Source organism: Arcicella rigui (assembly GCF_034929435.1).
Lineage (GTDB): Bacteria > Bacteroidota > Bacteroidia > Cytophagales > Spirosomataceae > Arcicella > Arcicella rigui.
Window position 1 is genome coordinate 57,672 of record NZ_JAYFUM010000020.1, and the last position, 57,671, is coordinate 115,342.

Sequence of the window (57,671 nt, forward strand, 5' to 3'; positions counted from 1 at the left end):
CTATTCAGATTGGAAGGAATAAAGTTCGACCCAGTTTTAAAAGAGAATGGTATAAAATTTCATTTATTAAACAAAATAACATAATAACTAAATCAAATATACCTCTATTACAAATACTTGACTCGATAAGATACATAAAAAAAATTCCAGATTCAAGAAGTGATTTTTTATGTAAACGCTTCTTAGCAATTTTACAAAGTCTGTCTAAAGAAGATAAAAGTATTTTAGTTAAGCTTGCCTTAAAGTATCCGCCAGCTACTAAAGCTCTATTAGGTGCGTTCTTGGACCAATTAGAACAGACTGAGTTTACCGAACAACTTTATAAGTCATTGAATCCTGTCTCTAAATATAAAATTACAGGTGTGGCAAAAGTTTTGCCTACCTCGGTAAAATGGCATATTGTATGAAACTTCACGAAAACAAAAATCTATACAGACAGTCAATTGAATATACTTCAGAAATGATACATATTCCAGCTATTTACATCGAAAAAGACTATTGGGTTACCTATGCGTTGTATCTTGTTTTCAATCATAATATTGGTGAAGATACTATATTTAAAGGTGGCACAGCTTTGGCTAAATGTTATAAAATGATAGAACGGTTTTCGGAAGATATTGATTTGGTGGTTATCAGAAAAGATGGAGAAACAGATAACAAGCTCAAAACTAAAATCAAAACGATTAGTAGCATTGTAAGTAAAGTGTTACCCGAAATTGAATTAAAGGAAGTTACTCGAAAAATGGGAATGATTAGAAAAACGGCTCATACTTATCCTAAAGTATTTGCAGGAAATTATGGACAAGTAAGAGATAGTTTGATTTTAGAATCAACTTGGCTTGGCTACTATGAACCATTTACCACAAAAACAGTAATATCGTTCGTAGGAGAAATGATGTTAAAAACTAATCAAGAACAAATCGCAAATAATTATGGCTTAATGCCTTTTGGGGTGCAAGTCTTAAAACCCGAAAGAACAATCTGTGAAAAAATTATGAGTTTGGTTCGCTTTTCATACTCAGATGAAGCGATTGATGATTTAAAGAAAAAAATAAGACATACTTACGACCTACATCAGCTTTTGAAACAAGATGAGTTCTTAGCTTTCTTAAATAGTCCTAAATTTGATGTCATGTTACTAAAAGTAGCTAACGATGACCTCGTGAGCTTTAGAAGTAATAACCAATGGTTATCAAATCACCCAAATGAGGCTTGTATTTTTAAAGATTTAGACAATATCTGGAAAGAATTATCTTCTGCATTTAATGGAGATTTCAGTAACTTGGTTTATGGAGATTTTCCGAAAGATGAAGACATTTTGAGTACTTTGAAAATAATAAAAAAACGTCTATTTTCAGTTAAATGGACAATTGAATAAACAAAAACGGCTTTTCCGATTAAATCGGAAAAGCCGTTTTTGTTTGACAAATATTTTACTTCTTACTTAATATACTTCTGATAAGTCTCCAAATCTTTATCGCCACGTCCAGAAAGGTTAATCACTATTACTTCTTCTGGTTTTGCTCCTAATTTTGGTAAAACGGCTAAAGCATGAGCGGATTCTAAGGCAGGTATAATTCCTTCTAATAGAGAAAGTTCCATGGCTGACTCTATTGCTTCGTCATCGGTTACGTCAAAGAATGTGGCTCTTTTACTTTCAAATAAATGAGCGTGCATTGGACCGATACCGGGGTAATCTAAACCTGCTGAAATAGAATGTGGTTCTACTACTTGTCCGTCTGCTGTTTGCATCAAAATACTTCTACTTCCATGCAAAACGCCTGGTTTTCCCAAGAAAGTTGTCGCTGCCGACATTCCAGAGTTAATGCCATGTCCTGCGGCTTCTGCGGCGATGAGTTTTGTTTCTTCATCATGTAAGAAGTGATAAAACGCTCCTGCGGCATTTGAACCACCACCTACACAAGCAATTACATAATCTGGATTGGTTTTACCTGTTTTTTCTTTTAACTGCCATTTAATTTCTTCTGAAATTACCGACTGAAAACGAGCTACCATGTCAGGGTAAGGGTGTGGGCCAACTACCGAACCAATAATATAATGGGTATCAACAGGATTGTTAATCCAGTGACGCATGGCTTCGTTGGTAGCATCTTTCAACGTTCTTGAGCCACTGGTGGCTGGAACTACTTTTGCTCCTAACATTTTCATACGAGCTACATTGGGTGCTTGACGTTGAATGTCAATTTCGCCCATGTAAACGATACATTCTAAGCCCATTAAAGCACAAACGGTTGCCGTGGCTACTCCGTGCTGACCTGCACCTGTTTCGGCTACAATTTTGTGTTTCCCCAAACGCTTGGCTACTAAAATTTGTCCAATCGTATTGTTTACTTTATGAGCACCCGTGTGGCAAAGGTCTTCTCGTTTCAAATAAATATTGGTATTGTATTTTTCTGAAAGACGTTTTGCAAAAAACAATGGCGTTGGGCGACCAACAAAATCTTTTAAAAGTGCGTCAAATTCTTCCTTAAAAGATGGTTCAGCCATGATACTGAGGTAAGAAACCCGCAGTTCTTCTACGTTAGGATATAACATTTCGGGAATAAAAGCTCCGCCGAATTGTCCGTAATATCCTTTTTCGTTTACGTTATATGTTTCTGGTGCTATCATTTTATGTTAAGATTGCTTCTGTTGGTTTTAAGATTTTTATCAGTTCACCGATTTTTGAGATGTCTTTCAAAGCTGGCTCTATCTCAAATTTACTATTTACATCAATCGCATGAACTTTCAGTCCTTTTAGTTCTAAAGCCAGATGTGCGTTGCTTAAATCTATTCCGCCCGCCAGGAAAAATGGTTTATCATTATCGTATCTTTTTAAAATTGACCAGTCGAAAGTAATTCCGTTGCCGCCTTTCAGCTCTCCTTTTGTATCAAACAAAAAGAAATCACAATAAGGTTTATAATTTTGAAGTTTTCCGAAATTAAAACTTGCATCCACCGAAAAAGCCTTAATAATATTTACGCCTTTGAATTTTAGATTTCTACAAAAATCTGGTAATTCTTCGCCATGTAATTGTACGTAATCGAGGGCATATTTTTTTACTTTATCTAATATATAAGCTTGTGAGGCATTCACAAAAACTCCCACTTTTTTTACTTGATGTGGAAATGATTTCAAGAGTTCTTCATCAAGTTCTTCTGCTACAAATCGGCTTGATTTCTCGACAAAAATAAAACCCATGTAGTCGGGGGCAATTCCGAGTAACTCTCTGATATTATCAGGGTTACGCATTCCACAAACTTTTAGTCTCATTGTATTAAGTGGCTTATTAAAGGGGCAATTCAAATTTGGTTAATATCTTAACAAAGTTAATAAAAATCAGTGATTTATTACTTTCGACCATCCCATTGAATTCATCCAAATTTTGAAAAAAATATAATTATTAATAGAACAACGTACACATCAATAAGGTTTTTGCGAATTCTTAATAAAAATCAGTTAAAAATTAAACGCCTATTTTAAATTATTCATAAAGTATCGAAATTAGCTCGGCAATACAAACGGGCTTTTCTACTCCTTCGATTTCAAAAATACAATTCACCGTAATCTTCAAACCATTTGGTTGGCTTTCTTCGGCTTCAAGCAAACTTGCTTTCATGCGTACTTTACTACCCGAAGGTACAGCAGAAGTAAAACGTACTTTGTTTGCCCCATAATTGAGTCCCATTTTTACAGATGTTACGCTGAATAATTGGGTAAAAAATTGAGGTGCTAAAGAAAGCGTAAGGAAACCATGAGCAACAGTTCTTTTAAAAGGCGAATACTTCTTTGCCATTTCTTCGTTTACATGAATCCACTGAGCATCGTTTGTAGCTTTGGCAAAATCATTAATCATTTCTTGCGTAATTATTAAGTATTCGCTTGTACCGATTTCTTTGCCGACGAAATTTTTAAGTTCGAGAAGATTTTTGAATTGTATCATCTATCAATCTATTTAATTAAAATTGTAAAATACTGCATTTTTATAAACTCCTGAAAAAAAGCACAATAGCTTTTTTCAATACTTTTCCAGACAGATATTTTACAATTTACTGTTTTTGAATGAACAATAAAAAAACCTTCGCTCCCGTTGGAAGAAGGTTTGCTATTGATAGAGGTTAAACTCAGTAGTTTAAATTGGGTTTGTTACTTAGTTGATAAGCAATCAGTTTTTTTGTGAAAAGTCTGACAATGAAAAACTTGTTGACAGATGGCGTATAAATTGTGCTTCAAAATAACGATAAAACGCCCAGTTCATCTCTTTAAAATATGTTAATACTTGTTAAATGCTTTAAAGAAAAAATACCCAAACAAAAAAGCCTCATAAAACGAGTCTATGAGGCTTTTGCTTTGCGTAAAATTGGCTTATTCTTTTACTTCGTTCTTTTTGTCGATACTCATTTGATAAAAATAAGAAGCTAATAGACCCAAACCGCCGAAGATAAAAATCATTGAGAAATGAGCTACATCGCTGTCGATATTCAAAGCACTTTCCAAAACGCTTCCCATCAACAAACCTACGCCGAAACCTATCAATACAAAGCCCCAACGCAAAGAATGACTCGGATTAACATTATAACTTCTTGAGTTTTTATCGGGCGGAGTAATGCCTTTGGCAATCATTGCCATTTTTTCATCGTTTTCGTATTTTCTTAAAAATACAATCATTGTAAAAGTACTGATGATTGCTACAATCGGTACCATAATACCCATCAAGGGAACTAAATTATCAGAGATTTCCATGTCGTTAAAAAATTTATGTTTTATAATTGAATTTCTGCCGATATGATGTTGGAAAGCTTTAAGAGGTTACAGTAAAATTGAAAAAATATTTTTATTATCTTTCTGTAACCTTTTGTAAAGTAACAGCATCCAATCAGCGTGAAAACTAAAGAAACAGATACTTTTATTATTCAGCGTATTCTTTCAGGCGATAAATCTGGCTATCGTGAGCTTGCCAATCGCCACAAGGATTATGCCTTTACGGTGGCGTACAAAATTGTTGGCACTCGTGAAGATGCAGAAGAAGTAGCTCAAGATGCTTTTATGCAGGCTTTCAACGCTTTGGCTACTTTCAACCAAGACGCTAAATTTACTACTTGGTTTTATCGCATTGTTTTTAATGCCGCCCTGATGTTTAAAAGAAAGAAAAACATAGAAATGGACGACATTAGCCTTTCTGAATCAGCCCAAAAAGCCAGTACCGAAAGTAGCCATAGCTTACAAACCAACGAACAAAAAAAATATATTCAACTTGCCTTAAATAAGCTTCCGCCCGACGACGTTACGATAATAACGCTATTTTATCTGAAAGAACAATCTTTGGAAGAAATCGCACAAATTATTGGCATTTCGGCTGATACTGTAAAAGTAAAATTGTGCAGAGCCAGAAAACGCCTTGCTGAAGAAATGAAAAGGATTTTAGGAAATGAAGTAAATACCTTATTATAAATCTTGAAGAAAATTCGAGCAAACAAGATGATGAAAGACGAAGAAATTTTTGATATTTTAGACGGCACAGCCACAGCAGAAACCATTGCCCGCCACAATGAATGCTTGGCTAATAGCTCAGAATACCGAGTACTCTTTCAAGAGTATGTCGAAATGCACGCTCTTTTGGCTGAAATGCCATTAGAAAAAACGGCAGTCAATTTTACAGATAAGTTGATTGACAAATGGGAACTTTCGCAAGAAGTAGTTTTGGAAAGAAAAACCAGCAAACTTCCTTTTTACTTTTTGATACTCTCGGTGATTTTGATCATTACTACGCTTGTGATGGCTCTTGCAAGTAACAGTAGCATAAAAACATCATTTGACGTAAACGCAAGTGTAAGGATTTTCCAAAACCGAATTTTCATTAATACTTTATTGATTGTGAATACTTTGTTAATCTTTAATTATCTTGATAAAAAGGTTTTCAAACCCTACTTTGAAAAACGTTATCATATTCATTTATAAAAAAAGAGACAGCCCATCGGCTGTCTCTTTTATGATTCTAACCTAAAATTTCAGTTACACTAACAAACTATCGGCTTTTACAGCTACAAAAGTACTTTTTTCACTTTCGCACATCGGACAACAATAAGAGGCAGGTAAATCAGCAAAACGAATACCTGCCACAATACCGTTGACAGAATCGCCAAAGCGACTGTCGTAAATTGTGAAGCAGGTTTTACATTGAAACAGTTCTGTGCTATTAGTTTCACTTTTCGGATTTTCCTCTTTTTTAATGGCTTCTTTGTTTACATTGCCTTGTGCATAATAACGTTTGGACAATCTCTGTAACATTTCTGGCACATGGGCTTTATGTACAGATTGCTCAAATAAAACCAATTCACGAGTATTCGGGTTGAAATCTACGGTATGATAAATATCAAACACATGAAAAAGCCCCGCAAAAACTTTCCTTTTTTTGATGACCACAGAACCAAATACTTCTGATTTTGAACGAGTTTGAACCGCAAAACACAAACCAAAAGTTCGGACATCTTCATCGTCAAATTCTCGAATGATACTTTTCTTCAACGACAAGCCTTCTTGTGAAAAATCTTCTACTTGCCAATTCAATTCGTTGGCAGCATGACGCACATTAATGCCGTACTTGCCCAAAAGTTTATCCCAAATAAGGCGATGTTTATTTTCAATGCCTTTTACAATCAGAGATTTCCACGGCGTTGTACAGATTTGACCAATTTTAGTTTCTAAACATACTCGACAAATTTCTAATAAAAACTCAATCGAAAAAGTCTCGTTTCTACGATAAATGCCCAGCCAAGTTTTTTCGCCATAACGGTTGAAGCCTTCGTAATAGGGGAGGGAGAATTTTGGCAAAAGCAAATCTTCCTGTATTACTTGTGAAATTACTTCGCCTTTGGCGATTACTTTTTCATATACTTCGTGTTCATCCATTTCTCCAGACGATAGCATTACTTCTTCTATTCTTTGGCAAACTTTCGGAATTTCTAAAGTATAAATCAATATCGGAAAACGAAAAATTTTGTTGGACTGCTTGAAACGAACGTACAAGTACCAAAAATTTTGAATACTTGAAGCAATAAAATTAAGATTACCCGTAAAGAATGGCGTAAATGATTGCTGCGAATCTGAAATATTAATTTTTAGTTGGGGTTCATAGTCGAAGCCATCAAAAATGTCTTTATAAATCCCTTCCGAAATCCACTGACCCGTCGGAAATACCTCTTCTGCACAATACGAAGAAATAATATTAGGTTTTTTATCTGAATCTACTTCAAATAAAATATTAGATTCGTACAATTTTTTCTTAAATTCTAAAATTCCACTTCCACGAACAGTTTCAGCCTTCACATACATTAACAATTGTTGCCTTGCACCGAAGCTTACTTCACGTACTCCTGCCAATTTTGCTGCTTCCAAAATGTTTTGTAAAGTGCCGGGTGAAACGATTCCTCCGATTAGATTTATTTTAAATAATGAGTAGTCTTTCATGTCATATTTTGTTTAAAATATCTGTTAAGATATATTTATTTAGCATACTAAAATAGTAGTTTATACTTAATATACTGAAAATCAAAACTATAAAACGGCAAAAAATTACATTGAACATTTTTAATATTTTTTATAAATGTAGTTTTGAAAATAGTACTATTCAAATAAATATGATTTTTTTTAGAGGAACTTTCTTGAAAAAGTGAAAAAAGTTGTGTTTGGATGATTGTTATTTAAAAATCCTTTTCTAAGTTTACATCGTCAAACGAACGACAAGCGTAAGTTTTTAAGAATCGAGCTAAACTAAAAAATCAAAAATTTAGTTCACTTTTTTGAAATAAAAACATCGGTTATCCAGTGACGTCCAGATATAAAATGAGTTTAAAGTAAAAAATAAATTCTTAGAAAAATACAATTAATTCAACAACTAATAAATAACAAACAATTTAAAAATTTAGAATCATGAAAAAGAACACAGTTAAAGCATTTATCGTAGCGGTTACTATGGTTTGCTTATCAAATGTAAATACTTTCGCTTCAACTAAAGACGAAAACGCAACGCTTGTAAAAAGCAAAATTGCTCAAGTAAACAACACTTTAAGCTTCAATGTTTGGGTTGATAACATCGCAAGCAAAAAAGTTGTAGTATTAGTAGTTGATGCTGACAAAAACGAAATCCACCGTGAGTACGTTGATACAAAAGCTGGTAAATTCGCTAAAACTTTTGACTTCTCAAGCTTGGCAGATGGTAAATATACAATCGAAGTAATTAGCCAAAATGTGAATGTTGTTGAGTCAAAAACATTTGAAATCAAAACAAACCTTATCACAAACCGTGACGTAGTAGTAGCTTCAAATCGTTAATCTTTAAACATTAACGATTATGGCGAAACAGTTTTTTAACCTCTGTCTAAAGAATTTAGGGAAGTCTGTCTGATGATAACTTCCCTAATTCATTTTATAGGGAAAACCAATAAAATGATGAATTAGGAGTGATGAGTTAAGAACTTAAAATAACGTCATTTTCACCAAGTATTAAACCTCAACCATTTCTAATTTAAAGTATTTTCTAAAATTGCCCTTACTTCTGGTCGGCAACTTCCACAGCCCATACCAGCACCAGTTTGCGAACACAAAGCCGTAAAATCCTTACAGCCACTCACAATGGCATTTTTCAAATTTCCTTCGCCCACATTATTGCACGAACACACCAATTTTCCCATTACTGGGTCAGCTTTTTTGCCACTTCTCAATAATTCCAAACGCTTATCGGATAATTCAATGCCCTTGCCGATTAAGTCTTTGAACTCCAAGAACTCTGATTTATCGCCAATCAAAATTGCACCAACCAATTTATCGTTGTGAATGATACATTTTTTATAGTAGCGTTTGGCTTTGTCGATAAAAATAATCTCCTCATAATCAGGTGATTTAGGCGTATCAATCATGCCAAGCGAGCATAATTGTACTCCTTGAATCTTCATGATATTCATTGAAAGCGAGCCTTTGTAATAATTAGCAAAATCTCCAGCAATGTATTTGGCTATAATATCGGCTTGCTGTTCGGCGGCGGCAGTAATTCCCCACATTTGTCCACGCCACTGAGCGATTTCGCCAGCGGCAAAAATACTTTCATCAGAAGTTTGTAAGTAATCGTTCACGACCACTCCTCGGTTTACTTCAATGCCTGCGGCACGAGCAATTTCCACATTGGGCGAAGTACCGATAGCAAAAACAGCTACTTGTGCCTCAATTTTTCTTCCAGATTTCAGGCGAACGCCTTCAAATTTTTCTGTTCCGTAAAAAGCTGATACTTCGTCATTGAAAAATATTTCTATGCCCAAGTTTAAAATTTCTTCTGCCAACAATTCAGAACCCAATTGGTCTAATTGTCTGTCCATAAAACGGCTTGTACGCTGTACAATCGTTACTTTGATATTCATTTCACGCAAAGAAGCCGCCAATTCAAGCCCCAACAAACCTCCGCCAACAATCAAAGCGTGTGGGTTTTCTTGTTTTAAAAAGGGCATTAAACTATCGGCATCTATCCGAGAACGCATATTAAAAATGCCTGCAATTTTAGGAATTGAAGGTGGCATAAATGCCCTTGAACCCATTCCCAGAATTAGCCTGTCGTAAGTATGTTCGTTGCCTTCTGAATCAACAATGGTTTTATTTTTTCGGTCGATATTTACTACTTCTACGCCTTTGTGTACTTGTATGTTGGCTTCTTTGAATTGGTCTTCACGCAATTTTACTAATTGCGACCAGTCCTGAGCTCCAGAAATATAATCTGGCAACATTACTCTATTATAAAAAGGATAGATTTCTTTTGAAAAAACATGAATCTCGTCGGTCTGATTTAGTTCTCGATAAGATTTTATAAAACCCAAACCCGCAGAACCAGCCCCGATGATGATGATTTTTTCCTGTGGTTTGATGTATGCTCGTACTTCTACGGCTGTAAATTTGAAATCTGGTTCTTTTGAACGTGGGTCGTACAGGCTATTGGTTAAATTATTAGCTCTTCCGAAATCGCTTCCTAAAATTTTCCCGAAGTGCATCGGCATAAAACAAAGCCCTTGCTTTACGTCGGTCGTTACTTTAGCTTTTACTTGTGTTTTTCCTCTGCGACCGATTACTTCTACAATTTGATTATCGACAATATTTCTTTGTAAAGCATCTTCTGGATGAATCTCAAGATAAGGTTGGTCAATATGTTGGTTCAATTTATTGACTTTCCCCGTTTTGGTCATGGTATGCCATTGGTCACGGATGCGACCTGTGGTCATTACCAAAGGGAAATTTTCATCCGTACTTTCCGAACGGTTTTCGTCTGGCACAGCATGAATTTTTGCTTTTTGATTGTAGGTGTAGAACCTGCCGTCTGTAAACAAGCGTTTTGTTCCTTGCTCATTTTTTAATTTTTCAAAAACTTCAGGTTCAATTTTGCTCGACTGATTATCAGCAGGATAAGGCCATTGAACACTTCTTTTTTCTTTTAAAATTTCATAATTAAGCCCAGAAATATCAATATTTGTTCCTTTGGTAGAACGACAATGTTCGTCGTAAACCTCCGAAAGTGAAGTGTAATTGAAGGCTTCTGTAAAGCCCATTTTTTGAGCGAAAAGGTTTATAATTTCGGTATCAGCTTTTGCTTCGCCCGGAGCATCCAGCATTTTTGGTAAATAAGTAATTCTTCTTTCAGAATTGGTCATCGTTCCTTCTTTCTCCAACCAAGCTGCCGCAGGCAATACTACGTCAGCGAATTTTAAAGTATCAGAACGATTTGAAATATCTTGAACCACTACGAATTTGGCTTTTTCTAAGGCTTTTTCAACCAAAGTAACATCGGGCATACTTACTAAAGGATTGGTACAAACTACCCAAATCGCTTTCATTCTGCCGTCTGCCAAGGCTTCAAACATTTCAGTTGCGGAAAAACCTGCTTTATCCGAAATTTTTATGCCTCCCCAGAATGCTTGTACTTCTTCACGGTGAGCTGGATTCAATAAATCTCTGTGGGCTGGCAACATATTTGCCAAACCGCCTACTTCTCGTCCGCCCATAGCATTTGGCTGACCTGTTAAAGAAAATGGCCCATTACCTTCACGACCAATTTTTCCTGTAATCAAGTGCAAATCAATCAAGGAAAGATTTTTATTTACGCCAATAACAGACTGGTTCAAGCCCATTGTCCACATCGAAATAAAACCTTTTGCTTCGTGAATGTACTTGGCTGCTAATTCAATTTTTTCGATAGAAATTCCGCAAATTTCAGCCGATTCTGCTAAGGTTTTTTGAAATACTTGTGTTTGGTAGGCTTCAAAACCTTCGGTGTTGTTAGTGATAAAACTTTGGTCAATCCACTGATTTTCAATCATTACTCTACCAATGGCGTTGGTCAGTGTAATATCTGTACCAGGATTTATCTGTAAATGTAAATCTGCCTGCGAAGCCGTTTGGGTGCGTCGTGGGTCAACTACAATGATTTTTACATTCGGATTGGCTTGTTTATGAGCTTCTACTCGTCGCCAAATAATCGGATGACACCAAGCTGGGTTTGCTCCAGTCACAAAAAAACAATCGGCTAATTCAATGTCATCGTAACAAACTGGTACAGAATCTTCGCCCAGCGTAAGTTTATAACCAACCACTGCCGAAGACATACAAAGGCGTGAGTTAGTATCAATATTATTAGAACCAATAAAACCTTTGATGAGCTTATTGATTACGTAGTATTCTTCGGTAAGGCATTGCCCAGAAACATAAAAACCGACAGAGTCGGGGCCGTACTTCTGGATAAATGTTTTAAAAATGGCAGCCGTGCGGTCGAGGGCTGTGTCCCACGAAACACGCTGTAAAGGCATATTTCGGTTGAATCGCATTTCTGGAAATAATAATCTATCCGATTTATCCATTGCCGTATAATGCAAATTCATTCCTTTCGAGCATAGCATTCCTTTACTTGAAGGATGTTCTTTATCGCCTTCAAGCTGTAATTTGCCATTTCCCAAATCTGTTATTTCCACTCCACAACCAACTCCACAATACGAGCAGGTGGACTTATATTTTTTGCGATTTGATTTACTGCTCATTTTATTATGGATTAAAAGAAATTATCATTTATTTCAGAAATCGACTTATGCTTTTGTTTAAGCTTTATCGGAAAAAGCAAACAGTCTTGAAATCAATTTTCGATTATATATTCTGAAAAATAAGTAGTTAAGTGAGCTTTGGTTTGTTTTATTAAATTATTTCAAAAAAAAATTATATTTTTCATAAATAAACAGTTGTAAAACTGTATGATATTTCTTAGATTTGTTTAAGGGTTAGAATTGAACAATTCATCAAAATTGTTTATTTTTATTCAATCGCATTACCCATTGTGAGATACCGCTATATCTCAACTCCTTAAACTGTTGTCAACAATTTTACTCAAATTCCAACCGCCAATGGAAAGAGGCTCAAATCCCGAAGGTTTAACACTTCGGGATTTTTGTTATTAATCTTCAATTGAGAATTTATCGAATAATAAACTCAATAATTCATCGTGTACTCTAATATATTCAGGGTCGTGGGTAATATCTTTTTTGTTTCTTGGGCGTGGCAATTTAATATCCACAATTTTCTTGATGGTTGCGGCTGGGCCGTTGTTCATCACGACTACTTTATCTGCTAAGAAAATGGCTTCTTCAATGTCGTGCGTTACCATTACGATGGTTTTGTTACGATTATCCAAATTCCAAAGTTTCAACAATTCAATGTGCATCGAACCTTTTGTAAGTGCATCCAAAGCTCCGAAAGGTTCGTCTAACAAAAGAATACTTGGATTGATAGCAAAAGCACGAGCGATAGCCACACGTTGTTTCATTCCGCCAGATAATTGCCCTGGCAATTTATCTTTGTGGGGTGTTAGGTTCACCATTTGAATATAATGGTCAACAACGGCGTGTTTTTCTGCTGAAGTTTTGTCTTTCAAAACAGAATCTACGGCTTCGTAAATATTCTTATAGACTGACATCCAAGGTAATAAAGAATAATTTTGGAAAACGATACCTCTGTCTGGCCCCGGATCTTTTACTACGTTTCCGTTGGCAATTACTTCACCCGACGAAGGCGTCACCATGCCCGAAATCGTATTCATTAGCGTAGATTTTCCACAACCTGAGTGACCAATCAAAGCTACAATTTCTCCTTTTTTAACTTCTAAACTAATGTCTTTTACAGCCGTAAAAGTACCTTTTGAGCCTTTGAAAGAAACCGTTACATTTTTAATGTCGATAGAATTTTCTCGGCTATTTATCTTGTGGAAATCACTTGCTGAGTCAACAAGTTGATTTGGATTTACGATATTATTCATAGGAAATAATGATTAAAATGCTGGAATGAATACAGATTATGCTGTTTATTTTTTCTCCCAAGAGAAAGCATTTTGTAAAGCATTGAAGGCTTTGTCGAACAACAAACCAACTGTTCCGATAATCAGAATAGCGACTAAAATTCTTTCCAAAGAAAGTCCGTTCCAGCTATCCCACACAAAAAAACCGATACCTACACCACCCGAAAGCATTTCGCCTGCAACAATGACCACCCAAGCAATACCGATTGACAAACGTAAACCTGTAATAATATGCGGAAGTGCGAAAGGCAACATGATTTTGGTTAAATACTTCCATTTAGAAAAACCGAAAGCTTTGCCTACATTTTTATGGTCGTCGGGAATACTTGATACGCCAAAGGCTGTGTTAATCACGGTTGGCCATAAAGAAGTAATGGCGATGATAAAAATGGTTGCTCCGTCAGAAGCTTTGAAAGCCAACAAACCTAATGGAAACCAAGCCAAAGGCGAAACTGGACGAAGGATTTGCACGATTGGGTTTAATAATTTCATCCCAATTTGGGTTGAACCCATTAATAATCCCATCGGAATAGCGATTAAACTTCCTAATGCAAAACCCGTTGATACTCTTCCTAATGAGCTTAATAATTGAATGCCAATTCCTTTGTCGTTGGGGCCATAGTCATAAAATGGGTCGGCAACGAGTTCTTTAAAAACAATCCAAGTAGAAGCAGGATTAGGAATTTCGGCTTTTGTAATGACAGAAATTAAGTGCCACAAACCAAGTAAGATTGCCATGCTGGCTAAAAAATAAGCAACATTGGTAGCGATTTCTTTGATTGAAATTGATTTCATAATCTTGGTGTCGGTTATCACTTATTGGCTGGCATAGTTGCCAACCAATAAGTGCTGACAGACTTTATTTTTTAGTTGCTTTTAAGTAATCGTCGATATTAGCTGGGTCGAAAACAACATCATAAGTAGTTTTGAAAGGCTTCATATCCGCCTGAACTGGAACGTTCATTTCTTTAGCTACTTCTGCAAACAAATCATCAAGAATCAATTTTTCGGTAATGGCTTTATAGTTTGGTTCGGCTTTTAAATATCCAAAACGAACATACTGAGCTAAAAACCACATGGCATGAACTTTACGAGGAGTATTCACCACACCGTTATTATAGAAAGTCATGTAATCTCCTTTGTACTTCTGCACGCCTAAATCGCAACCTAAATCACTTGAACCCAACAAACGAGCTTCAATTACTTGTAATGGTGCGTTTACATAATAGGGTTTTGTAAGCCAGCTTGCCGCTTTTTTACGATTCCCCATGTTATCCAACCATTTACAAGCTTCGATAATGGCTTTCATTACATTTTTCAAATCTTCTTTTTCTTCTGCCGCAAATTTTGAATTTACTACCAAAGCTTTTTCTGGGTGATGCTGCCAAATATCTTGTGAAGCAATGTGTGTAAAACCAACATTTTGTGCTGCTGCTACGCCATTCCAAGGTTCGCCAACGCTGAAACCTTCCATGTTATCCACACGCATATTGGCTACCATTTGTGGCGGTGGAATAGTAATAATTCCGACTGATTTTTGGTTTACACCTGCGGCTGCTAACCAGTTTCTCAACCAAATGTCATGCGTTCCGCCGGGGAAAGTCATGGCAAAAGTTACTTCTTTTCTGGTTTTTACATCTTTGATAGCTGCTGCTACTTTGCCCATTTCTTTGTAACCAACCAAGCCACAGAAATCTTTTGAAAGGGTAATGGCTTGTCCGTTATTGTTCAAAACCATCGCAATTTTCATTTCTGAACCTGCTTTTCCTCCAACGCCTGTATAAACAGAAAGTGGCATCGAAAACAAACAATGAGCTCCGTCTAATTCACCATTCAATACTTTATCACGAATATTTGCCCAAGAGGCTTCTTTTGAAAGTTCTACATCAACACCATATTTGGCGAAAAGACCTAATTCTTTTGCAGCCACCAATGGAGCACAGTCGGTAAGTGGAATAAATCCTAATTTAATTTTTCTTGGTGGATTAATTCTGAAAGCTGATACAGCCGTAAAGAGTACTAATAAACACAGTACAGTAAATGATTTTTTTAACAGAGTTTGCATAATATTTTTGTTTAAGTATTTAGAAACACTCCCGTTTCGACCCCCATCGAAACGAAGCTTTATTTATTTAGTGAGTTGTGATTGAGTGAATTAGTGATTGTTAATAACTCAGCACTCATTTCTACGAAAGTTTAATTCTATTTCGGATTTGTGATTTCTGATTTCGGAAATTGGATAAAATGAACTTAGCTTCAATAAAGTCGTAATACCTAAACCAGTACTCACAAATCACTAATTCACTCATTCACAATTCACTCAATCACAATTCACTAAATCACTAAATTATTTTATCGCTACTGGTTTTGTATAAAAGAAATCTGGACGAATATTAATCATTGCATAAAACCAAGTACCTGTTTTGTTAAAATTGGCGGCTGCAACATCGGTAGTAGCTTGTCCTTTCGCAAACGGCATATTGGCGGTTGCCATCATTACAGAATAACCCAGTTCCAGATTGGTGAATTTGTTCATATTATAATTTAATGTGAAATCAATTTCATTGCCCAAATCTTTACCTACCAATGTTCCATCGCCTTTCGTTGTTGCTTTATTTAAAGCAAATGTGTGGAAATCAGCTCCAACTGTTAAAACGTTTGTGGTATATTTTGCCTTGAAGTAACCATTATTTAATCCGCCTGCTGGTGAATTTGTTCCTACATAAAAGTAGTCCATATATCCCCAGTGCTTGTGTGGTGTTCCATAAAGTGGGTCAAAACGATTATTTTTTCCCGAAGAACCTTTGTAATTATTAGTAGCACTCGAACCGTCATTGCCAGAAAGTACATCATAACCCAAAGTAAATGCCCATCTACTTTTTTGATAAGTAGCCGCCAAAGTATAGTGATAAGCGTCCATGTCGTTGCCTTCACGGTCTTTGCCAGTTTGTCCGTAATACGCTCCTTGTAAAGCGATTTTTCCAAAACCTGAAGCATTTCCAATCGTATGGTTTATCATTAATCCATACGTTGTGCGACTGCGAGATTGACCATAATCAAAAACGTCGGTAGCTCCTGCACTTACGAACCTTCTACCATACACGTAACCCGTTGAAGCGTTACCGACAGAGTCTAAACGATAAGCACTGAAATCATCTTGAAAGAACAATCCAGAGAATTTTGTCTGGTTGAATTTTCTACTGATGTAAACACTTTTGAATGATTTATAATCTTGAGAAGCACCATTGGTCGATGGAGGATTTATCCATGCTAAAGCTCCACCTGTTTTTACAGAGTTTGCTCCGATAGCTCCGCCAACGGTTAAAGGAATGATTCCTGCTGGTGTTGGTACTAAAACACCTGTTGAAGTTCTTGTCGTTGGACTCAAATTGGCAGGTACATAACTTGTATTAGTGATGCCGAAAGCGTCTGAGTTTTGGTTGTAAGCCAAACCAATATCAAACTGCCAACCATGATGAACGCCTTTTAAAAGAACCATATCATGTCGGCGAGCTTGTTGTAACCAATCAAGATTACCGATTAAACGAACATCATCATAAATCAATTCTTGACGACCAATTTTGATACTTAATAAATCAACAGCTTTGAATTTAATCGTTGTATCAGCTTTATTCGCCAAGGTTACTTCTGCCCAGCCTTCGTGAAGCATCAATTTCGCTCCGTCGGCATTTGAAATAGAAGAAGCATCTTGTCCCCAAACACGCACATCTTGGATAGCCGCACCAAAAGTTACTCTATCCCATTTATAACCAAAATTTAATCTTGTTCTTTGAGAAGTAAAAGCCGCTGATTTAGAATCATTTGGCACTAAATTCCCCAAACCGTTTCGTACTTCAGTACGAGTTCTCATTTGTCCTTGTAATGTGAATTGAGCTTTTCCTGAAAATTGGGTAGAAATACCCAACAATAAGCCCAAAGCAAGTTTAGAAATGTAATTTTTTTTCATACTTTTGTGATTGATTGTGAAAAATTTTAACAGAGTTTACGCAATTTCGCCCGAACCGAGACCCCCATCTCGTTCGGGTTTTTCTTTTGTGATGAGGTAGAAACCTCAAAACAGAATAATAGCCACATCGTAATTAGTTAATAGCTCATTATTTCAAAAAACGTTTTCTCGAATATTTCGAGGAAGTGTTTGCAAGTTCATTTACTTGCAAACTGGTCAATTTAAAGAGATTTATGCTACTTCTAAAACAGGTTCTACTACAATACTTTCTTGTTTATCGAACTTAATGAGAGCCGTAATGCCCCCAATCACAGCCACAACAATTCCGATATACATAAATGCCTGAGCATAACTGATACTTTCTGATTTGAATAAAAAGCCTGCTAATACGCCACCTAAATTTCCACCTGCTCCAACAATTCCTGCTACCGAGCCTACATTTTTAGCATCTACAAAAGGCACAATGGCATAAGTAGCACCATTTGCCATTTTCAAAAACATGGCAAAACCCAGCATAGCAATCACAGCGAAGACTATCGAACCTGTTTGTGCAAAAAGCATGATTCCAATGCCTTCAAAAGCTAATAAACCAGCCAGTAACCAACCTTTTCCTCTCATACCATAAACATTTCCTACTTTATCGGCAACAATTCCGCCGATGGCTCTGGCAAAAAGATTCATAAAACCAAACGCTCCTGCCAACAGTCCTGCGGTTTTTAAATCACAAGAGAAATTTTCTGTGAAATAAAGTGCGGCAACATTATCAAAAGTAATTTCTATGCCGAAACAAGCTCCGTAAGCCAAAAACAAAATCCAAGTACGATAATCAGAGGCAGCCGACATAAATGAACCTTTTTGAACAGCTTCTCTTTTGATATTGACATAATTACCAGCAGGAGTATCTTTCGTGAATTTATAATATACAAATGCCATGATTAATAAAATCACTCCGGGAATCACCATCGCTAATCTCCAAGCATCGTGATTGGCATAACCAGCCCCGACAAAACCTGCAAAAATCACTGGCATCAACATATTTGTTACGCCTCCGCCTAAATTTCCCCAACCACCTGCTACTGCATTGGCAGTTCCTTTGATTTTGGGTGCAAACATGGCAGAAGTATGATACTGCGTAATAACAAAAGATGCTCCGATAACGCTAATCGCTAATCTGAATAATAAAAATGTTTCGTAACTATTGGCTAAACCTATCGTCATCACGGGAATTGAACCAATTGCCAACAACCAAGTATAAGTAAGTCTTGGCCCTAAAGTATCACACAAACGACCGATAATCAAGCGAGCAAAGATTGTAGCCGACACTGAGGCGATAATGATATTACCAATTTGTGCTTTGCTTAAACCTAAATCATCCTTTACAATTTTCATCAAAGGTGCAATGCCAAACCAACCAAAAAAACAGAAAAAGAAGGTTATCCAAGTAATATGGAATGTTTGCATTTGGATTCCTTTGAAGGAAAATACTTTCAATACATCAAGCGGTTTATTGGTACTGATGTTTTTCATAACGTTTTTGAAAAAGGAGAAACCACAAAAATTCATTTCTCCGATAATAAAATCTGTCGCCCCCACGATAGACTTTTTTCAACGGCGTTGAAGGGAAAAAATTTACTAATATCTATGAGCGGATGAAGAAACCCGCCATACTTATTGTGCTTGCCCAAAGTTTATAGCCTACTGCTTACAGCTATTTCTTCACTAAATTTTTCGATGAATGAAGGATGTAAACTCACTACTTCACCGATAACGATAACAGCAGGATTTGAAATTTGCTGTTCTTTTACTGTTTGAATCATCGTAGAAACTGTTCCAATCGCAAAGTTTACATTTTTACGAGTGCCGTTTTGAATCACTGCCATTGGCGTTTCGCTTTTTCCGTGCGAAGCAAATACTTCACAAATTTGAGCCAACTTACTCATGCCCATCAAAATCACGACTGTTGCTGAAGACTGAGCCGCCAAAGCTATATCGTTTGATAGCGTTCCTGCTTTGGTTGTTCCCGTAATCACCCAGAAACTTTCTGCAAAACCTCTGGTCGTTACTGGAATGCCTATCGAAGCTGGTGCTGCAATCGCAGAAGTTACACCTGATACTACTTCGCATTCGATATTAAAATTCCGAGCGTATTCAATTTCTTCAAAACCTCTTCCAAACACAAATGGGTCGCCTCCTTTTAATCTTACCACATGACCATACTCTAAAGCTAAGGCTACTATTTTCTGATTAATTTCTTCTTGTGTATAAACGTATTTGCCCAAACGTTTCCCTACATAAATGCGTAAAGCATTGGGTTTGGCAAATGCTAATAATTCTTCATTGGCAAGTGCATCATATAAAACCACATCCGCCGACTTTATGGCACGTATTCCTTTCATCGTCACCAAGTCTATATCACCTGGGCCAGCACCAATTAAAGTTAATCTTGGAATATTCATATTTTAGTGTTTTATACTTTGTTATACTTGGTAATAAATACTTAGTTTTAATTCCGATACAAACATGGTGCATAATTGTTAAAAATCAAAATATTTGTTTAAAAATTTATTTATTTTGGTAAAAAAATTGTAAAATCATAAAAAATAGGTTTAAATTTGAATGTAAAATGAGCATTTTTACGCATTTATTATAAAAACAGGTTTATAATTATAGTACAATATCCGATAGTTATATTTTTTATAAAAATAGTTATAAATACTCATTTTTACATTTTATACAGAATTACCTTATCCAATTTTATAATAAATACTTAATACCAATTAAGTCGATAAAAACTAAGACATTCTGTATAAGTATTAATCATCAAAAATGTTAATCGTAATCTTGTATCATTTATGAAAAAGAAAATTGTCGTAGTGGGGAACGGCATGGTCGGTTATAAGTTTTGTGAAAAACTTATCTCAAAAGATGTGTCTAAAAGTTTTGATTTGGTCGTTTTTGGCGAAGAATCTCGCCCTGCTTACGACCGAGTACATTTGTCGGAGTACTTCGCAGGAAAAACCGCAGAAGACCTGACGATGGCACCAAGTAGTTGGTACAAAGAAAATGGCATTACTCTTTACCTTTCCGACCCAGTGGTTGACATCAACAGAGAGGAAAAAACGGTGCGTTCGCACCACGGAATCGTAGAAAATTACGATTATTTGGTATTAGCCACAGGTTCAGCCGCATTTGTTCCGCCGATTCCGGGCGTTGAAAAAGACGGTGTATTTGTATATAGAACCATCGAAGATTTAGATTTGATGCAGTCGCACGCCAAAAAAGCTAAAAAAGGAGCTGTAATTGGTGGTGGTTTATTAGGTTTAGAAGCGGCTAAAGCTCTATTAGATTTAGGATTAGAAGAAACGCACGTTATCGAATTTGCTCCGAGATTAATGCCCAGACAAATTGATGAAGCAGGTTCAAAAACACTTCAATCGAAATTAGAAGCCTTGGGACTACAAATCCACTTAAGTAAAAACACTCAAGAAATCATTGGAAATGGTGTAATCGAAAGTATGAAGTTTGCTGATGGCTCTGTCCTTGAGGTTGATATGTTGGTGATTTCGGCAGGAATTAAACCACGTGACGAAGTTGCTAAAATTGCAGGCTTGGAAGTGGGTACTCGTGGCGGAATTATTGTAAACGATAAACTTCAAACTTCAGACCCCAACATTTTTGCGATTGGCGAATGTGCTTTGGCTCATCAGATGATTTATGGTTTGGTAGCACCGGGCTATGAAATGGCAGAAGTAGTGGCTACTTCAATCGTTGGGGGAGAAAAGGAGTTTAAGCCTTTTGATATGTCAACCAAATTAAAATTAATTGGTATCGACGTAGCCAGTTTCGGGGATGCTTTTATTCAAGAACCCAATGCACAAACGATTGTATTTGAAAATACCGCAAAAGGAATTTATAAACGCATTAATATTTCAAACGATGGCAAGTGTTTATTAGGAGGTGTTTTGGTCGGCGATGCAGAACAATATAATATGCTTTTGCAAAATACTAAAAACAAAGTACTTCTACCTGCCGACCCCGAAGATTTGATGCTGGGTGCAAGAGGCGGAGCAGAACAGGCAAGTTCGGGTGTGATGGCTTTGCCAGATGAAGCTCTAATTTGTTCATGCGAAGCCGTAACTAAAGGAAGTATTTGCCATGAAATCATCGAAAATAAAGTAACTACGCTTGATGGCATCAAGAAATGCACAAAAGCGGGTACTGGTTGTGGCGGTTGTGTGCCAATGGTGAAAGATTTGATTAATGAAACCATGAAATCACAAGGTGTTTTTGTAAGAAATATTCTTTGCGAACACTTCGATTATACTCGTCAGGAATTATTTGATTTAGTGAAAATCAAAGGCTACAAAACTTATGATGACGTTCTGGATCATTTAGGCAAGGGTGACGGCTGCGAAGTTTGTAAACCTGCTGTGGCGTCTATCATTGCCAGTTTATGGAACGAAATGATTTTGGAGAAAAATGCTACCGTTCAAGATTCTAACGACCGCTTTTTGGCAAATATTCAAAAAAATGGTACTTACTCGGTAGTTCCAAGAATTCCGGGCGGAGAAATTACGCCTGAAAAACTCATTGTTATAGGACAAGTTGCTCAAAAATATAATCTCTATACAAAAATCACAGGCGGACAAAGAATTGATTTATTCGGGGCTCACGTTAGCGACTTACCAGATATTTGGGAAGAATTGGTAAACGCAGGTTTCGAGTCGGGTCATGCTTATGGTAAATCACTAAGAACCGTAAAATCTTGCGTAGGCTCTACTTGGTGTCGTTTTGGTGTGCAAGATGCCGTTTCATTTGCCATTGAAGTAGAAGAGCGTTACCGTGGTTTACGTTCTCCACACAAATTAAAGTCAGCAGTTTCGGGCTGTACTCGTGAATGTGCCGAAGCTCAATCAAAAGATTTCGGAATTATTGCTACTGAAAAAGGCTGGAATTTGTACGTCTGCGGAAATGGAGGCGTAAAACCTCGTCATGCTGAATTATTAGCAACAGATATTGATTCTGAAACTTGCTTGAAGTACATCGACCGTTTCTTGATGTTTTATATCAAAACTGCCGAACCGCTTACTCGTACAGCTCCGTGGTTAGATAAAATGGAAGGTGGCATCAATTATTTAAAATCAGTCATTATCGACGATGCACTTGGTATGAATGCTCAGTTCGAGCAGGAAATGCAATTTTTGGTTGAAGCCTACAAATGCGAATGGAAAGAAGTGGTGACCAATCCAGAACTCCGCAAGCGTTTCACTCACTTTGTGAATGCTCCGAAAATGAAAGACCCTTATGCCAAGTTTGAACCCATGCGTGAGCAAATCAAAGCCGCAGAATGGAAGTAAAATAATTCACTCAATCACAATTACGACAATGATAGCAGAACAAACCATCACTTGGCACGTAGCGTGCAGTGTTGAAGATATTCCAGAAAACGGCGGAGCTTGTGCCTTAATCGAAAACGAGCAAATTGCCATTTATAATTTTACTCGCAGAGGCGAATGGTACGCCACTCAAAACCTATGTCCGCATCGCCAACAAATGGCTTTGTCGAGAGGGATGATTGGCTCAACTGGCATTGAAAACGAACCCAAAGTTGCTTGCCCATTTCACAAAAAAACCTTTTCGCTGAAATCGGGCGAGTGCTTATCTGGCGATGAATACAGTATCAAAACCTATCTTGTAAAGGTTGAAAACGGACAAGTATTTATTGGTATGTAAAAACACAGTTTGCGAAAAGACTCATTTAAAATTGCTTAAATGAGTCTTTTGCAAAAGAAGAGAACATGATTTTTTAAAGAAAAATTTATAACAATTTCATAATCAGTAAATTACTTGAAAACTATAAATGATATTTTCGGAAAGTTTGGTATATTTCAAGTTATGAAGCCACTTGATAGTCAAATCTTTCACAGACTAACTCGCCTCTATGTGATAGCCCTCACGATGGTGGCGTTTTTGTCTATGTCTGGGCAAATCATTATTCAAGTTTTTTTAAACTCTTTGCTTGATGATTCACACGTCGTAAATATTGCAGGACGCCAGCGAATGCTCAGTCAAAGACTTTCAAAAACGGCTATTTTACTTTGCCGACAAGATATTTTTCAGGCAGATGCCGAGCATTATTCACAGGATATTCAAGAAATTATTGCTTTATGGAAAGCAAGCCACGAAGGTTTGAAAAACAAAAACCTGACAACCGATGGCAAAATTTATACCGTAAGAAACAGTGCAAAAATAGATAGTATGTTTCGTGAAATAGACCCTATTTTTCAAACAATATTATCAAATGCTAAGTTAATCAGCCAACATATCAATAAACCTACTCCCAATCAAGAAGAAATTTTACAAAAGTCGCTCCATGAAATATTGGTAAATGAAAGGTTGTTTTTGAAAATGATGAACCAAATCGTTTTTCAATATGATTTAGAATCAAGAGCGAGAGTACACACCACAAAAAGTATTGAATTGATTCTGTTTGTGGTACTTTTTATCATATTAATTATTGAAGGTTTGGTCATTTTCAGACCAATCGCCAATTATATCAGGCTGGTAATTAAAAAATTAACAGATTCTGAAAGTGAACTTCGCCAAACAAACGAAACCTTATTACAAACCCAGCAAGCATTAGTACAAGCTACTGAAGAGAAGTTTAAATTACAGTTAGCAGAAGAAAAAGTTCGTTCTGCTTCTTTGATGGAAGGGCAGGAAATGGAACGCAAACGTTTGGCTCGTGAATTGCACGATGGTATCGGGCAAATGCTTACGGGCTTGCGACTGCACAGTGAAAAAGTAAAAAGCTTTGCTTTTGCCAATCCAAAACAAGACAAATCTTTTGAAGAGTTACAAAAACTCATTCAAGAAACCATCGAGGCTACTCGTACAGTAGCTTTCAATTTAGCACCATCTGTATTAAGTGATTTTGGTGTTACGCCAGCTATCAGAATTTTAACCGAACAAGTAAGTAAAATTTCAGGCATTAGCATTGAATTTGTAGAGAAGAAAATTCCACGCCTCCCCGAAACCGTTGAGGTATGTTTATATAGAATTACCCAAGAAGCTATCCACAATGCAGTAAAGTACGCTGAACCTGAATTATTGAAAGTAGAACTTTGGGAAAAAGAAGGATTCATTCATTTAAGTATTGCAGATAATGGAAAAGGTTTTGATTTAGCGAGTATCAAAAAAACCTTAGGAGGGAGCGGCTTAAAAAATATGCAGACACGAGCCGAATTATTGAATGGTTCATGTAAAATACAGTCTAAAACAGGGAAAGGTACGAAAGTACTTGTCCAAATTCCAATTATATCAAACAACAAACTAATTAATAGGAGAAAAAAATCAGCAGAGACAGTATCTTAAAATTATACTTGAATATTACAATTTTTATTAATATATTGATTGTTTATTGTAGTTTTATGTACAGCAGTTGATGAGTTTTTTAAGATTTACATTTAAAAACACTCTCCATTTTTTATAAACTTTATAATAAGTATGAACCCAATTACTGTATTATTAGCAGATGACCACGACGTAGTTAGAAAAGGCATGAAGATGCTCTTGGAAGACGAAGAAAGCGTGCTTGTAATCGGAGAAGCTTCCGATGGATTGGATGCAATCGAAAAAGTAAAAGCCCTATCACCCAATGTTGTTATTTTAGATTTAACCATGCCTAAAATGACAGGAATTGAAGCTGCAAAAATTATTTCTGAAGAATATCCTGATGTTCAGATTCTGATATTTTCGATGCACAACAACCGTGAATACATTATTAATTCAGTTGAAAATGGAGCAAGCGGTTATTTATTGAAAGATACTGGCAAAGAAGAACTCATGCGTGCCATTAATGTAGTTTCGGAAGGAAGAAAGTATTTTCCACCAGAAATTTCAGAAGTAATTATCGACGAACTTCTTTCTAAAACTTCTGGAAATCAGCCTGATACAAGCAGACCCATTTTTCAGAAAATCACGCCAAAAGAAAAACAAATCCTTGAACATATCGTACAAGGCTACAACAGCCGAGAAATCGCTGATAAATTATTCTTGAGTATTCGTACCGTTGATAACCACCGTGCGAACATGATGAAGAAAACAAAAGCAAAAAATACTGCTGATTTAGTAAAAATGGCAATCGGTTAATTAGCGTTTTAAATAAGATAAACGTTTACTTTCTTCCATTTTCTCAATCGCATAACGAAGCATCGTTCTGGGCATTTTTGAAAGATTTTCTTCTAAAAATTCTTCCAACGCTAACTCATCTCGTTTACCAATTTCTCTTAACATCCATCCGCACGCTTTGTGCATCAAATCGTGCGGATGATTAAGAAAATACTCCGAAAGTTTGAAACAGTCTAAAAACTGACCTTTCCGAATAAAAGTCATCGTAGAAACTACGGCAATGCGTTCAGACCACAAATGTTTGCTTGCTGCTAAATCATACAGTACTTGTCTGTCTTTATCCAATAAAAATTCTCCCAAAATTTTGTAACAAGAACAATCTACTAAATCCCAATTATTGATTTTTGAGACATTGCTCAAATAAAAATCAACCATTTCGCTTCTTTCTTCTTCTGATTTGGTCTTTTGGAATTTTTCTACCAAAATCATCAAACCCGTAAACCGAAACTCATGGATTTCGTCATTGACTAACACTTGAATCTCGTCGATACTGATTTTTTCCCAGTATTCTTTTACCAAAGTTCTTACTTGTGGATTGCTAAGACCAATAAAAATATCACCTTCGCCATACTGTCCTTTCCCAGTTTTGAAAAACCGAGCTGTTTGTATTGCTCTTTCAGGATTAGCGAGGTTTAGAAGTGCTTGTTTGAGCTTTGCTAACATCATATAGAAATGCGGAATGAGGAATTTTGAGCGAGGAGTCGTCTTTGTATTTCAAATTTAAAAACTCCTCATTCAACATTCCAAACGCTAAATTCAATTTATCTTCTTCCTTTACGAGGGTCTTCTCGTTTGGCTTTTCCAAAAGTTTTTTTACGAGCATCCTTTCCTGCCGAAATATGCTGTTTTTTATTCTTTACTTCTTTTTCTTTGGCTTTTACTTTACGGTCTTTTTTCTCGTGGAAAGCTCCTTTAAAATCTGGGTCTTCACGTTTTTTCTGTTCGTCGATTTCACGCAACATAATTTGTTTTTCAACAAATGGCGTTTGTAATACTTCTAATTCTTCTGGAAGTGGCTCACGAGGAATTGGCATTTTGATAATTTTCTCAATTTTGCCGATATGATACTCCTCCGCTTCGGTCATAAAAGTAATAGCTTCGCCTTTGTTGTTGGCACGACCAGTACGCCCGATTCTGTGAACATAATCTTCGTAAATCAAAGGCACGTCAAAATTAATTACGTGGCTTACCATTTGAATATCAATCCCACGAGCGGCAACATCTGTCGCTACCAATACTTGGATATTTCCTTCTTTGAAATCTTCCATCGAATTGATTCTGGTATTTTGCCCCTTATTGGCGTGAATTACCCGAATCTTGTTTTCGCCTACTACTTTTCTCCCTAAATATTTAAAAATATTATCAGCGATTTCTTTGCTTCTACAAAAAATAATCGTTCTGTTAAAGGTTTCGTGGTCACGCATCAACATTCCCAAAAGGTTAATTTTGGTCATGAAATTGGGTACTTCAAACAAACGTTGCTTTACCATATCCGCCGTTGTGGCTTGCGGACTTACTTCTACTTTATGCGGAAACTCCAAAAATTCATGCGAAAGGTTTTCTACTCTTGGCGGAAATGTAGCCGAGAAAAGTAAGTTTTGTCTCTTTTTTGAAGGAATTACTTCTAAAATACTTCTGATTTGAGGCATAAAGCCCATATCCATCATTTTATCGGCTTCGTCGAGGACTAAAGTTCTTAGTTCTTTTACGCCAATTTCTCCTTTAGAATACAAATCCAAAAATCTACCCGGCGTAGCAATAATAATATCAACGCCAGCTTGTAAAGCTTCAATTTGAGTTTTTGGACCTAAACCACCGTACAAAGCCACGTGACGAATATCAGTGTATTTGGCTAATTGTTTTACGGCTTCATCAATTTGCATCACCAATTCACGAGTAGGAGCGAGGATGAGTACACGCATCATTTTGCCTTGTGCGTATTTTACTTTCATCAGAATTGGTAGTAAATAGGCAGCGGTTTTTCCTGTACCTGTTTGGGCAATGCCCAACACATCGTGTCCGCCCATAACTAATGGAATGGCTTGCTCTTGAATAGGCGTAGGTGACTGATAGCCAGCTTCTTCGATGGCATTATATAATTGGCGATTGAGTTGAAAATCTTCGAATGTCATAATTTATAATCGTTACCTGTTCTCAGATTTTTATCCATAAATTTCCTGAAAACATTGACAAAGGTACGAAAATAAAGTTTATCACTTGTGAGAAGAGGAATTGTAACCCAAAGATTTACTTTGAGTTACAATTGCAAGAAGGATTTTTAATCTAATAATCCTTTATAAGAAGAGTCTTTTGAAGGATTTACTTTTTTGGTTTCGTTGGGTGCGTCTAAAGTAATCAAGTTGAATTCGCCTTTGTTATAAGCATCCAACATCGACTGCCCTTTGTCGGTCAAAATACCATTTTGAATATCCACTGAATTGATAAAATCCATCGAATAATCCATCGCACGTTTCATTTCGCCCAATTTCTTACTCATATCTTCTTGAATATATTCCATTGATTCATCGAAGTAGAATTTTTTATCAGGGTTTCCTTTGAAAATACTTATCGCTGTCTTCAAGGCATTCGAGCTACTTTTTACGATTTCGTATTCGGCTTCTTTCAGTTTTACTTTGATTTCAGTTTCCTTAATAATATAATCTGCCGAAGACTGTACTTTTTCCATAAAACCCAAAATGGTTGTCATGTTGCGTTGGAGTGGCAAAAGTTTCTCGTTCATTTCTTGTAAACCTGCGGCTTCGATACTTGCCAATGAAGCGGCTTCTTTCATACCAGGTTTATCGGGCATACTGTTGGCTTTGTTGGCTTCGGCAAATTTGGCTTTGATATTTTCGTTGTTTTCGCCGATTTTCTTGTTCAGTTTCACCAATTGCCCAGCCAAAATATCAATCTGTTTCGACATCTGTTCACGTTTTTCACGCAAATCAGAAATATAGATTTTCATAATGGCAATCGGGTCAAGCTGAATCACTAAGCCTGTAATGTTTCGCATCATCATTTTAAATAAAAAGAAAAATGCTGTACGAACGTCTTTACTGGTTATCAAGAAAACGAAAAGCCCCAAAACCGCTAAAAGTCCCCCGAGATACAAAGTATTTGAGGTTACTTTTATCAAAAACTCAATTACAAAATTGAGGTAATACAAACCGAACGCTCCGACTGCTCCTAAAAAAAGCATTGCCGTCATACCTTCTGGCTTAGACCAAAAGGATTTTGTAGGTTGATTTCCACCTATTTGTGATAAATCTGTCATGGTTTTAATCTTTTAAATGTTTGATTTAGAAAATGTTTATTTCAAGTACTTCACAATCTTGTCGATGTCGCCTTTTATTTGCTCTACAAAAGTGAGATGTGTGGTTTCATAATTACTTTTATTGATGGTAATTTTTCCACTTTGCTCGGCAATACTGTCCGTCAGTTGATTGATTTTATTTTTATTTTCATCAATTCTGCGTTGAAGTTCAACGATTTGCTTGGCGATACTTTCGTTTTCGTCTTCTGTTTTTTTCAGTTCATTTTTCAAACCGCCTACTTTTTGCGTAACGGCGGCTTCTACGTCTTTCAGAAAAGCTTGGCGGTCGTTATCCAAAATACCAATGTATTGGTTGGCGGTATTCGTCAGTACTTGTACATCCGTAATGCCACCCATTGCTTTAAAACTTGCCCAAGCCGCTTGAAATTGTTTTTCTTCCGAAAGCCCTAAACCCGACAAACTTTTTAAAGCCTGCATAAATTCAAAATAATCTGGGCCTTTGAGGTTTGAGTTTTCAAGTAATTGCACAAAATGGTCGATAAACTTTTTGTCCATTACTCCTTTATCTATGTTTTTAGGAGGAATCGCCTCCGCTACAATTGTTGGGGCTGGCGTTGGAGTACTGATATTGGCGGGTTGTGCCGTTTCTTCAGTAATAAAAAAACTCAATAATTTTCTACCGATACTTTTTTCTTCTGCTGCCATTGGAATGAGGTTAGTTCAAATGTTAATATTTTCTTTAAATGAACGATACAATATTAATCAGCCTTTCAAGTATTTATAGTGGTAGAAGTAAGAGTGGTAACAGGACTTGATAATGCTATAAAAAAATATGATAATTTTTTTTATCTCGTGCAACATTAGCGAACTGGCTTGCATCTTATGTTTGAAATTCGCCAAAAACATCAGCGAAACCATTCATCCATACTAAAGCATCCGCTTAAACCAAAAATCAAATGAAAATCAAGCAGAATTACCATTCAAAAAGCTAAATGACCGATTATGGTATTTTGTATTGCAAGGTACTGGCTTTTACCCATAACTTTGACACAGAAATCAAGAACAAAAAACAATTAATAACCTCTGAACAATTATTAAAACGTTAAAAACCGAACAGTAACTGTAACAAAAACGAACACCTATTAGAGTAACCTTAAAACATAAGTATCTACAAATCAATAATTTATATTTTTTGGCACACAAATTTCAATAATTATATTACAAAACCAACAGAGTAATCTCTAAACAATTTATTTCATAATCAAAAAATTTAATTTCTAAACAGTTTAAAAAAAATGAAAACTTTAGTTAAAACTTTCGCAATTGCAGTATTATCAGTGATGTCATTCGTTTCTAACGCATCTGACAACAACGAACCAACAGGTAGCATCAAAAAACCGTTTGCTGTGGGAATGTACCAAACAGCTAACACGCTACAAATGAATGTATTGATTGAAAAAACAACGAACAAAGATTTGTACGTATCGTTGAAAGATGAAGCTGGAAATGTATTACACAAAGAAAGAGTGGGTAAAAAAGGAACGGTATATCACGGTAAGTTTGACTTGAGCGAATTGCAAGATGGAAAGTATAGCTTTGAAATAACAGACGGTGAAACAAAAGTAGTTAAGAACGTAAACATTGGTACTACAAAACCAGAACCCGTAATTAACGACCGTTTTATCTCGATGAACTAATTATTGGTTTAACCTCTGAACAAGCTTAATTGTAATTTCTCTGAATCTAACTATGAAAATAAAGCCGTGCTACGATAGTCTCGTGGTACGGTTTTTTGTTTAAAAAGCCCCTGAAACATTAACATATCATTAACACGATGCTCTAAAATAGCGATTTTGATTCCTGCGTTTTATAGTTGTATTCATCAAGGAATAAATTATCCGAAACCTCGAAAATACATTCACCATTAAAACATCCACTCCATGAATCGTACATTATTTAGTTTATTATTAATTGCTTTAGGATTAGGAACAACCGTAGCAAAAGCACAAGACCGTAATTATTCAAACAGAGGATACCAAAACGGCGATAGAAATTATCAACAAAATGATAATTATTCTGATAGAAATAATCGTAATGACGACTATTCAGATAGAAACAACCGAAATAATAATTACAATGACCGAGACAATAGAAATGATGATTTTTTCGCTCGTTGTGATAATAATCGTTATGGTCGTTATGATTTTGATGCCCGAAATCCATTCGATACTCGTAGCCCAAATTACGACCCTCGCAATCCGTTCGACCCACGCCCAGTGTACGACCCGTACCGTCATAGCCGTTGGAATGAAATTGATTTTCGTAGTAATGCCGACCCATTTGATTTTTGCGAAAATAGGAGAGTATGGGCAAGCCGTTTTTTCCCATTAGACCCAAGTAACCCTTATGATATTCGCAACCGATATATGAACCAGTGGAATAATAATTCTTATGCCTATGGACGAGGTTCTTATGGTAGAGATTATGGTAGAAGAAGACAAGCTCCGGCCGTAATTATTGTTCCAGTACCTGCTCCAAGAGGCTACGGACACGACCACTATCACAGAAGAAATTGGTAATAAGCTTTGTATAAACAAAAAACGACCAGCTTACAGGTAATTTATTACTTATAAGCTGGTCGTTTTTTTTATTTCTCTAAAAAAAATTATGGAAAAGGTTCTAAACCAGTATAAAAGTGAAAGTGGTGGCTTTTATTTCTAATAATGGGGTTCAACTTTACTTAATACATAGCGTATGCAAATTTATCAAGCAATCAGCCAGCGAGAGGCACAGACTTTTACAACAGCACAATTAAGAGAAAACTTTTTGATTGAAACTGTTTTCAAAAATAATGAGATTCACTTTGTTTATACTCATTACGACAGAGTAGTTTTAGGCGGAGCATTTCCGATTGATTCAACGCTAACCTTAGGTACTTATGATAATTTAAAATCTGAGTATTTCCTCGAACGTCGTGAAATTGGTATCATCAATGTCGGTGGCGAAGGTACTATTTCAGCAGATGGCGAAAGCTTTAGTTTATCGAAATTAGATGCTCTTTATATTGGCAAAGGCGTAAAAGAAGTAACTTTTAGTAGCACAGATGCCAATAATCCTGCACTGTTTTTCTTGTTATCAGCTCCAGCTCATCACACTTATCCTACTCGTAAAATGACGAAAGAAGAAGCTTCTCCAGTTTCTTTGGGTACAGTTGAAACAGCCAACGAGCGAACTATCTATAAATACATTCATCGTGACGGAATCCAAAGTTGCCAAGTTGTAATGGGATTGACGGTTTTAAAAACAGGAAGTGTTTGGAATACGATGCCAGCACACGTTCATGACCGCAGAATGGAAGCCTACTTATACTTTGATTTGAACGCTGAACATAGAGTATTTCACTTGATGGGACAACCACAGGAGACTCGTCATTTAGTAGTTGCTAATCATCAAGCTATTTTATCGCCACCGTGGTCGATTCACTCGGGGGCAGGAACAACCAATTATGCCTTTATTTGGGCAATGGCAGGCGAAAACCTCGACTTTACGGATATGGATTTTGCCAAAATTGCTGAACTCAAATAAAGCGTTTACCTTATTTAGAACAAATACAATTCCTCAATAACTATGAAAAAAATCTTATTAGCGTTATTACTTTCTGGCACAGTCAGTGTTTTTGGTCAATCAAAAATTGATGTAAAAAAAGAGTTTGATTTTGCTGCCAAACAATATGAAGGAATGCTGAAATCGCATCCTGATTATACCAAAACACCACAATCTACTAATCCCGACGGTTCGCCAAGAGATATGCCTACTGAATGGTGGTGCAGCGGATTTTTTGGTGGTTCACTTTGGTACATTTTTGAGGAAACCAAAAATCCTTTTTGGAAAGAAGCCGCTCATAATTGGACAATGGCTGTAAAAAAGGAACAATACAATACGGGTACTCACGACTTGGGTTTTATGTTGTACTGTCCTTTCGGAAATGGCTATCGACTTACTAAAAATCCTGAATATAAAGATATTATGCTTACAGGGGCGAAGTCTTTAACGACTCGCTTTGACCCTAAAGTAGGTTTAATCAAATCTTGGAACAAATTGCATCAATACAATTACCCTGTAATTATTGATAACATGATGAACCTTGAGTTTTTATTTTGGGCGGCCAAAACATCAGGCAATCAAGAGTTTTATAAGGTTTGTATTTCGCACGCAGATAGTACTTTGAAAAATCATTTCCGTGCTGACGGAAGTAGCTATCATGTAATTTGCTACGATGAAAAAGGGCAACCTTTGGCAAAAATCACTCATCAAGGTTATGCCGATGCTTCGGCTTGGGCAAGAGGACAAGCTTGGGGTTTGTATGGTTATACAGTGATGTATCGTGAAACCAAGCAAAAAAAGTACTTGGAACAAGCTCAAAAAATTGCAGATTTCTATTTGAGCAACCCAAATTTGCCTGCTGATAAAGTTCCTTACTGGGACTTCAACGCACCGAACATTCCTAACGAAGAGCGTGACGCTTCGGCGGCTGCCATTACTTCTTCTGCTTTATTAGAACTTTCTACTTATTCTGGTAAAAAAGGAGCAAAGTATTTCAATTCTGCCGTAAAAATGCTGGAAAGTCTTTCAAGTCCTGCTTACAAAGCTAATTTAGGCGAAAACAATCACTTTATTTTGAAACATAGTGTAGGTGGAAAACCGATGAAATCTGAAATAGACGTACCTTTAGTGTATGCCGACTATTATTATTTAGAAGCATTATTGAGGTATCAATCTTTGACAAAAAAGAAAAAGTAAAAGACAATGTTCAGAAGAAATTTTCTAAAAGGTTTTGGACTTTCTTTGTTTGCTCCTACGGTAGTGCAGGCAAAGAGTACTCCAGAAAATACGTTTACAAATCTTGAGAATACCAGAGAATTTTGGGTGAATTATCTCCAAAAACTCTCAGAACCCATTTTGACTCATCTCGCCAAAGATGAGCTCAAAAGTAAAATGCCCATCGAAGGCACAAAAGTTGGGATGGAAACTCATGCTTTTTGTAATACTTTAGAAGGTTTCGGAAGATTAATCACTGGCATTTCCCCGTGGTTGCAGTCCGACGGTGGAAATGCCTTTGAAAAAAACCTTCGAGAAAAGTACCTAAAACTTACTTTAGAAGGTTTGTCTAATGCCGTAAACCCAAAAGCAAAAGACTATATGCCGTGGGATGTTCCCTCACAACCTTTAGTTGATGCCGCATTTTTGGCTTTAGGATTAATCCGTTGTCCAAAAATTTGGGAGAAAGCAGATGCTCAATTACGCCAAAATATCATTCAAGCCTTCAAATTATCTCGCAAAATCAAACCCGGTTTTAATAATTGGTTACTTTTTTCGGGCATGATTGAAGCCTTTTTCTTGAGTATTGGCGAAGAGTACGATAAAATGCGTTTGGATTATGCCATTCGCCAACATGAACAGTGGTATAAAGGCGACGGAGCTTTTGGCGACGGCCCAGAATTTCATTGGGACTATTACAACTCTATTGTTATCCAACCTTTCCTTTTTGAAATTTTAAGAATTACAGTTCCCAAACATTCAGAATACAAGCATTTTCAACAAAATACTGAAAAAATATTTCGCCGTTATGCCATCATTCAAGAAAGAATGATTCATAGCGATGGCAGTTTCACAGCCTACGGACGTTCGTTGGGCTATCGTGCTGGCTGTTTTCATCACTTAGCCAATACTGCTTTTCAAACTTCTTTACCTCAAGAACTAAGCTACGGACAAGTAAGGGAAGCCCTAACGGCAGTCATGCGAAAAACGACAGAACATAAAGATACTTTCGATAAAAACGGCTGGCTTCGCCCCGGTTTATATGGTTTTCAACCAAGTATTCTTGAGGATTACTTGGCTACTGGAAGCTCTTATTTATGTTCGGCGGTACTTCTTCCCTTGGGTCTTTCAGAAACGCATGAATTTTGGACAAGTCCTGCACAGGCTTGGACATCGCAAAAAATCTGGCGTGGAGACGTCGTTAGCCCCGACCACGCCATTCACTTTTAGGTTCAGTTCCATATAAAGTAAGACAGTATATTTTCAATAAAAATTTATCTTTATTGAATAGTAGCGTTCGCTATTGATGATATATTTCTTTCAAAAACAGAGTCTTACTTTTAATGTTACTTATGAAACCGAAAATTTTGGCATTCATAGCGTTATTATGCTTTTGTAATAACGCTTTATTCTCCCAAACAAGCAATCCCCTAAAAGGCAAAAGAGTACTTATCTTCTCTAAAACGGCAGGCTTTCGTCATTCTTCCATTCCATATTGTTCAAAGGCTATTCAGCAAATGGGAATTGACAATGGTTTTGAAGTAGATACCACCGAAAATGCCAACAATTTCAACGAAACAAACCTAAAAAAGTATAGCGTTGTTGTTTTTAACAGCACAACGGGCAATGTACTAAGCGAACCTCAACAAATTGCTTTTGAACGCTACATTCAAGCTGGCGGAGCATTTTTGGGTATCCACGCCGCCGCAGATACCGAGTACGACTGGGCTTGGTATGGCAAATTGGTAGGAGGCTACTTCAACGGGCATCCCGGTAAAAATGTGTCAAACGTGCAAAATGGTAAATTTATCATCAAAGACCGTACTCATATTTCTACCAACTTTATGCCTGAAACCTTGGAGCGTAAAGATGAATTTTACAGCTACAAAAACTTCAATCCTGATGTAAAAGTATTGTTTACGGTAGATGAAAATTCATACAAAGAAGGTCAAATGGGCGATTTTCACCCAATGGCTTGGTATCATGAATTTGATGGCGGTAGAGCATTTTACACCAACTGGGGACATACCAACGAAACCTTTTCAGAAGAAATTCCACTTAAACACATTTTGGGCGGTTTACAATGGGCAGCTTCTGGGCCAGCCTTAGACTACTCTAAAGTAAAGAGTGTTTTGCCTCCAGAAGAAAACCGTTTTATCAGAACCGTTTTAGATGAAAAATTAGATGAACCGACTGAGTTAGTAGTATTGGATAATGGAAAAATCATTTTCGGAGAAAGAAAAGGACTTTTGAAAGTATATAATCCAAAGAAAAAATCGACAAAAGTAGTAGCTGATTTAAGCGTTTATACAAAATTTGAATACGGTTTGATGGGTGTAAATATCGACCCAGATTTCAATAAAAATAAATGGATTTACTTGTATTACTCGCCATCGGTGGGAAAAGTAGGAGCGGATACTGCCAACCGTTTATCTCGTTTTGTGTATGACGATGTGAATGATACACTTTTATTCAATACCGAAAAAGTAGTGTTACGAGTACCTGTAAAACGCACAGAATGCTGCCATACGGGTGGCTCTATCGCTTGGGATAGCAAAGGAAATATGTTTCTTTCAACGGGCGACGATACCAACCCTTTTGCTTCAGAAGGTTTTGCTCCCATAGATAACAAGCCGGGCCGTTCGGGTTGGGATGCTCGCTATACTTCTTCTAATACCAACGATTTAAGAGGAAAAATTATGAGAATCAAGCCTACGGCAGATGGCTCATATACAATTCCAGAAGGAAACTTATTCCCTGTTGGTACAGAAAAAACTCGTCCAGAAATTTATGTAATGGGAAACAGAAACCCTTACAGAATTTCGGTTGACCAAAGAACAGGATTTTTGTATTGGGGAGAAGTTGGACCAGATGCAGGCGAAAATTCACCCAAATATGGCCCACGTGGACATGATGAAGTAAATCAAGCACGCAAAGCAGGTTATTTTGGTTGGCCTCTTTTTGTAGCAGATAACAGAGCTTATAATCAAAGAGATTTTGCCAAAGACAGTACTTGGGCAAAATTTGACCCAGCACATCCAATCAACGATTCGCCACACAACACAGGCTTACGTGAATTACCGCCAGCACAAAAAGCATTTATTTACTATCCTTATGCAGATTCTCCTGAATTTGGTGAAATTGTTGGCAAAGGCGGACGTAATGCGATGGGTGGGCCAGTATATTATTTTGATGATTTTGACGCAAATTCTAAAGTGAAATTCCCTAAATATTTAGATGGGAAATTCTTTGCTTACGACTGGATGCGTGACTGGATTAATATCGTGACGATGAAGCCTAACGGCGATTTTGTATCAATGGAGCGTTTTATGCCTAATACAAAATTCAGTCATCCGATTGATATGCAATTTGCCAAAGATGGTTCTCTGTACATTTTGGAGTACGGACAAAACTGGTTTGCTCAAAATGATGATGCTCGATTGATACATATTACTTTCAATGCAGGAAATCGTACACCCGTTGTAGTGGCGAATGCCGATAAAAAAGCAGGAGCTTTACCACTGAAAGTAAACTTCTCGTCGGCTGGAACGATGGACTATGAAAACGATGTATTGAAGTACGAATGGACTTTTGCGAAAGGGGCTGCAAAAAGTAATTTACCAAACCCAACATTTACTTTCACAAAAGCGGGTATTTATACGCCAATCTTGAAAGTAACAGACGTGGCAGGTAATGTAACCACTACTTCTTTAGAAATAAAAGTTGGAAACGATGTTCCAAAAGTTGATTTGGTAATCAAAGGCAATAAAACTTTTTATTGGAACGATGAGAAAGTAGCCTATGAAGTAAAGGTTGCTGATAAAGAAGATGGCTCCTTGGCAAATAAAAAAATCAAAGCAGAAGATGTACAAGTAAATATTGATTATTTAGAAGGATTTGATAAAACAGTAATCGCACAAGGACATCAAGCTAATTTGAGTGTTTCGGCAGGAAAACGTTTAATTGAACTTTCTGACTGTAAATCTTGCCATGCTGTTGATAAAAAATCTATTGGCCCAAGTTATAGAGACGTAGCCAAAAAATATAGAGGACAATTTGAAATTGAAGGTAAACTTTCTGACAAAATCATCAAAGGTGGTGGTGGTGTTTGGGGCGAACAAGTGATGGCGGCTCACCCACAATTATCAAAAGAAGATGCAAAAGAAATGATTAAATACATTTTCTCTTTGGCAGACGACAAGAAAGCAAGTAAACCTGTAAAAGGCGAATACCTTACCAAAGACAATGGCAAAGCTGGTACTTATATTTTCTCGGCAAGTTATACCGATAAAGGAGCAAATAATTTAGGCACAATGACAGGCTCATCGACGCTTTCATTGCGTAGCCCAAAAATCAAAGCAAATTCGTATGACTCACAGAAAGCAACTGTAAAACATAGCGTAAATGGCTTAGGTGAAATCGTAGTAGCTGTGGCAGACAAAGGTTATATTGCTTTCAATCAAATTGATTTAACAAGTATTAATAGCTTTGCAGTAAATGCTATTGCATCAGACGACCGCACAGTAGGAGGGAAGATTGAAGTACGTTTAGATTCACCAAATGGACAATTGATTGGTTCGGGTGAAGTAAGCAAAAGCTCAAACAGTCCTTTGAAAATCGCAGTGAATACAGCCAATGTAGGTACTCATAATCTCTATTTTGTTTTCACTAATCCAGATACTAAGGGTAAAGCATTATTTGCTTTAGTTGATATTAATGCTGAAAAGTAAATCAATCATAGATTTCACAAAAAAAGGTTTCCAGACATCTGGAAACCTTTTTTTGTGAAGCTAAATTTTTAAACCTAATTAATAAGTACTCTTACAACATTATCTTAGATTTTAAAATATTGTAATATTTTGAAATTCAACATTTTACATTTACAACTCAACATCGCTACGGCGAACCGTTCACAATTCAGCACTCATACCTAAGCATCTTTCCACTTAATGGCACAACCAACTGTTTTAGTAAAATTACCTACTACTGGCTTTCCTGCCAAAAGATTACTCACTGCATCTTCTACATAACGTTTTGTAACACTGTTGGGGTCTTGCGTATTATCATCAATTCCACCAATGTATTGCAAAATAAATTTGTCTCCTTCTTTCTTCACTACATAAACCGAAGGTGTTCTTGAAGCCCCAAAAGCACGTGCAGTAGCTTGGCTTTCGTCTTGAAGATAAGAAAAGCTATATCCTTTCGCTTTCGCAATTGCTTGCATATTCTCGAAAGAATCTTCTTCGTAAGCATTTGGGTCGTTTGGGTTAATAGCTAATACTGGATAACCCAAATAAGCAAACTTTCTATCTAAAGCCATGATTCTACTTTCATAAGCTTTTGAAAATGGACAATGGTTACACATAAAAACAATGATGTATCCTTTAGCCAAACGGTTATCAGCCATAGAAACATACTTGCCTGATGTGCTTTTCAATTTAAAATCGGCTACAACATCTCCGATTGCATAACCTTTATCGGCTACGCCATTCTTATCGCTCTTAAATGCAAAGAGGAAAGAGAGTCCTATCAACAAAAATCCTAATGTGTAGATAGGCTTTATTTTTTGTGTTAATTTTTTCATGATATTCTATTTATTGACCTTATTTAGAAGTAATTCTCTGAACATTATGTTGAAACATTTATACGAATTTAAGCATAAAATCAGGTAAATCTTGTTCAATTCTGTATGGTTACAGGACACATCATTTTTAATTCTTCTGTAAACTCCTGCAATTTTACATTCCCTGTGAAAAACTTACGCTTTCGCATGGTTGTATTTAATAATAACGTTGCAGGAATTGTGCCAGACCACTCTTTATCTACCAAATCTATCCAAGCATTATAATCTGGTTCATCCAACAACAGTACTTGGGTATTAATATTGTTCTTAATCAAATATGGTTTTACTTTATTGGCGATGTCGCTTGGGAAGTCTAAACTTACAAACAAAAATTTCATCTTTTTTGTGCTATACTCTTTTCTTAGTTGTTCAAAAGTAGGCATTTCCTCTATACACGAACGACACCATGTTGCCCAGAAATGAACAACATAAGTTGTATCAGACAAACGATTTAAGTTTTTTTGTAAATGCTCAAATTTTACTACTTCTATCTTTTTATCTTGTGAAAAAGAAGGCGTTATTGTTGTACAAAAATACATCAACACAAAGAGTGCCAAGCGGAATGGAGATGCAGTACTACACATTTTTGTTTTTGCTAAAAGATTAATCAATAATGCTCTACCCAAACAAAGTTTAAAATAAATTAAGTTCAACAGCGTCTATCCTTTATGCTTAAATTCAAAAACATCACTAAGCAAAGGTTAATAAATTCATAACTTACTTATAGATAGATTATTATGAAACTTGTTAAATAAATCCTTATTATGAATATTTTATAATAAATATATAAACTTCGTTTCAATTTTCAAAACAAAATGTTTATCTTTGCGACCCAATAAAATTATAACTAATAATAAAATGTACGCAATCGTAGAAATCGCTGGTCAGCAATTTAAAGTTGAGAAAGACCTTTTCCTCTACACCCACCGTTTGGCGGGCGAGGAAGGCGCTGCACTGGTTTTCGATAAGGTTCTTCTTGTCGATAATGACGGAGACATCAAAGTTGGTGCTCCAACTGTAGCAGGTGCTACTGTAACTGGTAAAATTTTAGCTCACGTTCGTGGAGAAAAAGTTATCGTTTTCAAAAAGAAACGTCGTAAAGGATACCAAAAACAGAACGGTCACCGTCAGAATTTAACTAAAGTTTTAATCGAAGGAATCTCATTTTAGTATTTAATGATTAATTTTATTCGAGAGAAGAAATTAAAACGTTAAATCGATAAACTAACAAAACAATGGCACACAAAAAAGGTGCGGGTAGTTCGAAAAACGGTCGTGAGTCGCATAGTAAGCGTCTTGGTATCAAAATCTTCGGTGGTCAGCCCGCAATTTCAGGGAACATTATTGTTCGTCAAAGAGGTACAGCACACAATCCTGGTCAAAATGTAGGTCTTGGTAAAGATCATACTTTATTTGCTTTGATTGACGGTACTGTTCACTTCAAAAAAGGTTTTAAAGGACGTTCTTATGTAGAAGTTCTTCCTGCTTAATTAATGATAAAATAACCAAGGTTATCTCATTAAAAGCGTTTAACCCTTAATAATTGATTTATTTCAATTGTTAAGGGTTATTTTTTTCTCTCTGTTGGAAATTTTTTAGCCTCATTTTTGTTCTTTCTATAAATTGATGCAAAGATTTATTAATCATCATTTAATCTGATTTAAGCACATTTTAGTGTTAAAATTTAAACCTTTGTATCGTTTTAAACATTTAAACAACAATAACATGAGACCAAGCATCGCTATCTTTCAGCGAAATGACTGGAGAGATTTTCAAAGTAAAAGAAATGCTCAACGCAAATATGGGCATCAGAAAAAATCGCCAGAAGTCGCTCATCCAGAACATGATAAAGTATCATTCGACTGGATAAACTAAAAAAGCCGTCCCAAACAAAATTGGAACGGCTTTTTTATTCATTATTTTTTCCTATTCTACTGGGAATGGATATTCTTCTACATAAACATCTGTGAAAATTTCCGATGGGTCTGGCCATGGAGACTCTTCTGCAAATTTTACTGAAGCTTCTACTCTTACTTTAATAGCAGCATCAATAGCAGCTAAGTCTTCTTCAGTAGCAACGCCATTGTCTAATATCGTTTTCTTTACTTGTTCGATTGGGTCACGCATTTTGTATGCTTCAACCTCTTCTTTTGTACGATATTTCTGAGGGTCAGACATTGAGTGTCCTCTATAACGATACGTTTTGAATTCTAAGAAAGTTGGTCCTTCGCCAGCTCTTGCACGTGCTGCTGCACGAGAAACTGCTTCGTGTACTGCTTCAACACTCATCGCATCAACTGGCTCAGATGGCATATCATAAGCTTCGCCAATGGTATAAAGGTCTGTAACGTTTGAAGTACGAGAAACCGAAGTACCCATTGCATAACCATTGTTTTCTACAACGAAAATGGCTGGAAGTTTCCAAGTCATCGCCATATTGAAAGCTTCGTGTAAAGCTCCTTGACGAACAGCACCATCACCGAAATAACAGATAGCTACGTTGCCTGTTTTATTATATTTTTCAGCAAATGCCAAACCTGCTCCCAAAGGAATCTGAGCCCCTACAATTCCGTGGCCACCAACAAAACCAACAGATTTATCAAAGATGTGCATTGAACCGCCTTTTCCTTTTGAAATACCTGTTGCTTTTCCGTACAACTCAGCCATGATGGTATTAGGGTCAGAGCCTAAAGCTAAAGGAATACCGTGGTCACGATAGGCTGTGATATACTTATCGCCTTCTTTCAAAGCAGATCTTGCTCCTGATGAACAAGCTTCTTGCCCGATGTAAAGGTGACAAAAACCTTTTATTTTTTGTTGTCCATACAACTGACCAGCACGCTCTTCAAATTTGCGTTGAAGTACCATCGATTCGTACCAGTACATATAGGTCTCCTTCGAGTATTTTACTTTGTTTTCAGCTTTATTTGCCATTTTCTACAATTATGAATGAGTGATTTGTGAATAGTGAAAGTATTAATCTCACTTTGACACCGCTTATTCGGACATAAATCCGATTGTAAACTGCCTGTGATTTGCAATCCCATCAAACAGTCTTTAATTTGCACTACGAAATTAGTACAAAACAAAGAACGTACAAAGTATTTTGCATTATTCGTTGAAGCTTAAATTTAGGTTTTACAGAAATTTTCCTTCAATTTTTCAATTACATCCCTTTTTTATTCTTTTTCATGTATTTACAAAAACTTAGTTTGACCAATTTCAAGAGTTACGATTACGATTCTTTCGAGTTTTCGCCTCGGGTGAATTGTATAGTAGGGGAGAATGGAACGGGAAAAACTAATTTGTTGGATGCCATTTATTTTTTAGCTCTTACCAAAAGTTCAATATCAAATCAAGATGCTCTAAGTATTAATCATGATGCAGACTTTATGATGATTGAAGGGAGTTTTGAACAAGAAAAAACGACTTTGATTACGATTGCTCTTCAGAAAGGTCAAAAAAAAGCTGTGTTACATGATAAAAAAGCTTACGAAAAACTTTCAGAACATATCGGGAAATTTCCTGTGGTTTTACTTTCACCGAATGATACAGACATTATTCGTGACGGAAGCGAAGAAAGAAGAAAGTTTTTTGACGGTGTAATGTCGCAATTAGATGCTGAATACTTAGAGAATCTCCTGCAATACAATCGACTCTTACTTCAAAGAAACTCTTTGCTGAAACAATTTGCGGAAAGAAATTATGTGGACGACCTACTTTTAGATATTTATACCGACCCTTTGGTAGAAATTGCCCTAAAAATTTATCAAGCTCGTCAAGCGTTTACCGAAAAGTTTCTGCCCATTTTCAAGAAACATTATGAAGTATTGTCGGATGCCCGTGAAAATGTGGAAATGTTGTATGAGTCTGAAATGAGTAACGAAAACTTTAACCTTATTTTCAGAAGAAATAGAGTAAGAGATTTGGCTGCACAAAGAACCACCATGGGAAGCCACAAAGATGATTTTATTTTTGAAATTAACGGTTTTACCCTCCGTAAATTTGGCTCGCAAGGGCAACAAAAGTCTTTTGTAATTGCCCTAAAATTAGCTCAGTTTGAAATGCTTACGAAAACAAAAGGGTTTCCACCCATTTTATTGTTGGATGATATTTTTGATAAACTCGACGACCGCCGAATCCAGCAATTAATAACAATGATGATTGACGGTACTTTTGAACAAGTATTTATCACAGATGCTCGACCAGAAAGAACAAGACAATTACTGAATCACTTAAAAGTTGATTTGAGATTTTTTGACATAAAAAAAGCCTAACAGAGAAGTTTTACTGTTAGGCTTTTTTACTTTTATTTTTCTATGAATTTTACGCCTGCGTAATTGGTCTTGATCGTAATCTTTGTGGACGAGCCTTTTCCAATTTTCCCTTTGTAAACCTTTGTTGGGACGACGAGTCCGCCTCTGCGGTCTGCATCTTCGTCTTCGTCAGGGTTTACTGTGAGCGTACATTTTCCTTCTGGATACTTGAAGTTGGCATAAGTAGTTGTTACTTCAAAATCTGCATTACAATCGCCATTTACAGGTAATTTTACAGCAGTATAATTAGAACGAATATCCAAAGTTTTCAAAGTTTTTGAAAGTTCTGAAAGCTGAACGCCATCTGAATAACTAATGGATAATTTGCCCGATTGATTGATTTTACCAATTTTTCCGCTTGAATACTGTATAATTCCGTCAAGATTGTTGATGTCATCCAACACAACCGAACCATAATTATTTGTCAATTTCAGATTGTCGGCTTTTTCAATATTGAGTTTTGAATAAGCTACGTGTAAATCGCCATCATCCATTTGCTTGATATTGCTCGAACCGTACTGAACGAAAATGTCTTTATCTCCTCCCGAAAGTCTATCAGAATTAAAACTACCATAACTTGAAGTTACTTTCAATGGAGCTGAAAACTGTGGAATATTGGTTTTCCCGTACTTATTTGAAACTGTAAGCGAATTGTTTTTAGGCATAAAAATCGCATAATTAATTTCTACGCCACGTTTTTCACTCGTTTTTTTACTTGAATTCGTACTGCTACTACTACCATTCCAAGTAAAACTATTGGTAAAGCTGTTGGTAAAACTGTTTGTCCAACTCCAACGACCATTGCTGGCTGATTCGTCAGTATCAATAAGTGTTCTGAGGGCTATTTTATCACCTTCTTTCCTTTCAACTATTTCTACATTATCAATTAACGACTGTACTTGTGCTTCGGTCTTACCATAGCCCGTAATCGTTATGTCCACTTTAATTTCATTTTTATTCCACAACTCTACTTTCACGTCTCCATGTTGATTGATAATACTCAAATAATTTTTGGCATCAACTGGAAAAACTTTCGTAATTACCTTCTTTTTTTCAACGGGTGCGTTTTCTTGAACGGAAATTTCGTCAGTGCAACAGTTGGGCGGTAATGGCGGCATCGGTGGCATTGGAGGCATTTCAAAGTTTTTGATAGCTCTTGTAGCTTCCTGAACTGCACGAGTGGTTATTTGTTTGGTAATTTCAATACTTGCTCTCAAATGATTTTTCAAATCATCGTGTTCTGTGGAATCGCTTTTACTAATAATTGTTACACTGTTTTGTGCAAAAGCTCCGTTGAAAGCTAACACACAGACAATCAATATATTTATTATCGTTTTCATGTTTTTGTCAATTAAAAATTTAAACACTCTTCATCGGATTTTTCTGATAGTCCTTAATCTTCTGGATAATAGACAATTGTCTATTCAAAATATCAAGCTGTACTTGTAAATTCTGAATCATCGCTTTTACTAATTCTTCCTGATTGGGCGTTTTGGGCAATTCTGCTTTCAGATTTTGATAATCTTGATTGAGATTTTCTATTTCAGAGGCAAATTCTTTGTATAAAACTGGATTTTGTGTTTCTATTTCTTTGATTTCTTCTCGTTTTGTTTCTATCAAACTGGCATACTGAATCATTCTATCACCAAATTCAGGGCTTACTTTGGCGATAATTTTATCGGTATTCTCCGTTTTTGAAGTATGATTATAGACAAAAAAACAACCTATCAATAAAGCAACACTTGCAGCCATTGCCCAATACTTTTGTCTGAAAACAATGATATTTTTGGGCTTCTCAACAGGCGTTTCTCCCGGGAAAGTATCTAAACGCCCCAAACTATTGTCAATTTTGTCCCACAAACCAGCTGGTACTTCAAATTGGTCAAAGTTTTCTCGATTGTCACGAATAAATCTTTCAATTTTTGTTTTTTTCATAATCTTTTATCCAAACTCTTTCATGAAAAAAGTGGTTGGTATTTATTTTTTTAAAATCTCCAACAATCGCTTTTTAGCCCTGATGTATTGTGTGCGAGAAGTAGATTCAGCAACGCCCATAATTTCGGCTATTTCCTCGTGGTCGTAGCCTTCTAATAAATACAAGCAAATTACTGTTCTAAAGCCATCAGGTAATTGTTGGATAGCATTTTGTACTCTTTGAATGTCCAATTCTATTCCTTCTTCATCGTAAGTTTCTTCATTGGCTACTTCGGGGGCGTCTTCAATATCAATGAATTGTACTTTTCGATTTCGGAGGTGATTCAAAGCTCGATTAATCACAATTTGTTTCAACCATGCACCAAATGTACTGCTCTGTCGGAAATCATGAATTTTTTGAAAAGCATCTAAAAACGCATCTTGCAAAACATCTTCGGCTTCGCCTGTATTATTCACAATTCTGACAGCAACATTGAACATAGCCTTTGCATAAAGCCTATAAATCTCGTACTGAGCCTTACGGTCGCCCCTACGGCAAGCCTCTACGAGTGGTAAATGTTTGTCTATGTAAAGTGTTTGTTCCAGTGTTAGTGGCTGAGGTTTTATTGAGTTTAAACTTTTAACCTTCAAGTTAAAAAGTTTTCATCTTCTGACAACCAATAACTTAAATTCAAACCAATGACACAGACAGAAAATGAATTGTTGCATTTTTTTTGAAAATTTTAAAATATTTTTGAAAAAAAGTCGTTCGTAGAGTCTTTTTCATCAACTTGTCTAAATACTTTCGCCAATGCCAAGCCAAAAACCTGCTCAATTCTGGATTGAAAATTACCAAATGCAAAAACATCCCGAAGGTGGATATTTTGCGGAAACCTATCGTTCGTCGGAAAAGATTTCAAAATCTGCCTTACCCAAGCGTTTTTCGGGTGATAGAAGTTTTTCAACAGGCATATATTTTCTTCTCGAAAGCCACCATATTTCAGCACTTCATCGCATTGCTTCTGACGAAATGTGGCATTTTTATGCGGGTTGTCCTTTGAATATTTATGTTTTAGATGAAGATGGCAATTTGGAAATCATCAAATTGGGAAATAATCCCGAAAATGGTGAAGTATTTCAAGCCGTAGTTTCGGCTGGCAAATGGTTCGGTTCTAAACCCACGGAAGCTGATACTTATTCATTAGTTGGCTGTACGGTTGCACCAGGTTTTGACTTTGATGATTTTGAAATGAAAAGTAGAGAAGAATTACTTGCCATTTTTCCACAACACAAGGATTTGATTACTATGCTTACTTACTCTTAGTTATTAGTAAATGGTGATTAGCTTTTAACGCTTCTATTCATCCGTTTTTTCACAATAAACAAAAGCCCTTATCCGAATTTGGATAAGGGCTTTTGTTTATTTTAAAGCTAATACCTGCGAAACCGTAGGTTTTCCAGCTAAGTAATCTTTGGCAAAAATTTTATAATTATCGAAAATCTGACGGGTAGCTATTCGTAAAGCTCGTTCGTCAATTACATTGGTTTGTGGAGTGGCAAGTCCAGCGGCGTATCCCATCCAAATTGGTCGATTGCTGTCGTTTTCCACAAACTGTAAAAGTAAAGTTCCTTTTCTGAGTTTTATTCTGCGGAGTTCTTCATTCATGCTTTCTTTTCCTAAACCTCTGAAAGTACGTTGGAGTATTGATAAACTTACGTCGTTGGGGAAAAGAGCATAGAATACAATCAGATTAGGACGTTCCTTGGAGTCTTGATAACCCCGTAATTTCATTTGGTTGTCGATTTCGTCAATTACAGCTTGAAACTTATAAGAAGAGTCAACTACTGTAAATTGCTTTTCGATGGTAGTGAAGGATTGATAATTTGGCTTGAACACTTCGTCTTCAATTTCTCGATGACAAGCTGAACCGATTTGAAAACTATTTCGATTACAAGAAACTAAAGCAACAAGTGCAACCACAACAAAAAGATAGATTTTTTTCATAACGTAATGGTTTTAAAACTTGAAATATATAAAGTACTGATTTTTAGATTTCTCTCTTTAATCTTAAAATATTGAATTTTCAAAACTAAAATGCCGTTTTAACTATGTACGTAAAAAAATCATACAACGTTTGCACCAAAACAAGAAAAATATTGAGATTATTATGTAGCAGTATTTTTACTTTATGAACAATGAATAAATCCAAATTCTATTCATTTTGTTTTGGGAAACTTTCAAGAATTTATCTTTTTTAAAAACAATGAACACAAAACCAACCATTAGAATTGATGTAGTTTCGGACATCGTGTGTCCGTGGTGTTATATCGGAAAGCGTAGATTAGAAAAAGCTATTGAAGATACACAAAGTTCTTGTAATCTGCAAGTTATCTATCATCCTTTCCAACTCGACCCATCAGTACCAACTGAAGGAGTAGATTTTCAATCTTATATGGAAAACCGCTTTGGAGCAGGTTTTTCGCAGAAATTCCGCCAAGTAGAACAAGCTGCCGAAACGGTAGGGTTAGATTTTGACTTTGAAAATCTACCAAAATCTATCAATACTTTTGTTTTTCACAGAATTCTAACGATTGCTTTGCACGAAAACATCCAAGCAGCCGTAAAAGAAGCCTTGATGAAAGCCTATTTTGTAGATAGAATCGACTTGACGATTGAACAGAATATTGTTGATTTGATGAGTCAGTTTGGTTGGACAGCCGAAAAAACAATAGACATTTTGCACTCCGACGAAGGTTCTGATGAAGTAAAAGAAGAAATGCACTATTTCCGTCAGCAAGGAATTTCAGGTGTTCCGTTCTTTATTTTTGATAAAAAATATGCTGTTTCTGGAGCTCAACCTTCGGAAGTATTTTCACAAATTTTTCAAGAACTTCTTCAAGAAAAACAAGTACAAGCTGTTTCGGGCGATGTTTGTGATATTGATGGAGAAAATTGTTAAGTTTTTTTAGCGAGCGAATAAATTCGCTCGCTAAAGAAAATTCATATCTCATAATTCATAACTCATATCTATTTACCCTTTCATCACTTCTTTCAACACAGCCAAAGATTTTATTTCGCCCAAAGTATCAATGTGAAGTCTGTAAAATAAAATGATAGATTCTAATAATTGATTTCGGCTATTTCTATCAATTCGTGGCGATTGATGATAAGGAGTATTCAGTAAAATATCTAATTGGTTTTCAAGCGTTTTACTTAGTACAGGTAAATTATGAAGACTTAATTCATGGGAAATTTCATGGGCATTTTCGGGAGAAAAACCCAGAAAAGCACCCAGTTGTAAGAGAAATTGCAAATGGAAATTCTCAAAATGTTCTTCTACTTCATCCAGCCAAATGATTGAATTATGCAAAAACTCAAACAAATGGTGATTCCCCGTTTCTTCTTTCAGTGATTTTCCGAGTACTTCTGTGATAAAAAGAGCGATTGACGATTTGTAAATATCATAAGGCAAAGTGTGAAAAGGCGTATTGCATTTGACTTCGGCAATACGATGAATCTGTTTATTGGCTGCTGTATTTTTCCCTTTCTGATAAATCACCAAATCCAACAAAGTAAGCGGTTGAAAAAGAGCAATTTTATTTTTTGATTTTGCACTTCGTACACCATTTTCAATATAAGTCTGTATGCCAAATTCTTCGGTGAAAATATTCACGATTACAGAGGTTTCTCGGTAACGAATGTAATTGATTACAATACCTCGTGTTTTATTCAACATAATTTTGGTTTTATACTTCTTCTTGGTCTCTTAGCCAAACTAACTGTTTAACAGGTATTTTTTGTTCGATTTGGTCTCTCAAAATCTCCATGATTTCCTCCGCAGGCATCGCAGGGTCAAAACGAATTGGTTTTTTGAAAGTAACCGAGAGCGTCGTATTTCTTTTTTTGAATCGTAACCCTTTTTTATCAAAAGCTCTTCTAAAACCATTAATTACTACTGGTACAACGATTGGGTTGTGTGTTTTGATAAAATGTGCTGTGCCTTTTCGGAGTGGGGCATAAGGCGTAGTTGTACCTTGTGGAAAACTCACAACCCAACCATAGTCAAGACCTTTCCCAACTTTATCTTCTGCCGAAGTATCTACTTCTTTTTTTACATTCTTTCCTTTCTCACGCCACGAGCGATTCACCAAAATTGCACCTGCTTGTGAGAAAATCTTTGGAATTAAACCGCCTTCTTTCATGGTTTCGGAAGCAGCCACATAAAATACTCTTGACCTTGGAGCGAATAAATAAATCGGGAAATTGATTGAGTTTCTAAAACCCCATTTTACACTAAAGAAAATATGATAAAGACATATTACATCCATGAAGTATGTCTGATGATTCGATAAAAAAAGTACTCCTCTACAAGGTAAATCTTCCAAATGTTCTGTACCGCTGATACGTGTTTTATTGATTCCTCTGAGTCGGGAATAAGTAACCCAACCTAAGACAATCATAATAATTCTTTTAACAAACATCGAATTGCCAAATGGGTCTCTTTCAAAGAAACCAAAAACATCAAGCATTGGTAAAAATTTTTTAAATAGAAGATTCATGCTATTATTTAGGGTTATTGACGAGCGTTTTTGTCTTTAGTCAATCTTTATTGTAAAATCGAAGATAGATAATTTTTACAATATTGTTCAAATATTTGTTTTGCGTCGCTTTCTTCAAAACTCTATTTACTTTTTCGAGGTTATACTGAAACAATCAAACATTGATGCTTTATGAATGTACTCATCACAGGAGGTTCGGGCTTAGTTGGTACTCGTCTTACGCAAATACTTTTAGCCAATGGTTTTACGGTTTCGCACCTGAGTCGAAAACCAACCAATACTACTGGAAAAGTAAAAATATACCATTGGGATATTGAAAATGGTATTATTGACGAAAAGGCACTACTTGAAGCTGACTACTTAGTACATTTAGCTGGTGCTGGCATTGCAGATGAAAAATGGACTGAGGAACGAAAAAAAGAAATTATCGACAGTCGCACAAAATCTCTTCGTTTGATTACTGCAAGTTTACAAACGCTTCCTCATAAAATTCAAGCATTTACTTCTGCATCAGGTATTGGTTTTTACGGAGCAGATACTGGCGAAGAACATATTTCAGAACAATACACTGCTGGCGATGATTTTGTAGCCGAATGCTGTACTCAGTGGGAAGCTGTGGCTGATGAAATTCAGAATTTAGGCATTAGAACCAGTAAATTAAGAATTGGCATTGTGCTAAGTACCAAAGGAGGAGCTTTGCCCAAAATATTACTCCCTGTACGTTTTGGGGTTGGGGCGGCTTTAGGAACTGGCAAGCAGTATCAATCTTGGATTCATATTGATGATTTATGTGAATTATTTATCAAATCTCTCACAGACGAATCTATGAATGGCGTTTATAATGCTGTTGCTCCGAAGCCTGTGACAAATTATGAACTGACTAAAACCTCTGCTGAGATTTTAAAAAGACCATTTTTTATGCCCAACGTACCTGCTTGGACTCTAAAATTAGTTTTCGGCGAAATGTCCATTATTGTTTTAGGAGGCAATTACATACTTAATCAAAGAATTAGTTTAGAAACTGATTTTCAATATCAATACAGTACTGTTAAAAAAGCTTTGGAGAGTTTGTTGTAGTTAGCTTTGAGAAGTGAGCTTTGAGTTTTTTTTGAATTTTGGTTGTTCTAAGTTGGGGGAGGAAATATTGCTTGACTATTCTAATAAATTGTCACAGTTTTCTATGTACAAATTCATCGGTTGCTTTCTTAATTTTAGCTTTAACCTCTTGCCAAGTAACTCCTTTTAAATCTATTGGGTCTGTTTCTATTTCGGCATCATCAAAATAATACAAAGAGTGAATGATATAACCGTAGTCATGATTTTTATACTTTCTTACAAAAAAAGAAAGCATTTCTTCTATTGAATAGTGATTTAGGAGTTCTGCTATATCCCAAAAATCCTTTTTTGCTCCTCTTTGTGCCATTGCATTTAGCTTCATGGGTATAATGTCAGGAATAGATAGCAGTCTAATTCCGTCGATTACTTTTACAGACTCTAAATAATCATACTTATGAAGAATTATATCTATTTTAACATTTTCCAGAATTCCAGAAAAAGACTTTTCAGAACTGCGAATTAATTCAAAACTTGAAAAATTTTGAATGACAGTTTCTAATACTTCATCAGCAATAAAATCTTCATTACTGAAAATATCTAAATCTACCGAAAGTCTATGTCCTAATTGTAAAGACAGATTTGTTCCGCCAACTAAGGCAAACTTTGCTAAGACTGGTAAAGCCATCAGACGTTTTAGTAAATCTAATGTCTTTGTATCTACTGTATTTGTATAAAGCATCATATTTATTAAAAATCCCAATGATTTGGTTGCTCTTGCCTTCGTTGATAGGCTTTAAAAAGTGATTTATCTAAATCAAAAAAACTACTTACAAAAGCAAATACTGGTTTTCTGAAATAAGCGATTTTCACAATATCATTTTTAATGCGTTCAAAACCATAGAACCTGATTAGCTCTAATTGGTCAGAGAAAACACCGTAGTTAAATACTTTATCAATTACAAAAACGCTATTTTTTTCAAAATCAATTCTTTCAAAATCAACATCCCAAAAAGCTTTTTGGGAAATATTTGGTTTTGATAATACTCTTTTAGCTTCCATAATGTTGGATATGTTGGCATTAACACTCATATAAATCTCTGATAAATTTACAGAATTACAACGAGTTTCTCCTTTATTGCGATTCATAATATTGATTTATCTTAAAAGAGAGTGTCTTCGATTAAATAGCTGATTGCATACAGTGAATATCAATAAAGTTTAATTATATTCACTTTAAATACAAATTCGCAATCCATGAGAACACTTTACTGCTTTATTACGCTTATTTTATGGTCTTTTACGACGTTTTCACAAAGAGAAAGTCGTCGCTATCCACAAAAAGATAGTTTAGTAAAAGCCTTGAAAGTAGAAAAAGTAGATAGTAATCGAGTAAATATTTTGTCTTTACTGACCCGTGCTTATCATTTTCAAGATGCACACAAAGCCTATCTTTATGGACAAGAAGGTTTGCGTTTGGCTCAGAAAATCAATTATGCTAAAGGACAAATTACTTGTGGTGTAAGTTTGAGTTCGCTTTTACTTGAAATGAATCAACAAGGAAAAGCCATTGAATTGTTGTTAAAAACCAATGAAATCTGCGAAAAGTACGGCGACCCAGCCCTACAAGCAAGAGTTTTTATGACTTTGGGAATGGCTTATGGTAAAATGGATTATAATTTGGGTTTACAGTACCTCCTCAAATCTCGTGATGTCATTCACAAAGCCAAGATTTCTGAAAATTCAATCCCTATTAATTTAATGATTGGCTTCATGTACAAAGATTTGGGGAAATTAGATTCTGCTCTATTTTATCTGAACAAAAATTATCAGTCTTCCTTACGTACTTCCATCAGAAGTGTGGCTGCTACTGCCTTAGCAATGGGACAGGTCTATGAAAAAATGGGTAATATCCCTTTAGCAAAAAGCTATTTTCAATCGGCTTTGGCATTCAACAGTACTCATAGAATACCCATCAATGGCGATATTTATATTGAAATGGGTAAAATTTATTGGAAAACTAAGCAAAGAGATTCCACTATCTATTTTGCCCAAAAGGCTTTGAAAGAAGTCAAGAGTACTTCTTATGCGATAATTCAACAAGCTTCATTATTACTTTTCCAAGTGTATCAAAAATCGAATGCACCGCTTGCTCTAAAGTACCATATCATGACAACTATGGCGAAAGATAGTCTGTATAGTTTGGATAAATTTAAAGAAATTGGAGCTTATACTTTTCAAGAAATTATCCGACAAGAGCATCTCAGAGAAGCACAAGAACAACAAGAAATCCAACGCTCGCAAAATATCCAATACATTGCTATCACGGTATTTATCTTGACGATGATTATGCTCGGTGTAGTTTTGTATAAACGAAAAGTGAATCCGAATATATTAGAATGGCTTGGCGTAGTTTCTTTACTGTTACTTTTCGAGTTTTTGAATATCATTCTTGAACCTTCCATTACCAAATTTGCCAATCGCTCGCCTATTATTACTTTGGCTTGCTTGGTGGTTTTGGCTTCTGTTGTTTCGCCTATTCACCATTTTGCGGAAACTTCTTTAAAAAAATGGGTAAAAAGGATTGCTTTGAAGCTCAATCAATAAAATTTATTCCAGTTTAATATCTCAACAAGCTTTTGTTTAAGCCAATAATTATTTTCAAATTCAGTAAATTCGCAAATGCTGAAGCTTGGAAGGCTTTGCTTGTACACAAATCATCAAATTATTCTTTCCATGAAAAATATTTTAATTTATTGCGGTTCGTCTTATGGCAACAATGAGATTTATAACCAAACTGCCCAGAAAGTAGGAGAGACACTTGCTAAACAAAATTTAAGATTGATTTACGGTGGCGGAAGTGCGGGCTTGATGGGAACAACCGCAGACGCTGTTTTGGCAAATGGCGGTGAAGTAATCGGGATTATTCCTTCTTTCATGGAAGCATGGGAAGTACAACACAAAAATCTAACTGAAACGATTGTTGTGGAATCAATGCACGTTAGAAAACAACTCATGGCAGACCGTGCGGATGCTATCATCGCTTTGCCGGGTGGCTGGGGTACGCTTGATGAGCTTTTTGAAATTCTTACTTGGCGACAAATTGGACTGCACAGTATGCCGATTGGATTATTAAATACTAATGGTTTTTACGATGATTTATTAAAAATGCTTGATAAAATGGCGGCAGAGGGTTTTGTAAGAGAAGCCAATACAAAATTTTTAATCATCGACGACAACATTGATTCCTTACTCGAAAAACTCAGAAACGATAATACCGAAGGCGAAATCATTGGCAAACGAATCGAAAGAGCTTAACAATCTTTACCGCTATTTTTCGTTCAAAAACCAAACATTGATTGCCAATTATTGCTATGAAAAATCTTCCTTTACTTTTCTTATCTATTCTTAATATTTTGTATCTCCCTCATATTCAGGCACAAAATAGACCTGAAAATTTGGGTAGTACCGTAAATTCGGAATACTCTGAACTTAATCCAGTGATTGCTCCAGATGGTAGAATACTTTACTTTGGCAGAAAAAATCATCCTCAGAATAAGTTCGGGGAAAACGGTACAGAGCAAATTGCGGGTTCACAAGATATTTGGTTTTCTGAAAATGTAATGGGTTCTTGGACAACCGCAAGGCGTATGCCCGAAAGCCTCAATCGTGACCAGTATAATTCTATTCTAAGTATTTCGCCCGACGGTCAGACGATTTTACTGAAAGGTGCTTATGTAAACGGTCAATACGAAACCAGAGGTTTTTCTATCGCAAAAAAGAATGAAAACGGTTGGGATATTCCGAAAAAAGTAATTATTCCTAAATACGAAAAACTCAGTAAAGGCAAAAATGAGTACGGTTTTCTTTCAAACGACGGCAGAGTATTATTAATGGCGTTTTCTGAAAAGAAAAACTCTGACGAAGATGATATTTACGCTTCTTTTCTGGAAGATGATGGCAGATGGTCGGAAGTAATCAATTTGGGCGATGAACTTAATACTGATTACACTGAAACTACGCCTTTTTTAGCTCCAGATGGAAAAACACTTTATTTTTCGAGCAATAGAGAAGGAGGAAAAGGCAGTAATGATATTTGGGTAAGTAAACGTTTGGACGAAACTTGGATTCACTGGTCAGAACCGACCAATATCGGCGAACCTATCAATACTGAACAATATGATGCTTATTACACGATTTCTGCTGCTGGCGACTACGCTTATTTTGTATCTGGTAATAGTACTTTAGGCAAAAAAGATATTTTTAGGCTTAAATTGGACAACGTTTCGCCAACCGATACCAAACCTGCCAGCACAACCAGTCCGATGGTTGCCGACAATACTCGAAAGTCGCAAGACAAACGACCAGCCCGAACTTTACCCAATCAATCTGAGTCAGTTGTATTAGTTTCTGGAAAAGTAATTGATGGAAAAACTGGAAAAGTACCCAGCAATGCTCAAATCATTTACGAAGATTTAACCAACGGAAAAGAACTTGGTATTGCCACGCCCGACCCTGTGACGGGCGTTTATAAAGTAGTGTTGCCTTATGGCAAAAATTATGGAATCAGCACCAAAATTGACGGCTATATCAGTACTTCACAAAATATTGATTTAAGTAAAATCTCAGGAAAATATTTAGAAGTAGATGGCAAAGACATGACTGTAAAGCCAATCGAAGCAGGTACAAAAGTTGAAATGAACAATATTTTCTTTGAATTCGGTAAAGCGGCTTTAAAACCAGAATCTTTTCCTGAACTGAATAGAATTGCCAATTTCTTCAAAACAAATACAAAACTAATTTCAGAAGTGAGCGGTCACACCGATAACGTTGGTACGGATGAAGTAAACAACAGACTTTCGCAAGAGCGTGCTGATGTGGTTCGTAATTATTTACTCTCACAAGGCGTTACTCCTGAACGAATTAAAGCTCAAGGTTATGGAAAAACTCGTCCGAAAGTAGCTAATGATACGCCAGAAAATCAAGCAATTAACAGAAGGGTAGAATTTGAGATTTTAAAGAATTAATTTTGTGCTTTAGTTGGTAGGCTAATTTTTTCAATTTTCATCTATTTTGTTTCTTATAACCAGGAAAGAGTATCATTGAAAATCATTTTGAAAAATTAAAAGAATATCAATCACAAGATTATCAATGAATTTAAGCTAACTTGTATTTAACTAAAAAAATACAAGATTATGGCAAAAGATAAAGGCTCAATCAAAGAAGTAAAAAAAGAACCGACCAAAACCTTAAAGGAAAAAAGAGCGGCAAAACAAGAGAAAAAGAGTAGCAAAAGAGATTAACTTAAATATTCCTAAACCTCAGAATTAACCTTCTGAGGTTTTTTATTGAAATCTTGTCAAATAAATAGCTTTTTGGTCAAGGTTTTGAATTAATAGAAACTTCAATTTTTAAATTCACTTTACACAAAATAATTTCCAATTAAACCAAATAGCTGTTTTTAAGGTTAATTTTGTAGTCGAATTTTTCGCCACGCATTGCTCAGATTTTTAGGAATCGGGCGGTTCGTGGCTATTGTTGTTATTGAAGATAAAATTATGCTCGTAAAAGATTTCCTTACTCTGTATCGTGAAGACGGTTTTGTACAAACTATTGCAGAACAAATTAAAGCACCCAAAGATTATCCACATATCCAAATCAAAGGCTTTGTTGGTAGTTTAGATGCCGTTGTGGTTTCTGCTTTGCATTTACTCGACGAAAAGCAATCTCATCTTTTTGTACTTTCTGACCGTGAAGAAGCGGCATATTTTATCAACGATTTACAAAATTTAGTAGGCGAGGAGCGAATTTTATCTTTTCCGATGTCCTACAAAAGAGCTTATCAATACGAAGAAATCGACAATGCCAATGTACTGATGCGAGCAGAAGTATTAAACAAGCTCAACAACAGTTCAGAAGGCTTTTTGATTGTTACTTATCCAGAAGCTCTTTCCGAAAAAGTAATTAACAAGCGTTCGCTTTCTAAAAATACTTTTACGATAAATGTTTCTGAAAAATTAGATACAGCCTTTTTGGGTGAAGTATTGGCAAGTTATGATTTCGAGAAAACAGATTTTGTTTATGAAGCTGGGCAGTATTCAATTCGTGGCGGAATTGTGGATGTGTACAGTTATGCCAACGATTTGCCTTACCGAATTGAACTTTGGGGCGATGAAGTAGAAAGTATCAGAACTTTCGACCCTGAATCGCAGCTTTCGGTAGAATCCATTTCCAGAATTAATATTATTCCAGATGTTCAAAACCGATTGATTCAGGAAACTCGTGAACCTTTCTTTCATTTTTTACCAGAAAATACTCGTTTATGGTTCAAAGATGTAGAATTGACGTTGGAAATTATCGAAAAATCATTCGAGAAAGTACAAAGTAATTTTCAAGAAATCATCGCAAAAAGTGGTGGCATCAAAGTAATTTCTGAACCGAATCAATTATTTGAAACTCGCAGAAGTTTTCTGAATCTGATTAAAGAATTTGGTACAGTTGAATTTGGCAAAAGATTTTACTTCAAGTCTGCCCAAGAAAAATTACTTTATCAAGCCAAAGTACAACCAACTTTTAATAAAGATTT

The 57,671-nt window shown here is 36.0% G+C and carries 53 protein-coding genes (2 of these 53 cut by a window edge); 26 read left to right on the forward strand and 27 right to left on the reverse strand.

Features of this window, described 5'->3' with window-relative positions; translation table 11 throughout:
- A protein-coding gene (locus tag VB248_RS16315) for a DUF6088 family protein (protein WP_323297869.1) crosses the window boundary here: on the forward strand, positions 1-407 show its 3' portion. 319 nt of this gene lie to the left of the window's left edge; the window shows 407 of its 726 coding nt (coding positions 320-726); its start codon lies beyond the left edge, outside the window; the stop codon is at positions 405-407.
- Positions 404-1,378 (forward strand): nucleotidyl transferase AbiEii/AbiGii toxin family protein, encoded by a 975-nt coding sequence (locus VB248_RS16320; protein ID WP_323297870.1) that lies wholly within the window; start codon positions 404-406, stop codon positions 1,376-1,378. Before VB248_RS16315 ends, VB248_RS16320 begins: the two co-directional genes overlap by 4 nt.
- Positions 1,379-1,440: 62 nt before the next feature.
- Here VB248_RS16320 and trpB read toward each other — a convergent pair whose 3' ends face one another.
- From trpB to VB248_RS16340, 4 genes are all read right to left on the reverse strand, one after another.
- Complete coding sequence (trpB, locus tag VB248_RS16325) at positions 1,441-2,631, reverse strand: tryptophan synthase subunit beta (RefSeq protein WP_323297871.1); 1,191 nt, start codon at positions 2,629-2,631, stop codon at positions 1,441-1,443.
- A 1-nt stretch (position 2,632) separates the two neighbouring features.
- Positions 2,633-3,274: a phosphoribosylanthranilate isomerase gene (locus tag VB248_RS16330; protein ID WP_323297872.1), complete on the reverse strand. Its 642-nt coding sequence runs from the start codon at positions 3,272-3,274 to the stop codon at positions 2,633-2,635.
- A 211-nt stretch (positions 3,275-3,485) separates the two neighbouring features.
- A complete protein-coding gene (locus tag VB248_RS16335) occupies positions 3,486-3,944 on the reverse strand; it encodes a MaoC family dehydratase (RefSeq protein WP_323297873.1) in 459 nt (152 codons plus the stop codon).
- A 422-nt stretch (positions 3,945-4,366) separates the two neighbouring features.
- On the reverse strand, positions 4,367-4,744 hold the full coding sequence (locus tag VB248_RS16340; RefSeq protein WP_323297874.1) for a DUF6249 domain-containing protein: 378 nt from the start codon (positions 4,742-4,744) through the stop codon (positions 4,367-4,369).
- Between the two features lie 138 nt (positions 4,745-4,882).
- Here VB248_RS16340 and VB248_RS16345 point away from each other — a divergent pair, with 138 nt between their 5' ends.
- Both VB248_RS16345 and VB248_RS16350 read left to right on the forward strand, forming a co-directional pair.
- The gene (locus tag VB248_RS16345; protein ID WP_323297875.1) at positions 4,883-5,452 is read left to right on the forward strand and encodes an RNA polymerase sigma factor; all 570 of its coding nucleotides are present in this window, start codon (positions 4,883-4,885) and stop codon (positions 5,450-5,452) included.
- Positions 5,453-5,479: 27 nt separating this feature from the next.
- Positions 5,480-5,959 (forward strand): hypothetical protein, encoded by a 480-nt coding sequence (locus VB248_RS16350; protein ID WP_323297876.1) that lies wholly within the window; start codon positions 5,480-5,482, stop codon positions 5,957-5,959.
- Between the two features lie 54 nt (positions 5,960-6,013).
- Here VB248_RS16350 and VB248_RS16355 read toward each other — a convergent pair whose 3' ends face one another.
- Entirely contained in the window at positions 6,014-7,468 is a 1,455-nt protein-coding gene (locus VB248_RS16355) for a rubredoxin (protein ID WP_323297877.1), read from the reverse strand.
- A 462-nt stretch (positions 7,469-7,930) separates the two neighbouring features.
- Between VB248_RS16355 and VB248_RS16360 the strand changes: the two genes are divergently transcribed.
- Entirely contained in the window at positions 7,931-8,332 is a 402-nt protein-coding gene (locus tag VB248_RS16360) for a hypothetical protein (protein WP_323297878.1), read from the forward strand.
- 188 nt (positions 8,333-8,520) lie between these two features.
- Here the strand turns inward: VB248_RS16360 and VB248_RS16365 are convergent, their stop codons facing one another.
- The 7 genes from VB248_RS16365 to cobA form a co-directional block, all read right to left on the reverse strand.
- Positions 8,521-12,066 carry a molybdopterin-dependent oxidoreductase gene (locus VB248_RS16365; RefSeq protein WP_323297879.1) on the reverse strand — a complete coding sequence of 1,182 codons (3,546 nt, stop codon included), beginning with the start codon at positions 12,064-12,066 and terminating at the stop codon, positions 8,521-8,523.
- Between the two features lie 407 nt (positions 12,067-12,473).
- Positions 12,474-13,331 carry an ABC transporter ATP-binding protein gene (locus VB248_RS16370; protein ID WP_323297880.1) on the reverse strand — a complete coding sequence of 286 codons (858 nt, stop codon included), beginning with the start codon at positions 13,329-13,331 and terminating at the stop codon, positions 12,474-12,476.
- Between the two features lie 45 nt (positions 13,332-13,376).
- Entirely contained in the window at positions 13,377-14,165 is a 789-nt protein-coding gene (gene ntrB / locus VB248_RS16375) for a nitrate ABC transporter permease (protein ID WP_323297881.1), read from the reverse strand.
- Between the two features lie 64 nt (positions 14,166-14,229).
- Entirely contained in the window at positions 14,230-15,435 is a 1,206-nt protein-coding gene (locus tag VB248_RS16380; RefSeq protein WP_323297882.1) for a CmpA/NrtA family ABC transporter substrate-binding protein, read from the reverse strand.
- Between the two features lie 282 nt (positions 15,436-15,717).
- Positions 15,718-17,337, reverse strand: coding sequence for an alginate export family protein (locus VB248_RS16385; protein ID WP_323297883.1), 1,620 nt, complete (start codon positions 17,335-17,337; stop codon positions 15,718-15,720).
- 231 nt (positions 17,338-17,568) lie between these two features.
- Positions 17,569-18,864, reverse strand: coding sequence for an MFS transporter (locus tag VB248_RS16390; protein ID WP_323297884.1), 1,296 nt, complete (start codon positions 18,862-18,864; stop codon positions 17,569-17,571).
- Positions 18,865-19,025: 161 nt separating this feature from the next.
- Positions 19,026-19,793, reverse strand: a complete 768-nt coding sequence (gene cobA / locus VB248_RS16395) for a uroporphyrinogen-III C-methyltransferase (protein WP_323297885.1) — start codon at positions 19,791-19,793, stop codon at positions 19,026-19,028.
- 396 nt (positions 19,794-20,189) lie between these two features.
- On the opposite strand from cobA, the gene nirB reads away from it, so the two are divergent.
- From nirB to VB248_RS16415, 4 genes are all read left to right on the forward strand, one after another.
- Positions 20,190-22,694, forward strand: a complete 2,505-nt coding sequence (nirB, locus tag VB248_RS16400) for a nitrite reductase large subunit NirB (protein WP_323297886.1) — start codon at positions 20,190-20,192, stop codon at positions 22,692-22,694.
- A 28-nt stretch (positions 22,695-22,722) separates the two neighbouring features.
- Positions 22,723-23,070 (forward strand): nitrite reductase small subunit NirD, encoded by a 348-nt coding sequence (gene nirD / locus VB248_RS16405; protein WP_323297887.1) that lies wholly within the window; start codon positions 22,723-22,725, stop codon positions 23,068-23,070.
- A gap of 162 nt (positions 23,071-23,232) precedes the next feature.
- Positions 23,233-24,711, forward strand: coding sequence for an ATP-binding protein (locus VB248_RS16410; RefSeq protein WP_323297888.1), 1,479 nt, complete (start codon positions 23,233-23,235; stop codon positions 24,709-24,711).
- A gap of 132 nt (positions 24,712-24,843) precedes the next feature.
- The gene (locus VB248_RS16415; protein WP_323297889.1) at positions 24,844-25,488 is read left to right on the forward strand and encodes a response regulator transcription factor; all 645 of its coding nucleotides are present in this window, start codon (positions 24,844-24,846) and stop codon (positions 25,486-25,488) included.
- Here the strand turns inward: VB248_RS16415 and VB248_RS16420 are convergent, their stop codons facing one another.
- From VB248_RS16420 to VB248_RS16435, 4 genes are all read right to left on the reverse strand, one after another.
- Positions 25,489-26,193 (reverse strand): DNA alkylation repair protein, encoded by a 705-nt coding sequence (locus VB248_RS16420; protein ID WP_323297890.1) that lies wholly within the window; start codon positions 26,191-26,193, stop codon positions 25,489-25,491.
- Positions 26,194-26,288: 95 nt separating this feature from the next.
- The gene (locus VB248_RS16425) at positions 26,289-27,659 is read right to left on the reverse strand and encodes a DEAD/DEAH box helicase (protein ID WP_323297891.1); all 1,371 of its coding nucleotides are present in this window, start codon (positions 27,657-27,659) and stop codon (positions 26,289-26,291) included.
- A 146-nt stretch (positions 27,660-27,805) separates the two neighbouring features.
- Entirely contained in the window at positions 27,806-28,801 is a 996-nt protein-coding gene (locus VB248_RS16430; RefSeq protein WP_323297892.1) for a hypothetical protein, read from the reverse strand.
- A 36-nt stretch (positions 28,802-28,837) separates the two neighbouring features.
- Entirely contained in the window at positions 28,838-29,506 is a 669-nt protein-coding gene (locus VB248_RS16435; RefSeq protein ID WP_323297893.1) for a hypothetical protein, read from the reverse strand.
- A 590-nt stretch (positions 29,507-30,096) separates the two neighbouring features.
- On the opposite strand from VB248_RS16435, the gene VB248_RS16440 reads away from it, so the two are divergent.
- From VB248_RS16440 to VB248_RS16465, 6 genes are all read left to right on the forward strand, one after another.
- Positions 30,097-30,498 carry a hypothetical protein gene (locus VB248_RS16440; RefSeq protein ID WP_323297894.1) on the forward strand — a complete coding sequence of 134 codons (402 nt, stop codon included), beginning with the start codon at positions 30,097-30,099 and terminating at the stop codon, positions 30,496-30,498.
- A gap of 243 nt (positions 30,499-30,741) precedes the next feature.
- A complete protein-coding gene (locus VB248_RS16445) occupies positions 30,742-31,380 on the forward strand; it encodes a hypothetical protein (protein ID WP_323297895.1) in 639 nt (212 codons plus the stop codon).
- Between the two features lie 175 nt (positions 31,381-31,555).
- Positions 31,556-32,386 (forward strand): 5-dehydro-4-deoxy-D-glucuronate isomerase, encoded by an 831-nt coding sequence (kduI, locus tag VB248_RS16450; RefSeq protein ID WP_323297897.1) that lies wholly within the window; start codon positions 31,556-31,558, stop codon positions 32,384-32,386.
- A 42-nt stretch (positions 32,387-32,428) separates the two neighbouring features.
- A complete protein-coding gene (locus VB248_RS16455) occupies positions 32,429-33,601 on the forward strand; it encodes a glycoside hydrolase family 88 protein (protein WP_323297898.1) in 1,173 nt (390 codons plus the stop codon).
- A gap of 6 nt (positions 33,602-33,607) precedes the next feature.
- Positions 33,608-34,849, forward strand: a complete 1,242-nt coding sequence (locus VB248_RS16460) for a DUF2264 domain-containing protein (RefSeq protein WP_323297899.1) — start codon at positions 33,608-33,610, stop codon at positions 34,847-34,849.
- 122 nt (positions 34,850-34,971) lie between these two features.
- Positions 34,972-38,349 carry a ThuA domain-containing protein gene (locus tag VB248_RS16465; protein ID WP_323297900.1) on the forward strand — a complete coding sequence of 1,126 codons (3,378 nt, stop codon included), beginning with the start codon at positions 34,972-34,974 and terminating at the stop codon, positions 38,347-38,349.
- Between the two features lie 200 nt (positions 38,350-38,549).
- Here the strand turns inward: VB248_RS16465 and VB248_RS16470 are convergent, their stop codons facing one another.
- Together VB248_RS16470 and VB248_RS16475 are read right to left on the reverse strand one after the other, a co-directional pair.
- The gene (locus VB248_RS16470; RefSeq protein ID WP_323297901.1) at positions 38,550-39,203 is read right to left on the reverse strand and encodes a thioredoxin family protein; all 654 of its coding nucleotides are present in this window, start codon (positions 39,201-39,203) and stop codon (positions 38,550-38,552) included.
- A gap of 95 nt (positions 39,204-39,298) precedes the next feature.
- A complete protein-coding gene (locus tag VB248_RS16475; protein ID WP_323297902.1) occupies positions 39,299-39,826 on the reverse strand; it encodes a TlpA family protein disulfide reductase in 528 nt (175 codons plus the stop codon).
- A gap of 274 nt (positions 39,827-40,100) precedes the next feature.
- Here VB248_RS16475 and rplU point away from each other — a divergent pair, with 274 nt between their 5' ends.
- From rplU to VB248_RS16490, 3 genes are all read left to right on the forward strand, one after another.
- Positions 40,101-40,412, forward strand: coding sequence for a 50S ribosomal protein L21 (gene rplU / locus VB248_RS16480; protein ID WP_323297903.1), 312 nt, complete (start codon positions 40,101-40,103; stop codon positions 40,410-40,412).
- A 65-nt stretch (positions 40,413-40,477) separates the two neighbouring features.
- On the forward strand, positions 40,478-40,732 hold the full coding sequence (rpmA, locus tag VB248_RS16485) for a 50S ribosomal protein L27 (protein WP_323297904.1): 255 nt from the start codon (positions 40,478-40,480) through the stop codon (positions 40,730-40,732).
- A gap of 235 nt (positions 40,733-40,967) precedes the next feature.
- A complete protein-coding gene (locus VB248_RS16490; RefSeq protein ID WP_323297905.1) occupies positions 40,968-41,117 on the forward strand; it encodes a hypothetical protein in 150 nt (49 codons plus the stop codon).
- 51 nt (positions 41,118-41,168) lie between these two features.
- On the opposite strand, the gene pdhA is transcribed toward VB248_RS16490, so the two are convergent.
- On the reverse strand, positions 41,169-42,176 hold the full coding sequence (pdhA, locus tag VB248_RS16495; RefSeq protein WP_323297906.1) for a pyruvate dehydrogenase (acetyl-transferring) E1 component subunit alpha: 1,008 nt from the start codon (positions 42,174-42,176) through the stop codon (positions 41,169-41,171).
- Between the two features lie 257 nt (positions 42,177-42,433).
- Between pdhA and recF the strand changes: the two genes are divergently transcribed.
- Positions 42,434-43,519 (forward strand): DNA replication/repair protein RecF, encoded by a 1,086-nt coding sequence (recF, locus tag VB248_RS16500; protein WP_323297907.1) that lies wholly within the window; start codon positions 42,434-42,436, stop codon positions 43,517-43,519.
- Positions 43,520-43,551: 32 nt separating this feature from the next.
- On the opposite strand, the gene VB248_RS16505 is transcribed toward recF, so the two are convergent.
- Genes VB248_RS16505 through VB248_RS16515 form a run of 3 tightly spaced genes read right to left on the reverse strand, consistent with a single transcriptional unit; the run spans position 43,552 to position 46,123 of the window.
- On the reverse strand, positions 43,552-44,898 hold the full coding sequence (locus VB248_RS16505; protein ID WP_323297908.1) for a hypothetical protein: 1,347 nt from the start codon (positions 44,896-44,898) through the stop codon (positions 43,552-43,554).
- A 19-nt stretch (positions 44,899-44,917) separates the two neighbouring features.
- Positions 44,918-45,493 (reverse strand): hypothetical protein, encoded by a 576-nt coding sequence (locus VB248_RS16510; protein ID WP_323297909.1) that lies wholly within the window; start codon positions 45,491-45,493, stop codon positions 44,918-44,920.
- Between the two features lie 42 nt (positions 45,494-45,535).
- A complete protein-coding gene (locus tag VB248_RS16515; RefSeq protein WP_323297910.1) occupies positions 45,536-46,123 on the reverse strand; it encodes an RNA polymerase sigma factor in 588 nt (195 codons plus the stop codon).
- A 160-nt stretch (positions 46,124-46,283) separates the two neighbouring features.
- On the opposite strand from VB248_RS16515, the gene VB248_RS16520 reads away from it, so the two are divergent.
- Complete coding sequence (locus VB248_RS16520; RefSeq protein ID WP_323297911.1) at positions 46,284-46,796, forward strand: cupin domain-containing protein; 513 nt, start codon at positions 46,284-46,286, stop codon at positions 46,794-46,796.
- 96 nt (positions 46,797-46,892) lie between these two features.
- On the opposite strand, the gene VB248_RS16525 is transcribed toward VB248_RS16520, so the two are convergent.
- A complete protein-coding gene (locus VB248_RS16525; RefSeq protein WP_323297912.1) occupies positions 46,893-47,477 on the reverse strand; it encodes a DUF4136 domain-containing protein in 585 nt (194 codons plus the stop codon).
- A 259-nt stretch (positions 47,478-47,736) separates the two neighbouring features.
- Here VB248_RS16525 and VB248_RS16530 point away from each other — a divergent pair, with 259 nt between their 5' ends.
- The gene (locus tag VB248_RS16530; RefSeq protein ID WP_323297913.1) at positions 47,737-48,432 is read left to right on the forward strand and encodes a DsbA family oxidoreductase; all 696 of its coding nucleotides are present in this window, start codon (positions 47,737-47,739) and stop codon (positions 48,430-48,432) included.
- A gap of 72 nt (positions 48,433-48,504) precedes the next feature.
- Here the strand turns inward: VB248_RS16530 and recO are convergent, their stop codons facing one another.
- Together recO and VB248_RS16540 are read right to left on the reverse strand one after the other, a co-directional pair.
- Entirely contained in the window at positions 48,505-49,209 is a 705-nt protein-coding gene (gene recO / locus VB248_RS16535) for a DNA repair protein RecO (RefSeq protein ID WP_323297914.1), read from the reverse strand.
- A gap of 10 nt (positions 49,210-49,219) precedes the next feature.
- Positions 49,220-50,032, reverse strand: coding sequence for a lysophospholipid acyltransferase family protein (locus VB248_RS16540; protein WP_323297915.1), 813 nt, complete (start codon positions 50,030-50,032; stop codon positions 49,220-49,222).
- Positions 50,033-50,203: 171 nt separating this feature from the next.
- Between VB248_RS16540 and VB248_RS16545 the strand changes: the two genes are divergently transcribed.
- A complete protein-coding gene (locus VB248_RS16545) occupies positions 50,204-51,109 on the forward strand; it encodes a TIGR01777 family oxidoreductase (protein WP_323297916.1) in 906 nt (301 codons plus the stop codon).
- 91 nt (positions 51,110-51,200) lie between these two features.
- On the opposite strand, the gene VB248_RS16550 is transcribed toward VB248_RS16545, so the two are convergent.
- Positions 51,201-51,830, reverse strand: coding sequence for a nucleotidyl transferase AbiEii/AbiGii toxin family protein (locus VB248_RS16550; protein WP_323297917.1), 630 nt, complete (start codon positions 51,828-51,830; stop codon positions 51,201-51,203).
- A 5-nt stretch (positions 51,831-51,835) separates the two neighbouring features.
- The gene (locus tag VB248_RS16555) at positions 51,836-52,234 is read right to left on the reverse strand and encodes a DUF6922 domain-containing protein (RefSeq protein WP_323297918.1); all 399 of its coding nucleotides are present in this window, start codon (positions 52,232-52,234) and stop codon (positions 51,836-51,838) included.
- Positions 52,235-52,342: 108 nt separating this feature from the next.
- Between VB248_RS16555 and VB248_RS16560 the strand changes: the two genes are divergently transcribed.
- The 4 genes from VB248_RS16560 to mfd all read left to right on the forward strand — a co-directional run.
- The gene (locus VB248_RS16560; protein WP_323297919.1) at positions 52,343-53,692 is read left to right on the forward strand and encodes a tetratricopeptide repeat protein; all 1,350 of its coding nucleotides are present in this window, start codon (positions 52,343-52,345) and stop codon (positions 53,690-53,692) included.
- 129 nt (positions 53,693-53,821) lie between these two features.
- Positions 53,822-54,403, forward strand: coding sequence for an LOG family protein (locus VB248_RS16565; RefSeq protein WP_323297920.1), 582 nt, complete (start codon positions 53,822-53,824; stop codon positions 54,401-54,403).
- 56 nt (positions 54,404-54,459) lie between these two features.
- Positions 54,460-56,112 (forward strand): OmpA family protein, encoded by a 1,653-nt coding sequence (locus tag VB248_RS16570; protein ID WP_323297921.1) that lies wholly within the window; start codon positions 54,460-54,462, stop codon positions 56,110-56,112.
- A 531-nt stretch (positions 56,113-56,643) separates the two neighbouring features.
- On the forward strand, positions 56,644-57,671 hold the 5' portion of the coding sequence (gene mfd / locus VB248_RS16575; protein WP_323297922.1) for a transcription-repair coupling factor. Its footprint extends 2,332 nt past the window's final position; only the first 1,028 of its 3,360 coding nucleotides appear in the window; the start codon lies at positions 56,644-56,646; its stop codon lies beyond the right edge, outside the window.

Coding starts and splice junctions, on each gene's coding strand:
- VB248_RS16330 (WP_323297872.1), bottom strand. CDS start 3,274: ATGAGACTAAAAGTTTGTGGAATGCGTAACCCTGATAATATCAGAGAG.
- VB248_RS16530 (WP_323297913.1), top strand. CDS start 47,737: ATGAACACAAAACCAACCATTAGAATTGATGTAGTTTCGGACATCGTG.
- VB248_RS16425 (WP_323297891.1), bottom strand. CDS start 27,659: ATGACATTCGAAGATTTTCAACTCAATCGCCAATTATATAATGCCATC.
- VB248_RS16380 (WP_323297882.1), bottom strand. CDS start 15,435: ATGCAAACTCTGTTAAAAAAATCATTTACTGTACTGTGTTTATTAGTA.
- VB248_RS16525 (WP_323297912.1), bottom strand. CDS start 47,477: ATGAAAAAAATCTATCTTTTTGTTGTGGTTGCACTTGTTGCTTTAGTT.
- recF (WP_323297907.1), top strand. CDS start 42,434: ATGTATTTACAAAAACTTAGTTTGACCAATTTCAAGAGTTACGATTAC.
- VB248_RS16505 (WP_323297908.1), bottom strand. CDS start 44,898: ATGAAAACGATAATAAATATATTGATTGTCTGTGTGTTAGCTTTCAAC.
- VB248_RS16430 (WP_323297892.1), bottom strand. CDS start 28,801: ATGACAGATTTATCACAAATAGGTGGAAATCAACCTACAAAATCCTTT.
- VB248_RS16490 (WP_323297905.1), top strand. CDS start 40,968: ATGAGACCAAGCATCGCTATCTTTCAGCGAAATGACTGGAGAGATTTT.
- VB248_RS16570 (WP_323297921.1), top strand. CDS start 54,460: ATGAAAAATCTTCCTTTACTTTTCTTATCTATTCTTAATATTTTGTAT.
- pdhA (WP_323297906.1), bottom strand. CDS start 42,176: ATGGCAAATAAAGCTGAAAACAAAGTAAAATACTCGAAGGAGACCTAT.
- VB248_RS16355 (WP_323297877.1), bottom strand. CDS start 7,468: ATGAAAGACTACTCATTATTTAAAATAAATCTAATCGGAGGAATCGTT.
- VB248_RS16420 (WP_323297890.1), bottom strand. CDS start 26,193: ATGATGTTAGCAAAGCTCAAACAAGCACTTCTAAACCTCGCTAATCCT.
- VB248_RS16365 (WP_323297879.1), bottom strand. CDS start 12,066: ATGAGCAGTAAATCAAATCGCAAAAAATATAAGTCCACCTGCTCGTAT.
- VB248_RS16545 (WP_323297916.1), top strand. CDS start 50,204: ATGAATGTACTCATCACAGGAGGTTCGGGCTTAGTTGGTACTCGTCTT.
- VB248_RS16320 (WP_323297870.1), top strand. CDS start 404: ATGAAACTTCACGAAAACAAAAATCTATACAGACAGTCAATTGAATAT.
- VB248_RS16455 (WP_323297898.1), top strand. CDS start 32,429: ATGAAAAAAATCTTATTAGCGTTATTACTTTCTGGCACAGTCAGTGTT.
- VB248_RS16445 (WP_323297895.1), top strand. CDS start 30,742: ATGAATCGTACATTATTTAGTTTATTATTAATTGCTTTAGGATTAGGA.
- ntrB (WP_323297881.1), bottom strand. CDS start 14,165: ATGAAATCAATTTCAATCAAAGAAATCGCTACCAATGTTGCTTATTTT.
- VB248_RS16340 (WP_323297874.1), bottom strand. CDS start 4,744: ATGGAAATCTCTGATAATTTAGTTCCCTTGATGGGTATTATGGTACCG.
- VB248_RS16415 (WP_323297889.1), top strand. CDS start 24,844: ATGAACCCAATTACTGTATTATTAGCAGATGACCACGACGTAGTTAGA.
- VB248_RS16370 (WP_323297880.1), bottom strand. CDS start 13,331: ATGAATAATATCGTAAATCCAAATCAACTTGTTGACTCAGCAAGTGAT.
- VB248_RS16470 (WP_323297901.1), bottom strand. CDS start 39,203: ATGAAAAAATTAACACAAAAAATAAAGCCTATCTACACATTAGGATTT.
- recO (WP_323297914.1), bottom strand. CDS start 49,209: ATGTTGAATAAAACACGAGGTATTGTAATCAATTACATTCGTTACCGA.
- VB248_RS16550 (WP_323297917.1), bottom strand. CDS start 51,830: ATGATGCTTTATACAAATACAGTAGATACAAAGACATTAGATTTACTA.
- VB248_RS16460 (WP_323297899.1), top strand. CDS start 33,608: ATGTTCAGAAGAAATTTTCTAAAAGGTTTTGGACTTTCTTTGTTTGCT.
- rpmA (WP_323297904.1), top strand. CDS start 40,478: ATGGCACACAAAAAAGGTGCGGGTAGTTCGAAAAACGGTCGTGAGTCG.
- VB248_RS16390 (WP_323297884.1), bottom strand. CDS start 18,864: ATGAAAAACATCAGTACCAATAAACCGCTTGATGTATTGAAAGTATTT.
- VB248_RS16410 (WP_323297888.1), top strand. CDS start 23,233: ATGAAGCCACTTGATAGTCAAATCTTTCACAGACTAACTCGCCTCTAT.
- trpB (WP_323297871.1), bottom strand. CDS start 2,631: ATGATAGCACCAGAAACATATAACGTAAACGAAAAAGGATATTACGGA.
- VB248_RS16555 (WP_323297918.1), bottom strand. CDS start 52,234: ATGAATCGCAATAAAGGAGAAACTCGTTGTAATTCTGTAAATTTATCA.
- VB248_RS16435 (WP_323297893.1), bottom strand. CDS start 29,506: ATGGCAGCAGAAGAAAAAAGTATCGGTAGAAAATTATTGAGTTTTTTT.
- VB248_RS16540 (WP_323297915.1), bottom strand. CDS start 50,032: ATGAATCTTCTATTTAAAAAATTTTTACCAATGCTTGATGTTTTTGGT.
- kduI (WP_323297897.1), top strand. CDS start 31,556: ATGCAAATTTATCAAGCAATCAGCCAGCGAGAGGCACAGACTTTTACA.
- VB248_RS16350 (WP_323297876.1), top strand. CDS start 5,480: ATGATGAAAGACGAAGAAATTTTTGATATTTTAGACGGCACAGCCACA.
- VB248_RS16360 (WP_323297878.1), top strand. CDS start 7,931: ATGAAAAAGAACACAGTTAAAGCATTTATCGTAGCGGTTACTATGGTT.
- VB248_RS16510 (WP_323297909.1), bottom strand. CDS start 45,493: ATGAAAAAAACAAAAATTGAAAGATTTATTCGTGACAATCGAGAAAAC.
- nirB (WP_323297886.1), top strand. CDS start 20,190: ATGAAAAAGAAAATTGTCGTAGTGGGGAACGGCATGGTCGGTTATAAG.
- VB248_RS16475 (WP_323297902.1), bottom strand. CDS start 39,826: ATGTGTAGTACTGCATCTCCATTCCGCTTGGCACTCTTTGTGTTGATG.
- VB248_RS16565 (WP_323297920.1), top strand. CDS start 53,822: ATGAAAAATATTTTAATTTATTGCGGTTCGTCTTATGGCAACAATGAG.
- cobA (WP_323297885.1), bottom strand. CDS start 19,793: ATGAATATTCCAAGATTAACTTTAATTGGTGCTGGCCCAGGTGATATA.
- VB248_RS16385 (WP_323297883.1), bottom strand. CDS start 17,337: ATGAAAAAAAATTACATTTCTAAACTTGCTTTGGGCTTATTGTTGGGT.
- VB248_RS16335 (WP_323297873.1), bottom strand. CDS start 3,944: ATGATACAATTCAAAAATCTTCTCGAACTTAAAAATTTCGTCGGCAAA.
- VB248_RS16560 (WP_323297919.1), top strand. CDS start 52,343: ATGAGAACACTTTACTGCTTTATTACGCTTATTTTATGGTCTTTTACG.
- VB248_RS16520 (WP_323297911.1), top strand. CDS start 46,284: ATGCCAAGCCAAAAACCTGCTCAATTCTGGATTGAAAATTACCAAATG.
- rplU (WP_323297903.1), top strand. CDS start 40,101: ATGTACGCAATCGTAGAAATCGCTGGTCAGCAATTTAAAGTTGAGAAA.
- VB248_RS16440 (WP_323297894.1), top strand. CDS start 30,097: ATGAAAACTTTAGTTAAAACTTTCGCAATTGCAGTATTATCAGTGATG.
- nirD (WP_323297887.1), top strand. CDS start 22,723: ATGATAGCAGAACAAACCATCACTTGGCACGTAGCGTGCAGTGTTGAA.
- VB248_RS16465 (WP_323297900.1), top strand. CDS start 34,972: ATGAAACCGAAAATTTTGGCATTCATAGCGTTATTATGCTTTTGTAAT.